At 60.6% G+C, this 56,954-nt stretch carries 51 protein-coding genes, 1 other RNA gene and 1 pseudogene (1 of these 53 running past the window's edge); 10 read left to right on the top strand and 43 right to left on the bottom strand.

All coding sequences use genetic code 11. From position 1 onward, the window contains the following. The 3 genes in view from MD273_RS14670 to MD273_RS14660 are tightly spaced (at most 48 nt apart) and all read right to left on the bottom strand, a layout consistent with a single transcriptional unit that may run on beyond the window. On the bottom strand, positions 1–655 hold the beginning of the coding sequence (locus tag MD273_RS14670; protein WP_239038553.1) for a sodium-dependent transporter. The gene continues 728 nt to the left of window position 1, outside the view; only the first 655 of its 1,383 coding nucleotides appear in the window; the start codon lies at positions 653–655; the stop codon falls past the left edge of the window. Between the two features lie 48 nt (positions 656–703). Then, positions 704–1,885, bottom strand: coding sequence for an amino acid aminotransferase (locus MD273_RS14665; protein ID WP_239038552.1), 1,182 nt, complete (start codon positions 1,883–1,885; stop codon positions 704–706). Continuing rightward, a complete protein-coding gene (locus tag MD273_RS14660) occupies positions 1,878–5,396 on the bottom strand; it encodes an indolepyruvate ferredoxin oxidoreductase family protein (protein WP_239038551.1) in 3,519 nt (1,172 codons plus the stop codon). The genes MD273_RS14665 and MD273_RS14660 overlap by 8 nt, the downstream gene beginning before the upstream one ends. A 158-nt stretch (positions 5,397–5,554) precedes the next feature. On the opposite strand from MD273_RS14660, the gene MD273_RS14655 reads away from it, so the two are divergent. Together MD273_RS14655 and MD273_RS14650 are read left to right on the top strand one after the other, a co-directional pair. Then, entirely contained in the window at positions 5,555–6,025 is a 471-nt protein-coding gene (locus MD273_RS14655; RefSeq protein WP_239038550.1) for an Lrp/AsnC family transcriptional regulator, read from the top strand. Positions 6,026–6,165: 140 nt separating this feature from the next. Continuing rightward, positions 6,166–7,677, top strand: coding sequence for a DEAD/DEAH box helicase (locus tag MD273_RS14650; protein WP_239038549.1), 1,512 nt, complete (start codon positions 6,166–6,168; stop codon positions 7,675–7,677). Here MD273_RS14650 and MD273_RS14645 read toward each other — a convergent pair. From MD273_RS14645 to MD273_RS14630, 4 genes are all read right to left on the bottom strand, one after another. Continuing rightward, positions 7,674–8,186 (bottom strand): dihydrofolate reductase, encoded by a 513-nt coding sequence (locus MD273_RS14645; RefSeq protein ID WP_239038548.1) that lies wholly within the window; start codon positions 8,184–8,186, stop codon positions 7,674–7,676. The two genes, MD273_RS14650 and MD273_RS14645, sit on opposite strands and share 4 nt — an antisense overlap. A 454-nt stretch (positions 8,187–8,640) precedes the next feature. Beyond that, positions 8,641–9,480 carry a thymidylate synthase gene (locus MD273_RS14640; protein WP_239038547.1) on the bottom strand — a complete coding sequence of 280 codons (840 nt, stop codon included), beginning with the start codon at positions 9,478–9,480 and terminating at the stop codon, positions 8,641–8,643. Beyond that, positions 9,477–10,265, bottom strand: coding sequence for a prolipoprotein diacylglyceryl transferase (gene lgt, locus MD273_RS14635; RefSeq protein ID WP_239038546.1), 789 nt, complete (start codon positions 10,263–10,265; stop codon positions 9,477–9,479). Before lgt ends, MD273_RS14640 begins: the two co-directional genes overlap by 4 nt. A 10-nt stretch (positions 10,266–10,275) precedes the next feature. After that, positions 10,276–11,073, bottom strand: coding sequence for a sulfite exporter TauE/SafE family protein (locus MD273_RS14630; RefSeq protein ID WP_239038545.1), 798 nt, complete (start codon positions 11,071–11,073; stop codon positions 10,276–10,278). Positions 11,074–11,171: 98 nt separating this feature from the next. Here MD273_RS14630 and MD273_RS14625 point away from each other — a divergent pair, with 98 nt between their 5' ends. The 4 genes from MD273_RS14625 (at position 11,172) to dxs (ending at position 15,157) form a co-directional block, all read left to right on the top strand. Beyond that, positions 11,172–11,945 carry an NRDE family protein gene (locus tag MD273_RS14625; protein WP_239038544.1) on the top strand — a complete coding sequence of 258 codons (774 nt, stop codon included), beginning with the start codon at positions 11,172–11,174 and terminating at the stop codon, positions 11,943–11,945. A gap of 53 nt (positions 11,946–11,998) precedes the next feature. Beyond that, positions 11,999–12,253 (top strand): exodeoxyribonuclease VII small subunit, encoded by a 255-nt coding sequence (locus MD273_RS14620; RefSeq protein ID WP_239038543.1) that lies wholly within the window; start codon positions 11,999–12,001, stop codon positions 12,251–12,253. Beyond that, positions 12,253–13,149: a polyprenyl synthetase family protein gene (locus MD273_RS14615; protein WP_239038542.1), complete on the top strand. Its 897-nt coding sequence runs from the start codon at positions 12,253–12,255 to the stop codon at positions 13,147–13,149. The genes MD273_RS14620 and MD273_RS14615 overlap by 1 nt, the downstream gene beginning before the upstream one ends. A gap of 76 nt (positions 13,150–13,225) precedes the next feature. After that, positions 13,226–15,157 (top strand): 1-deoxy-D-xylulose-5-phosphate synthase, encoded by a 1,932-nt coding sequence (dxs, locus tag MD273_RS14610; RefSeq protein WP_239038541.1) that lies wholly within the window; start codon positions 13,226–13,228, stop codon positions 15,155–15,157. Positions 15,158–15,229: 72 nt separating this feature from the next. Here dxs and ribA read toward each other — a convergent pair whose 3' ends face one another. From ribA to MD273_RS14580, 6 genes are all read right to left on the bottom strand, one after another. Then, positions 15,230–15,841, bottom strand: coding sequence for a GTP cyclohydrolase II (gene ribA / locus MD273_RS14605; RefSeq protein WP_239038540.1), 612 nt, complete (start codon positions 15,839–15,841; stop codon positions 15,230–15,232). Between the two features lie 133 nt (positions 15,842–15,974). Continuing rightward, positions 15,975–16,508 (bottom strand): cyclic pyranopterin monophosphate synthase MoaC, encoded by a 534-nt coding sequence (moaC, locus tag MD273_RS14600; protein WP_239038539.1) that lies wholly within the window; start codon positions 16,506–16,508, stop codon positions 15,975–15,977. A gap of 30 nt (positions 16,509–16,538) precedes the next feature. Continuing rightward, on the bottom strand, positions 16,539–17,522 hold the full coding sequence (locus MD273_RS14595; protein WP_239038538.1) for a Nudix family hydrolase: 984 nt from the start codon (positions 17,520–17,522) through the stop codon (positions 16,539–16,541). 2 nt (positions 17,523–17,524) lie between these two features. After that, complete coding sequence (argJ, locus tag MD273_RS14590; RefSeq protein ID WP_239038537.1) at positions 17,525–18,742, bottom strand: bifunctional glutamate N-acetyltransferase/amino-acid acetyltransferase ArgJ; 1,218 nt, start codon at positions 18,740–18,742, stop codon at positions 17,525–17,527. 106 nt (positions 18,743–18,848) lie between these two features. Continuing rightward, on the bottom strand, positions 18,849–21,590 hold the full coding sequence (secA, locus tag MD273_RS14585) for a preprotein translocase subunit SecA (RefSeq protein ID WP_239038536.1): 2,742 nt from the start codon (positions 21,588–21,590) through the stop codon (positions 18,849–18,851). A gap of 194 nt (positions 21,591–21,784) precedes the next feature. After that, a complete protein-coding gene (locus MD273_RS14580) occupies positions 21,785–22,720 on the bottom strand; it encodes a M23 family metallopeptidase (RefSeq protein ID WP_239038535.1) in 936 nt (311 codons plus the stop codon). A gap of 231 nt (positions 22,721–22,951) precedes the next feature. Here MD273_RS14580 and MD273_RS14575 point away from each other — a divergent pair, with 231 nt between their 5' ends. Then, positions 22,952–23,398, top strand: coding sequence for a DUF721 domain-containing protein (locus MD273_RS14575; RefSeq protein WP_239038534.1), 447 nt, complete (start codon positions 22,952–22,954; stop codon positions 23,396–23,398). A gap of 11 nt (positions 23,399–23,409) precedes the next feature. Here MD273_RS14575 and lpxC read toward each other — a convergent pair whose 3' ends face one another. The 18 genes and pseudogenes from lpxC to rsmI form a co-directional block, all read right to left on the bottom strand. Then, on the bottom strand, positions 23,410–24,327 hold the full coding sequence (lpxC, locus tag MD273_RS14570; RefSeq protein ID WP_239038533.1) for a UDP-3-O-acyl-N-acetylglucosamine deacetylase: 918 nt from the start codon (positions 24,325–24,327) through the stop codon (positions 23,410–23,412). Between the two features lie 399 nt (positions 24,328–24,726). After that, a pseudogene (ftsZ, locus tag MD273_RS14565) lies at positions 24,727–25,716 on the bottom strand (cell division protein FtsZ); the annotation flags it as partial. A 96-nt stretch (positions 25,717–25,812) separates the two neighbouring features. Next, positions 25,813–27,048 carry a cell division protein FtsA gene (gene ftsA / locus MD273_RS14560; protein ID WP_239038531.1) on the bottom strand — a complete coding sequence of 412 codons (1,236 nt, stop codon included), beginning with the start codon at positions 27,046–27,048 and terminating at the stop codon, positions 25,813–25,815. A gap of 35 nt (positions 27,049–27,083) precedes the next feature. Further along, positions 27,084–27,923 (bottom strand): cell division protein FtsQ/DivIB, encoded by an 840-nt coding sequence (locus tag MD273_RS14555; RefSeq protein ID WP_239038530.1) that lies wholly within the window; start codon positions 27,921–27,923, stop codon positions 27,084–27,086. Then, entirely contained in the window at positions 27,916–28,887 is a 972-nt protein-coding gene (locus MD273_RS14550; RefSeq protein ID WP_239038829.1) for a D-alanine--D-alanine ligase, read from the bottom strand. Before MD273_RS14550 ends, MD273_RS14555 begins: the two co-directional genes overlap by 8 nt. A 1-nt stretch (position 28,888) precedes the next feature. After that, a complete protein-coding gene (murC, locus tag MD273_RS14545) occupies positions 28,889–30,334 on the bottom strand; it encodes a UDP-N-acetylmuramate--L-alanine ligase (RefSeq protein ID WP_239038529.1) in 1,446 nt (481 codons plus the stop codon). Further along, positions 30,327–31,412 (bottom strand): undecaprenyldiphospho-muramoylpentapeptide beta-N-acetylglucosaminyltransferase, encoded by a 1,086-nt coding sequence (gene murG, locus MD273_RS14540; RefSeq protein WP_239038528.1) that lies wholly within the window; start codon positions 31,410–31,412, stop codon positions 30,327–30,329. The genes murC and murG overlap by 8 nt, the downstream gene beginning before the upstream one ends. Then, entirely contained in the window at positions 31,405–32,604 is a 1,200-nt protein-coding gene (ftsW, locus tag MD273_RS14535; protein WP_239038527.1) for a putative lipid II flippase FtsW, read from the bottom strand. Before ftsW ends, murG begins: the two co-directional genes overlap by 8 nt. Next, the gene (gene murD, locus MD273_RS14530; protein WP_239038526.1) at positions 32,604–33,944 is read right to left on the bottom strand and encodes a UDP-N-acetylmuramoyl-L-alanine--D-glutamate ligase; all 1,341 of its coding nucleotides are present in this window, start codon (positions 33,942–33,944) and stop codon (positions 32,604–32,606) included. The genes ftsW and murD overlap by 1 nt, the downstream gene beginning before the upstream one ends. Positions 33,945–33,960: 16 nt before the next feature. Then, positions 33,961–35,046: a phospho-N-acetylmuramoyl-pentapeptide-transferase gene (gene mraY / locus MD273_RS14525; protein ID WP_239038525.1), complete on the bottom strand. Its 1,086-nt coding sequence runs from the start codon at positions 35,044–35,046 to the stop codon at positions 33,961–33,963. Next, positions 35,046–36,422 (bottom strand): UDP-N-acetylmuramoyl-tripeptide--D-alanyl-D-alanine ligase, encoded by a 1,377-nt coding sequence (locus MD273_RS14520; protein ID WP_239038524.1) that lies wholly within the window; start codon positions 36,420–36,422, stop codon positions 35,046–35,048. Before MD273_RS14520 ends, mraY begins: the two co-directional genes overlap by 1 nt. After that, positions 36,419–37,903: a UDP-N-acetylmuramoyl-L-alanyl-D-glutamate--2,6-diaminopimelate ligase gene (locus MD273_RS14515; RefSeq protein WP_239038523.1), complete on the bottom strand. Its 1,485-nt coding sequence runs from the start codon at positions 37,901–37,903 to the stop codon at positions 36,419–36,421. The genes MD273_RS14520 and MD273_RS14515 overlap by 4 nt, the downstream gene beginning before the upstream one ends. 4 nt (positions 37,904–37,907) lie before the next feature. Next, positions 37,908–39,647 carry a peptidoglycan D,D-transpeptidase FtsI family protein gene (locus tag MD273_RS14510; protein WP_239038522.1) on the bottom strand — a complete coding sequence of 580 codons (1,740 nt, stop codon included), beginning with the start codon at positions 39,645–39,647 and terminating at the stop codon, positions 37,908–37,910. Between the two features lie 40 nt (positions 39,648–39,687). Continuing rightward, positions 39,688–40,092 carry a cell division protein FtsL gene (ftsL, locus tag MD273_RS14505; protein WP_239038521.1) on the bottom strand — a complete coding sequence of 135 codons (405 nt, stop codon included), beginning with the start codon at positions 40,090–40,092 and terminating at the stop codon, positions 39,688–39,690. 2 nt (positions 40,093–40,094) lie between these two features. Further along, positions 40,095–41,078 carry a 16S rRNA (cytosine(1402)-N(4))-methyltransferase RsmH gene (gene rsmH / locus MD273_RS14500; RefSeq protein WP_239038520.1) on the bottom strand — a complete coding sequence of 328 codons (984 nt, stop codon included), beginning with the start codon at positions 41,076–41,078 and terminating at the stop codon, positions 40,095–40,097. Next, positions 41,075–41,527, bottom strand: a complete 453-nt coding sequence (mraZ, locus tag MD273_RS14495) for a division/cell wall cluster transcriptional repressor MraZ (RefSeq protein ID WP_239038519.1) — start codon at positions 41,525–41,527, stop codon at positions 41,075–41,077. Before mraZ ends, rsmH begins: the two co-directional genes overlap by 4 nt. A gap of 299 nt (positions 41,528–41,826) precedes the next feature. Further along, positions 41,827–42,176: RNase P RNA component class A (rnpB, locus tag MD273_RS14490), an RNA gene on the bottom strand. 54 nt (positions 42,177–42,230) lie between these two features. Further along, positions 42,231–43,127 (bottom strand): 16S rRNA (cytidine(1402)-2'-O)-methyltransferase, encoded by an 897-nt coding sequence (gene rsmI, locus MD273_RS14485; protein WP_239038518.1) that lies wholly within the window; start codon positions 43,125–43,127, stop codon positions 42,231–42,233. A gap of 132 nt (positions 43,128–43,259) precedes the next feature. Between rsmI and MD273_RS14480 the strand changes: the two genes are divergently transcribed. The 3 genes from MD273_RS14480 to MD273_RS14470 are packed head-to-tail and all read left to right on the top strand — an operon-like array spanning position 43,260 to position 46,113. Beyond that, positions 43,260–45,128 (top strand): penicillin-binding protein activator, encoded by a 1,869-nt coding sequence (locus MD273_RS14480; RefSeq protein ID WP_239038517.1) that lies wholly within the window; start codon positions 43,260–43,262, stop codon positions 45,126–45,128. 20 nt (positions 45,129–45,148) lie between these two features. Next, positions 45,149–45,514, top strand: a complete 366-nt coding sequence (locus MD273_RS14475) for a YraN family protein (protein WP_239038516.1) — start codon at positions 45,149–45,151, stop codon at positions 45,512–45,514. An 8-nt stretch (positions 45,515–45,522) separates the two neighbouring features. Continuing rightward, a complete protein-coding gene (locus MD273_RS14470; protein ID WP_239038515.1) occupies positions 45,523–46,113 on the top strand; it encodes an SIS domain-containing protein in 591 nt (196 codons plus the stop codon). A 48-nt stretch (positions 46,114–46,161) separates the two neighbouring features. Here MD273_RS14470 and MD273_RS14465 read toward each other — a convergent pair whose 3' ends face one another. The 12 genes from MD273_RS14465 to MD273_RS14410 form a co-directional block, all read right to left on the bottom strand. Continuing rightward, positions 46,162–46,575 (bottom strand): ClpXP protease specificity-enhancing factor, encoded by a 414-nt coding sequence (locus MD273_RS14465; protein WP_239038828.1) that lies wholly within the window; start codon positions 46,573–46,575, stop codon positions 46,162–46,164. 58 nt (positions 46,576–46,633) lie between these two features. After that, a complete protein-coding gene (locus tag MD273_RS14460; RefSeq protein ID WP_239038514.1) occupies positions 46,634–47,263 on the bottom strand; it encodes a glutathione S-transferase N-terminal domain-containing protein in 630 nt (209 codons plus the stop codon). 109 nt (positions 47,264–47,372) lie between these two features. Next, complete coding sequence (locus MD273_RS14455) at positions 47,373–48,128, bottom strand: cytochrome c1 (protein ID WP_239038513.1); 756 nt, start codon at positions 48,126–48,128, stop codon at positions 47,373–47,375. Continuing rightward, on the bottom strand, positions 48,128–49,360 hold the full coding sequence (locus MD273_RS14450; RefSeq protein ID WP_239038512.1) for a cytochrome b: 1,233 nt from the start codon (positions 49,358–49,360) through the stop codon (positions 48,128–48,130). The genes MD273_RS14455 and MD273_RS14450 overlap by 1 nt, the downstream gene beginning before the upstream one ends. Further along, positions 49,360–49,953 (bottom strand): ubiquinol-cytochrome c reductase iron-sulfur subunit, encoded by a 594-nt coding sequence (gene petA / locus MD273_RS14445; protein ID WP_239038511.1) that lies wholly within the window; start codon positions 49,951–49,953, stop codon positions 49,360–49,362. Before petA ends, MD273_RS14450 begins: the two co-directional genes overlap by 1 nt. Positions 49,954–50,195: 242 nt before the next feature. After that, positions 50,196–50,588, bottom strand: coding sequence for a 30S ribosomal protein S9 (gene rpsI / locus MD273_RS14440; RefSeq protein WP_092005367.1), 393 nt, complete (start codon positions 50,586–50,588; stop codon positions 50,196–50,198). A 12-nt stretch (positions 50,589–50,600) separates the two neighbouring features. Beyond that, positions 50,601–51,029 (bottom strand): 50S ribosomal protein L13, encoded by a 429-nt coding sequence (gene rplM, locus MD273_RS14435; protein ID WP_008937175.1) that lies wholly within the window; start codon positions 51,027–51,029, stop codon positions 50,601–50,603. Between the two features lie 204 nt (positions 51,030–51,233). Beyond that, complete coding sequence (locus tag MD273_RS14430) at positions 51,234–52,019, bottom strand: TatD family hydrolase (RefSeq protein ID WP_239038510.1); 786 nt, start codon at positions 52,017–52,019, stop codon at positions 51,234–51,236. A 23-nt stretch (positions 52,020–52,042) separates the two neighbouring features. Beyond that, positions 52,043–53,623 (bottom strand): peptide chain release factor 3, encoded by a 1,581-nt coding sequence (gene prfC / locus MD273_RS14425; protein ID WP_239038509.1) that lies wholly within the window; start codon positions 53,621–53,623, stop codon positions 52,043–52,045. An 88-nt stretch (positions 53,624–53,711) separates the two neighbouring features. Continuing rightward, positions 53,712–54,200 (bottom strand): ribosomal protein S18-alanine N-acetyltransferase, encoded by a 489-nt coding sequence (gene rimI, locus MD273_RS14420; RefSeq protein ID WP_239038508.1) that lies wholly within the window; start codon positions 54,198–54,200, stop codon positions 53,712–53,714. Positions 54,201–54,205: 5 nt separating this feature from the next. Next, positions 54,206–55,012 carry a 2-isopropylmalate synthase gene (locus MD273_RS14415; protein WP_239038507.1) on the bottom strand — a complete coding sequence of 269 codons (807 nt, stop codon included), beginning with the start codon at positions 55,010–55,012 and terminating at the stop codon, positions 54,206–54,208. 15 nt (positions 55,013–55,027) lie between these two features. Next, entirely contained in the window at positions 55,028–56,578 is a 1,551-nt protein-coding gene (locus MD273_RS14410; RefSeq protein WP_239038506.1) for a 2-isopropylmalate synthase, read from the bottom strand. Between the last annotated feature and the right edge of the window lie 376 nt (positions 56,579–56,954).

The following is a 56,954-nucleotide window of genomic DNA, read 5'->3' as shown; positions in this document are numbered from 1 at the left end:
AGTCCGGGGCAAACATGAAGTCCACCGCCCGGCCGAAACTGCCGGAGTTCATCGCATAGAACACCATGACCACCAGCAGGATGAACAACAGCGGCATCAGGGTGTTGACGGCCCGCTCCAGCCCCGAACGAATACCCCGGCCGACGATGAGCACCACAATGGCCATGAACACACTGTGCCAGAGCAGCAGTTCCCAGGGATTCGACAGCAGGCTGCCGAACTGTGTCCCGATGGTTTCGGCATCGGCACCGGTGAACAGCCCCGCGGCAGCTTTGCCGATATAGACCAGAGACCAGCCACCGATGACCGAGTAGAAGGACAGTACCAGGAAAGAGGCAATCACGCCGTTCCATCCGATCGCCCGCCAGCCCCGGGCGGTGCCTTCACTCTCGGTCAGGGACCGCATGGTGGCCACCGGGCTCTGGCCACCACGACGACCGATCATGGTTTCGGCGATCAGCACAGGCACGCCGATGATGGCGATGCACACCAGGTACACCAGCACAAATGCACCGCCACCGTGCTCACCGGTGATGTAGGGAAACTTCCAGATATTACCCAGCCCCACGGCAGAGCCGGCGGCAGCCAGGATAAACGCAAGACGCGAAGACCAGAGGTTTGAAGCCAGCTGGTGCGGTTGTGTTTGATTAGTCATGTACTTCTCCGAAATAGTTGTTTTTGTCGGAAACACGGGCGAACAGAATCAGAGAATGGCGCGGATTGCCTCGGCAACGACCGGCAACGTGCGGTCGTTCAGGCCGGCCACGTTGACCCGACTCGACTCCAGCATGTAGATGCCATACTCCTCCCGGAGCCGGCGCACCTGTTCGGGATTGATCCCCAGAAACGAGAACATGCCACGCTGCCGGGCAATGAACCCGAAGTCTCCGGCGGGCGCCAGCGCCCGGGCAAAATCGCGACGCAAACCCAGGATGCGGTCACACATGGCAGTCAGCTCTTCCTGCCAGTCAGCACGCAGCGCATCATCCCCGAGAATGGTCTCCACAATCGCGGCACCATGGGCCGGAGGCATGGAGTAATGAGAGCGAATAACGCTGAGCAGCTGACTGTTGGCCGCCGCGGCGACACTCCGGGACGCCCCCATGAGCATCAGGGCGCCGGTCCGCTCCCGGTAAAGGCCAAAGTTCTTGGAGCAGGAGGCTGCCACGATCATTTCCGGTACCCTGGCGGCGATGTGGCGCAGCCCCGCGGCATCGGCGTCAAGGCCATCACCAAGGCCCTGGTAGGCCATGTCCACGAAGGGCAGCAGTCCTTTCTTCAGCATCAGGTCGGTCACCTGCTGCCACTGCTCAAAGGTCAGGTCCGCCCCGGTCGGGTTATGGCAGCAGCCATGCAGCAGCACTACGTCGCCGGCCTCTGCCTGCGCCAGGCTCTCCATCATGGCGGCGAAGTCTACCTGCAGAGTTGCCGGATCGAGGTAGGGATATTCCCGAATGTTCAGGCCGGCCCCACCCAGGAGGGGAAGATGATTGCCCCAGGTAGGTGTGCTGACCCAGACGGTGGCGTCTTCCCGGCAAAGGCGCAGGAATTCGGCCGCCATCCGCAGGGCTCCGCAACCGCCCGGGGTCTGGACTGCGGCCACCCGGCCGTCCCGCACCAGGGGACTCCCCGCCCCCAGCACCAGGTCGACCATGGCCCGACCGAAACCGGGAGAGCCCGCCGGGCCGACATAGCTCTTGGTGGACTCACTCTCCAGCAGGCGGCGTTCCGCCTGATGCACTGCGGTCATGATCGGCGTGTTGCCGGCATCGTCCTTGTAGACACCGATGCCCAGATCAATCTTGTGTTCCCGCGGGTCCTCGCGGAAGGTCTGCATCAGCTGGAGAATCGGGTCCTGTGGTAGCGGTTTCAGGCCTTCAAACATGGGATTCCTCCTTCTCGCCTGCCGGTTTGGTACGAATCAGGGTCGGACGGCCGGTTTCCAGCGCCTTGAGCAATTGCTGCTGGCGCTCGCGGATCGCCTCCACCGCCTGCTCCCGGACCGGGCCGAAGCCGCGAATGTCCGCCGGCAGCTCCGCCAGTTGCAGGAAAGTCTCATGGTTGTCCGCACTCAACTCCCGGCTGATGCGCTCAGCCAGCTGGCGATAGTCCGCCAGCAGGGCACGGTCCAGCTTCCGGTCCGCGGAGTGACGGAACGGATCCAGCGCGGTACCGCGCAGTCCACGCAGTTTTGCCAGCAGCTTGAAGGCCCGGAACATCCAGGGGCCGAATTGGCGTTTCTGCGGCCGGCCACGGGCATCGGTGCCGCGATTGAGGATCGGCGGCGCCAGGTGGAAATGCACCTTGAAGTCGCCCTCGAAGGTTTTCTCCACCTCCTTCATGAAATCGGTCTCGGCAAACAGGCGGGCCACTTCGTACTCGTCCTTGTAGGCCATGAACCGGTACAGCTGCTCGGCGACCGTGCGGGTCAGCAGCAGGCCCTGCAGACCTGTTCCCTGCTCGGCCTGGCGTACCCGCTCCACCAACTCGCGGTAGCTGTCAGCCCAGCGAAGGTTCTGGTAACTCACCAGATGCTTGTGACGGGTCTCGATCAGCTGTTCCAGGGTCGGCTCCGGCCGCACTTCCACCGGCTCACTGACCGGGTTCAACAAGTCGTCAATCACTTTCGGGTCGACCGCCGCCACCCGGCCCCAGCCGAAGGCCTCCTTGTTGCGCTCGATCGCCACACCATTGAGCTCGATCGCCCGCATCAGGGCCGCCTCGGACAAGGGCAGCAGGCCCTGCTGCCAGGCAAAACCGAGCATCATCACGTTGGAGAACACGGTATCGCCCATCAGCTTCTCGGCAATGCCGTTGGCATCCAGGGCATCAAACCGGTCATCACCCACGGCATCGCGAATCAGATCTAGACGCTTGTCTGCCTGCATGTCGGCATCCCGGTACAGGACGTAATCGGCGGTCGGCAGTTCGGCCCGGTTGGCCACCACCCGGGTGTGATCCGGACGCAGCACGCTCAGGGCCTTCTGGGAGGACGCCACCACCATGTCACAGGCAATGACCGCGTCGGCCTGGCCATTGCTGATTCTCACCTGGTGCAGCTTGTCCGGGGACGGCGCCATGCGTACATAACTGAGGACCGTGCCGCCCTTCTGGGCGAAGCCCATGAAATCGAGCACCGAAGCGCCCCGGGACTCCAGGTGGGCCGCCATGGTGATCAGCTGGCCGACGGTCACCACACCGGTGCCACCGACACCGCCCACCAGCAGGTCGAACGAACCGTCCAGGCCTGGCAGGGAGGGCTGCGGCAGGCTTTGCAGCTGTTTGCCCAGAACCGAGCCGGTATCCACGCCCCGGGACTTGCGCAGCTGGCCACCCTCGATGGTGACAAAGCTCGGACAGAAACCGGTTACGCAGGAAAAGTCCTTGTTACAGGAGGACTGGTCGATCTTGCGCTTGCGGCCCAGTTCGGTCTGGCGCGGCACCACCGACAGGCAGTTGGACTGCACCGAGCAGTCACCGCAGCCTTCGCAGACATGGTGGTTGATGTAGGCCCGCTTGGCCGGATCCGGGAACTGGCCCCGCTTGCGACGGCGGCGCTTCTCCGCGGCACAGGTCTGGTCATAGATCAAAACGGTACAGCCGGGAATGTCCCGCAGCTCGCGCTGGACCTGATCCAGCTCGGAGCGGTCGTGGAAGGTCACATCATTCGGGAACAGCCCTTCGTGGCCCTTGTACTTCTCGGGTTCGTCACTGAGCACCACCACCCGTTTGACGCCTTCGGCGGCGACCTGCTGGGCAATCATGGGCACGGTGATCTGCCCGTCCACCGGCTGGCCACCGGTCATGGCCACCGCGTCGTTGAACAGGATCTTGTAGGTGATGTTGATACCGGCAGCCACGGCCTGGCGAATGGCCATGGAACCGGAATGGAAGTAGGTACCCTCCCCCAGATTCTGGAACACATGGGGGTTACCGGTATAACGGCTCTTGCCAATCCAGTTGACCCCTTCACCCCCCATCTGGATCAGGGATTCGGTGTTACGCCCCATCCAGGACGCCATGAAATGACAGCCGATACCGGCCAGGGCCTTGCTGCCCTCCGGCACCTTGGTGGACGTGTTATGGGGGCAGCCGGAACAGAAATACGGCAGGCGGCGGACCCCGCCCGGGTCCTTCGCGCTCGTCATCTCGTTGATGGCCCGGAGCTGTTCGCTGAAATCCACGTCGAAGAAACGGGACAGGCGTGCCGCCAGATAGCCGGCCACCAGCTTCGGGCTGAGTTCACCGACATAGGGCATCAGCGGCTTGCCGGACTCGTCCTGCTTGCCGGTGATCAGCACCTCGCCGGGACGGTCCGGCTCGGACATGTACTCCTTGATCTGGCTCTCGATGATGCCCCGCTTCTCCTCGATCACCAGCACTTCCTGCTTGCCATGAACAAAGTTCAGGATGCCGCGACGCTCCAGGGGCCAGACCATGCCCACCTTGTAGATGTCCAGGCCCAGCTCGGCGGCGCGGGTTTCATCGATGCCCAGCAGTTCAAGGGCTTCGAGCAGATCCAGGTAGCCCTTGCCGGTCGTCACGATACCGAAGCGGGCCCGGGTGTTGTTGTACAGGCAGCGGTCGATGGGATTGGCGCGGGCAAAGGCCTGCACGGCTGCCAGCTTGTGCTCGATTCGTGTTTCCAGCTGCGGTCCGGGCAGGTCCGGCCAGCGATAGTGAAGACCATCCGCCGGCGGGGTGAAATCCTCCGGGGTCTTGAACTCGGGTAGCGGCGGCAGCTCAACCGAAGCGGCACTTTCCACGGTCTCGGAAATGGCTTTGAAGCCGACCCAGCAGCCGCTGTAGCGTGACAGGGCGTAACCCCAGAGGCCGAATTCCAGGTACTCGGCGATGTTGGCCGGGTTGATGGTGGGCATAAAGAAGCTCATGAACGCCACATCGGACTGGTGTGGCATGGAGGACGACACACAGCCGTGGTCGTCACCGGCCACCACCAGCACACCACCGTTGGGGGAGCTGCCATAGGTGGTGCCGTGCTTGAGGGCATCGCCGGCGCGGTCCACGCCGGGGCCCTTGCCATACCAGAGACCGAACACACCATCGACCTGGCGCTCTTCATCGGTTTCCACCTGCTGGGTGCCCAGCATGATGGTGGCGGCGAGGTCCTCGTTGATTGCAGGAACAAAATCGATGCGATTCTGGTCGAGCAGGTCCTTGGCCTGCCACAGCGCCTGGTCGTAGGCGCCCAGCGGAGACCCCCGGTAGCCACTGACCATACCGGCGGTATTCAGCCCGTGCTTGCGGTCCAGGGCTGCCTGCATCAGGGGGATTCGCACCAGCGCCTGGGTTCCGGTCAGGAACACCCGGCCGGATTCGCGCAGGTAGCGATCCTCGAGTTTGTAGTTGTCGAGTTGAGGTGTATCGGCGGTCATGGTCGCCCCTCCGGTTGTTGATTTTATGACCAAAATTCTAGAGGGATAGACGCAAAAGGTGCTTGCTTTTTGATTAGCCGACTGACGCCGTAATGCAATATTCTTTGATAAATGACAAAATACTGAAATATCCTTTGATAAATATCAGGTGTTACCAAATGAAACAGGTCGAGCTCGACAAACTGGACCGCCGCATCCTCGATGCCCTCCAGCAGGATGGCCGCATCAGCAACCAGATGCTGGCCGAGCAGGTCGGGCTCTCGCCGGCGGCCTGCTGGCGCCGGGTCCGGGCCCTCGAGGAGGCCGGCGTGATTACCGGCTATACTGCCAAACTGGACCCGGAAGCCATGGGCCAGGGCCTGTGCGTGCTGGTCAACCTGTCCCTGCAGCGCCACACCATAGACAGCACCGCCGAGATCGAGCGCGAAGTCAGCAGCTACCCGGAAGTCCTGCAGTGCTTTGCCGTCACCGGTAACGCCGATTTCGTGTTGCGGGTCGTGGTGGCAGACATGGCCAGCTATGACCGGTTCCTGAACGAGAAGATCTTTACCCTCAAGGGCATCGCTCAGGTCAACTCCAACTTTGCCCTGCGGGAGATCAAGAACACCCTGACCCTGCCGGTGGCATGATGGTGCCGGCTGAGCGGGTCAGGGGAAATGCATACGAGTGAGAGGGCATTGCGCGTATCAAAGCCCGCGCAAACCGACTATAATGCCGGTCAATCATGCATTGCCCGGCAATGCCCTCCCTCCGAATTCCGAGTAAATCAATGTCAGAAATGTCCTTTGCCGACCTGGGGCTGGATGCAGCCGTACTTGAAGCTGTCAGCGCCGTTGGCTACGAAACGCCCTCGCCGATCCAGGCAAAATCCATCCCGGCACTGCTGGCCGGCCATCACCTGCTGGGTGTCGCCCAAACCGGTACCGGCAAGACCGCCGCATTTGCGCTACCGCTGCTGAGCCGCATTGACGCCAGCACGGCCGAGCCGCAGATTCTGGTGCTTGCCCCGACCCGGGAGCTGGCCATCCAGGTCGCCGAGGCGTTCACCACCTACGCCAGCAAGTTCCGCAACTTCCACGTACTGCCGATCTACGGTGGCCAGGACTTCGGCCCGCAGATCCGCGGCCTGCGTCGCGGTGCCCAGGTCATTGTCGGCACACCCGGCCGTATGCTCGATCACCTGCGCAAAGGGACCCTGAAGCTGGACAACCTGAAGGCCCTGGTGCTGGATGAAGCCGACGAGATGCTGCGCATGGGCTTCATTGACGACGTTGAGGCCATCCTGGCAAAGACACCGGACACCTGCCAGCGTGCCCTGTTCTCGGCCACCATGCCGCCGCAGATCAAGAAGGTCGCCCAGACTTACCTGCAGGACGCGACCGAGGTCCGGATCGAGAGCGAAACCCGCACAGTTGAGCGCATCGCCCAGTTCGTGCTGCCGGTCTATGCCGAGCGCAAGCTGGATGCCCTCACCCGCATTCTGGAAGTAGAGCCCTTCGACGCCTCGATCATCTTCGTGCGCACCAAGGCCGAAACCACCCTGCTGGCCGAGAAGCTCTCCGCCCGGGGCCACGCGGTTGCCCCCCTGAACGGTGACCTGAACCAGCGTCAGCGGGAGCAGACCGTTGAGGACCTGAAGCGGGGCAAGAAGGACATCATCATTGCCACCGACGTGGCCGCCCGCGGCCTGGACGTGCCCCGGATCACCCACGTGATCAACTACGATGTGCCCTACGATACCGAGGCGTACATCCACCGGGTCGGCCGGACCGGCCGAGCTGGCCGCACCGGCAAGGCGATCCTGCTGGTGACGCCGCGCGAGCGCAGCTGGCTGAGGACCCTGGAGCGGGCCACCAACTCGCCCATGGAATCCTATCAGCTGCCGTCGCCGGCGGATCTTCAGAAGATGCGGGTTCAGCAGTTCGAAACCCAGCTGCTGGCGTTCGCCGAAGACGGCAAACTGCCCAAGGCGATGGCGCTGCTGGATGAGATTGCCGAGCGCAATGATATGGACATGGCAATGGTTGCCGGGGCCATGGCGTGCTGGATGGAAATGGCCCAGCCGGGCGCCCTGCCGCTGGAAGCGCCGGAAGCCCTGCCGGAAATCTCGGCCGCGCCCCGTCGTGATCGAAAGGGGCCTCCTCCCGGCAAGAAGAACTTCCGCAAAGGCCCTGGTAAGGGCTTCAAGAAGGACGGCAAGCCCGGCCACCGCAAAGGTGGCCCGAAGGGCAAGCCCGCCGGCAAGGGCGGCAAACCGCCGAGCAAGCGCCCCGCCCGTTAATCGGCGCGGCGCTGGTAGACCACGAAGCTGTAGTCGTAGGGATTGTTATCGGACGCGGAGAAATCCTCCCGTCCGATTTCTTCCCACTCGTCCCAGTTCACTTCCGGAAAGAACGCATCCCCTTCCACTTCGGCGTGCACCTGGGTGATGTACATGCGATCCACCATCGGCAATGCCTCGGCGTAAATCTGACCGCCACCGATAATCATTACCTCTTCACCGCCTTCCAGTTCAGCCTGGGCTGCTGCCTTCACCAGGGCATCATTGAGTGACCTTGCGGCGACCGTGCCGGCCGGGGCTTCCCAGCTTTCATTCCGGGAAATTACCACGTTCATCCTGCCCGGCAGCGGCCGGCCAATGGAATCCCAGGTTTTCCGCCCCATGATAATGGGCTTACCCATGGTCGCCTGCTTGAAGTAACGCAGGTCTCCCGGGAGGTACCACGGCAGCTTGTTGTTCCGGCCGATGACCCGGTTTCGGGACATGGCTACTATCAAAGCTTTTCTCATTTCTCCTCCTCGCACTTGGGAGTTCTGGTTCCTGAGCTCTGGGCCTTGGGGGCTGCCATCGGGCGGGGATGCCTCTCCAAAAAACGCCTCAAGGCGTCCCTGCGCGGCTTGGGCTCCGCCATCCATGGCTCCGCACATTTTTGGAGAGGCATCCCCGCCCGATGGCGATCCGAGCACTCAGTCAGCTTATCCTGAATTAAAACCCGGTCCGCCTAAAAAGTCAGGACAGTATGAAAATTCAGGGCAGTATGAGTTGTGGCGAATTGGCCCGGCCCTTTTGATCTTCGATCTCTTTGGCCTGAACGAAGGGTAGCGGGTGGGGCGTTCCGAAAATGTGCGGAGCCATGGATGGCGGAGCCAAGCGTACACGGACGTATTCACAGCGTTTTTCGGAACGCCCCACCCGCTGCCCTGCCGACTCCAAAACAAGAGGACCGCGATCCCAGACTCGAGGTCAAATAGCAATAGGCGCCTTGATCACAGGATAAGGTTCATATCCCTCAAACTCGAAGTCTTCGAGCTCATACTCGAAGATACTCTCAGGCTTCCGCTTGATCACCAGCCTGGGCAAAGAGCGAGGCTCCCGCTTCAACTGCTCGAATACGATCTCGTCGGTCAGGTGGTTCTGGTACAGGTGACAGTCACCGAACGTATGCACGAACTCACCCACATCCAGGTCACACTGCTGGGCGATCATGTGTGTCAGCAAGGCGTAGGAGGCGATATTGAACGGCACACCCAGGAACAGGTCCGCGCTGCGCTGATACAGCTGGCAGGAGAGCTTGCCGTCGGCCACGTAGAACTGGAACAGGCAGTGGCACGGAGCCAGCGCCATGCGACCCTCGCGGACGTTGTCCTGGGGGCTGATGGACTCGTCCGGCAGCTCCGCCGGGTTCCAGGCGGAGACGATCAGGCGCCGGGAGTTCGGCTTGTTACGGATCTGGTCGATGACCTCGCTGATCTGGTCCACCACGCGACCGTCCGGGCACTGCCAGCTGCGCCATTGTTTGCCGTAAATCGGGCCGAGATCGCCGTCTTCCAGGGCCCATTCATTCCAGATGGAAACCTTGCGCTCTTTCAGCCAATTGTTGTCGGTGGAACCGCGCAGGAACCACAGCAATTCGTAGATGATACTGCGCAGGTGGACTTTCTTGGTGGTCACCAGAGGAAAGCCTTCCTGCAGGTTGAACCGCAATTGGCGTCCGAATACCGAGCGGGTGCCGACGCCGGTGCGGTCGCCCTTGTCGAATCCGTTGTCGACGACGTCTTGCATCAGATCGAGGTAGGCTTTCATTCGGCATTTCTCCGGTAAGCGATAAACATCAGGGCTGCGCCCGCAAGAATCATGGGCGTGGACAGGACCTGCCCCATGGTCAGCCAGTCAAAGGCCAGGTAGCCGAGTTGCGGATCCGGCTGGCGCACGAATTCCACCAGGAACCGGAAAATTCCATAGCACACCAGGAACAGGCCGGAGACGGCCATGCGCGGGCGGGGATTGGCAGAGAACCACCACAGGATCACGAACAGGGCAACGCCCTCGAGGGCGAACTGGTACAGCTGGGACGGGTGTCTGGCCAGGCTGTCGGGGGCCTGCGGGAATACCATGCCCCAGGATACATCCGTGGGCTTGCCCCAGAGTTCGCCGTTGATGAAGTTGCCGATCCGGCCTGCCCCCAGACCGACCGGCACCAGGGGTGCCACGAAGTCCGCCAGGCGCCAGAAGCCGGACCCGACCTTGCGGCCATACCACCACATGGCGAATATCACGCCCAGCAGGCCACCGTGGAAGGACATACCACCCTCCCAGACCCGCAGCAGCCACAGGGGATCGGCCAGGAAGGTATCGAAGTTATAGAACAGTACGTAACCGAACCGGCCACCGAGAATGACGCCCAGGGCAAGGTAGAACAGCAGGTCGCCCATCTGCTCTTCGGTGACCGGGGACCAGGGTTTGCGGGTCCGCAGTCGGCCGAGCCACCATCCGGCAACGAAACCGACCAGGTAGGTCAGGCCGTACCAGTGAATCTTGACGGGGCCCAGGGAAATGGCCACCGGGTCAAACTGGGGGTGCTGCAGCATCGGTTACCTCTCAACTCAGAAGAAAACGGAGCCCCACCACCAGGAGCACCATCGCGAAGATACGTTTCAGGACCTTGGCATTCAGTTTGTGGGCCAGGTTGGCGCCGAACCGGGCAAAGAACACGCTGGTCAGGATAATCCCCAGGAGTGCCGGCACATAGATGAAACCAAGACTGTATGCCGGCAGTTGTGGATGCTGCCATCCAGTCCAGATGTTGCCCAGGGCGCCGGCAACGGCAATGGGCAGCCCACAGGCGGCCGACGTGGCAACGGTGTTCTGCATGCGGACATTACACCAGCTCAGATAAGGCACGGTCAGTGTGCCCCCGCCAATCCCGAAGATGGCCGACGCCCAGCCGACACCGCCGCCCACGGCACCAAGGCCAATCGGCCCGGGGATATCACGGCCGGGTTTCGGATTTACCTCAAGCAACATCTTCAGGGCAACCAGTATCACGAACACCCCGATCACCAGCTGGAGCAGATCGCCGCTCATAAAGGCGGCCGTCCAGGCCCCGAGAACGGCACCGCCCACAATCCCCACCGTCATCGGACGGAAAATGTCCCAGCGCACGGCCCGGTGCTTGTGGTGGGACCGGATGGAGGAGATGGAGGTGAAGACGATGGTGGCCAGGGAAGTCCCCACCGCCAGGTGAGCGCTGATGTCCGGGCTGATACCCTGGATTTCGAAGCTGAAGATGAGTACCGGAACGATGACCAGGCCACCCCCGATACCAAACAGGCCCGCCATGGTCCCAGCCAGCGCGCCAAGTGCCAGATAAGATGCAAATACGGTTACCAGGGTCATAGCTGCTCACGCCCTTGAGAAACAAGGCTGGTATGATACACACCGCACGGACCAAGATCACGGCTCCTAATTCACCGTCCGGAGACCCACGACCGACCATGTGCCTGATTGCCTTTGCCCTTGGCCAGAATCGCCATTTCCCACTGGTGGTGGCCGCCAACCGGGACGAGTTTTTCCGACGCCCCACTGCACCGATGGACTGGTGGTCCACCGAGTCAGGCGAGAAGGTGCTGGCCGGCCGCGACCTGCAGTCCGGTGGCACATGGCTGGCGGTGACCGCGGATGGCCGCGTCAGCGCAGTGACCAATGTTCGCGAGGGCTCCACCGAAGCTGGCCGGACGACCCGTGGCGAATTGCCGTTGCGGGCCCTGGCCGAACCGGAAGCAGAACTGTTCCGTGCTCTCAGCGACGATCCGGATCGTTATGCCGGCTTCAATCTGATTCGGCTCGGAACCCCTGGTGGCTGGTATTACAGCAACCGGGACGCCCATCCGGGCCGGAGTGTTCACCGGGGCGTGTATGGCCTCAGCAACCATTTGCTACAGACTCCCTGGCCGAAGCTGCTCCGTTTGCGGGAGTCGGTCGGCAAGGCGGTCGAGCTTGCCGGGGCCGATGCCGACACTCTGCACCAGCAGCTCATCACACTCCTCCAGGACCCGACGCCGGCGCCGGATCACCTGCTACCGGACACCGGCGTGGGCCTGACGACAGAACGATTCCTGTCATCTCCCTTTATCGTGGGGGACAGCTACGGCACCCGGGCCACCACGGTGGTGACTGTCACCGGCAGCGGCCAAATCCACGTAACTGAACAGAGCTGGGGCCCAATGGCCTCAAAAGGCGATTGCCGTCACTTTCACTGGCAGCGATAGCCCGCCGGCTCTGATATAATCCGCGAAATTCTGTGACCCGACCGGAGGGCCCGATGGCCGGTGAAAAAGACACCACATCCATAGCCGACTTTGAAAAGTCGCTGGATGAGCTTGAAAAGCTGGTTCGCGAGCTGGAACAGGGCGAGCTGTCGCTGGAACAGTCCCTGAGTGCATTCGAGCGTGGCGTGAAGCTGACCCGGGAATGCCAGCAGGCACTCAAGGGTGCCGAGCAGCGGGTCGAACAGCTGGTGCAGAACAGCGATGGCAGCCTGGAAACCCGACCATTCTCGCCGGATGACGCCGACTGATGACCGTACCGAACAAAGCGGCAATGGATTTTCTGGAGTCCTGCCGCGCTCTCGTCGACGCCGAGCTGGACCGCTGTATTGATCAGAGTGCCGCTTCCGATCGCCTCCAGGAAGCCATGCGCTACAGCGTGCTGGGTGGCGGCAAACGCATCCGGCCTGCCCTGTGCCTGGCAGCAGCAAGATCACTGGGCCAGAACGGTGACGGCACCCTGGCACCCGCCTGCGCTGTTGAGCTGATTCATGCCTATTCACTGATTCACGATGACCTGCCGGCGATGGACGACGATGAGCTGCGCCGAGGACGGCCCACCACTCACATCGCTTTCGATGAGGCCACAGCCATTCTGGCCGGAGACGCGCTCCAGGCACTGGCCTTCGGGCTGCTTGCCAACGGCTCCGGACTGGACAGCGAGGCGCGCCTGGCCATGGTTCAGGAACTGGCCCGCGCCGCCGGCCATCAAGGCATGGTTGGCGGTCAGGCCATTGATCTGGAGTCGGTCGGCAAGACCCTGAACCTGGCTCAGCTGGAAACCATGCACCGGCACAAGACCGGTGCCCTGATCGAGGCGAGTGTCCGGATGGGAGCATTGAGTGCCGGGCGAGTGGAGGTCGAAGCGCTTGAGGCGCTGACAACCTATGCGCGGGTATTGGGCCTGGCCTTCCAGGTGCAGGACGACCTGCTGGATATCGAGGGCAGTACCGACGTTATCGGCAAGCCCCAGGGCTCCGATGCGGCCCGCTCGAAGCCCACCTACCCGGCGTTGCTGGGGCTGGAAGGTGCCCGGGAGCATCTGGCCGAGTTACTGGAGACGGCCAAATCGAGCCTGGAGAGATTCGGACCGGAAGCAGATCCACTGCGGGCGATGGCGGATTACGTGGTGGCACGAACCCATTGAACCACCCTGCCCCAAAGGCGCACACTTGTCGTAACTTATTTTGAAATCACTGGATCATCCCAAAAGACCCGAGCAGATGCAGGATACTTACACTTTCAAGGAAATCCCGTCACAGCGGCCGAATACCCCGCTACTGGACCGGATTGATGTGCCGGCCCAGCTCCGTGAGCTGCCGGCGGAACAGCTGACGCAGCTGGCCCGGGAACTGCGGGCGTTCCTGCTGTGGTCCGTCGGCCAGACCGGGGGGCATTTCGGGGCCGGACTGGGCGTCCTGGAGCTGACCGTTGCCCTTCACTATGTCTTCAACACTCCGGAGGACCGTCTGGTCTGGGACGTGGGCCATCAGGCCTACCCTCACAAGATTCTCACCGGCCGCCGGGAGCAGATGGGCAGTATTCGCCGCAAGGGCGGGCTGGCCGGCTTCCCCAAGCGCGCCGAAAGCGAATACGACACCTTTGGCGTGGGGCACTCCAGTACCTCCATCAGCGCCGCCCTGGGCATGGCCATTGCCGCCCGTATGCAAAAAACCGGACGCAAGAGCATTGCCGTGATTGGCGATGGCGCCATGACCGCGGGCATGGCCTTCGAAGCGCTGAACCACGCCGGCCACCTGCATGCCAACATGCTGGTGATCCTGAACGACAACGACATGTCGATCTCGCGTAACGTTGGGGGCCTCTCCAACTATTTCGCCAAACTGCTCTCCAGCCGCACTTACAACCAGGTCCGGGACAGCAGCAAGAAAGTGTTGCAGGGCGCGCCGCACCTGATGGCTCTCGCCAAGAAAACCGAGGAACACTTCAAGGGCATGATTGCGCCGGGCACCCTGTTCGAGGAACTCGGGTTCAACTACATCGGCCCCATTGATGGCCACGACCTGCCGCTGCTGGTAGAGACCCTGGAGAACATCCGCGAGCTGGACGGCCCGCAGTTCCTCCACGTGGTGACCACCAAGGGCAAAGGTTTCGCCCCGGCCGAAGCCGATCCGATCGGCTATCACGCCATCAACAAGATTGAACCGGTGCCACCGAGCAAACCGGAGCCGGTCGTGCCCAAACCGGCCAAACCGAAGTACGCCAACGTCTTCGGCCAGTGGCTGTGCGATGCCGCCGAGCAGGACGAACGCGTGGTGGGAATCACCCCGGCCATGTGTGAAGGTTCGGACCTGCTGGCGTTCTCCCAGCGCTTTCCGGACCGCTACTTCGATGTTGCCATTGCCGAGCAGCACGCCGTCACCCTGGCTGCCGGGCTGGCCTGTGATGGCGCCAAGCCGGTCGTGGCGATTTACTCGACCTTCCTGCAGCGGGGCTACGACCAGCTGGTTCATGACGTTGCCATCCAGAATCTGGACGTGCTCTTTGCCATCGACCGGGCCGGCCTGGTGGGCGAAGACGGGCCGACCCATGCCGGCGCATTCGACATCAGCTACCTGCGCTGCATCCCGAACATGATCGTGATGACCCCATCGGACGAGAACGAGACCCGGCAGATGCTCCACACCGGCATGCTGTTCAACGGCCCTGCCGCAGTTCGCTATCCCCGCGGCACCGGGCCGGGTGCGAAGATCGAACCTGAGCTCAAACCGCTGGAACTCGGCAAGGGCCGTCGTCTCCGGGAAGGCAACGGTGTTGCCATTCTGAACTTCGGCACGTTACTCGCACCTGCGCTGGAAGCAGCCGAGGCACTGGGCGCCACGGTTGCCGACATGCGTTTCGTCAAGCCGCTGGACGAGGAACTGGTCCTCGAATTGGCCGAGCAGCACGATCTGCTGGTGACTCTGGAAGAGAACGTGGTGGCCGGTGGTGCTGGCAGCGCGGTTACGGAATTCCTTAACCGCCATGAAGTCGTCCAGCCAGTCCTGCAACTGGGGCTGCCCGACACCTTCATCGATCATGGCAAACACGGAGAACTGCTCAGTGACTGCGGCCTGGACGCCGAAGGCATCCGGTCGGCCATCGCCGAACGTCTCGATCGGCTCCAGCGCTCCAGCCTGAAAGCGGTAAAGTAACCACTGATACCAACGAAAAAGCCCGCGCTTCCGGACGCGGGCTTTTTCGTATGACTGAAGATGCCGGACAGGTTACTCCGGATCGTCGTCCTGGTGCGTCTCCAGCCAGTGGCCCAGTTTGCTCTGCTTGGTGTTGAGATAGCTCTCGTTATGGGGATTGCGGCCAACATGCAGCGGGACCCGCTCGGCGATATCGATGCCATAGGAGGCCAGCGCCTTGACCTTGCGAGGATTGTTGGTCATCAGTCGCAGACTGCGAATTCCGAGGTGCTCCAACATGTCCTTGCACATGCTGTAATCCCGCAGGTCGGCGGCAAAGCCCAGCTGCTCATTCGCCTCCACGGTATCGGCGCCCTGGTCCTGGAGATGGTAGGCACGGATCTTGTTCAGCAACCCGATGCCCCGGCCCTCCTGGCGAAGGTACATCAGGATCCCGCGCCCCTCACGGGCGATGCTGCGCAACGCTTCTTCAAGCTGGTAGCCACAGTCACACCGCATGCTGTACAGGGCGTCACCGGTTAGGCACTCAGAGTGGGTGCGGGCCAGCATTGGCTCGTCACTGTCCAGATCTCCCAGAGTCAGGGCAATGTGCTCCTTTCCGGTATCCGGCTCTTCGAAACCGTGCATGTCAAACACCCCGAACGGGGTTGGCAACCGGCAGGTCTGGATGTAACGAACAGCCACAGTGTTTCCTCGTGGTTCAATCAATCGGGGCGCGCATTCTATCACGTGGCCGCCTGCTTGGCGTAGTCCCGACACAGCGGGCTTTCCCGCCCCGGGACGACACCGGACACTACGCTCCCTTCCCGGGGCCGGATCAGGCCTGGCCGGCAACCCAGTGGCCACTGCGCCCGCCCTTTTTCTCGAGCAGCCGCACATTGTCTACCACCATGCCACGATCCACCGCCTTGCACATGTCGTACAAGGTCAGGGCGGCAACGCTGGCCGCCGTCAGCGCCTCCATCTCGACTCCGGTCTGGCCGGACAGTTTGCAGCGGGTCAGGATATGAACGGAGGCACCATCCTCTCCCGGCTTCAGCTCCACCTTCACGGACGTCAGGTTCAGGCTGTGGCAAAGGGGAATCAGTTCATGGGTCTTTTTCGCCGCCATAATACCCGCCACCCGGGCGACTGCCAGCACATCACCCTTGGGGTGCTCGCCTTCGATGATCATGTTCAGGGTTTCCGGGGCCATACGAATGGTAGCCTCGGCACGGGCTTCGCGTTCGGTCACGTCCTTATCGGTGACATCGACCATGCGGGCTTCGCCCTTGTCGTCCAGATGAGTCAGTTTGCTCACAGTTGCTCCAGAGACACGTTTGGAAATGGATTGCACTGAAGCTGCCAGCATACCAGACGGAGTGCAGGGCAGCCTTGATATCTAACCGGCTGAGGGCCACCAGAAACGGATGCCGGCAACGCCCTGGCCACCCGACCGGCGCGCCCGGACCTGTTCTGTCGGGCCCACGCCTCCAAGGGCATAAACGGGAAGGACCGCTCGAGACGCCAGGGATTCGAAACGCTCCCAGCCCATGGCCGGGCGCCCGGGATGGCTTTGGGTCGGTTGCACCGGGCCCAGAGTGGCATAATCGGCGCCAATGGAGGCCGCGTGGGCCAGCTGGTCGGCATCGTGGCAGGACACACCGAGCCAGACCGACTCTGGAACCGGACGGGCGGTCAGAGCCTCTGCCTCCCGCCACGGCAGGTGCAGCCCGCCAGCATCCGGAACCGCCTCGAACACCCCGGGGGCACCGTGCAGGATCGGGGTCAGGCCCTGGCCTGCGCAAAAGACCACGGCCTCCCGTGCGCGGGCTATGTAATCTTCCGATGCCAACCCGGGGGCACGCAGAACCACACAGGTGGCTCCGCTTGCCTTCAACTGTTCCAGTCCGGACTTGAGCCTGCACAGCTCCTGGCCCGGAGCGTCCATATTGCCGGTAATGGCCATGACACCGGGCAGCCGGAGGGCACGAATGACCGGGCGGTTAGCTACCGGAAAATCCTGATCCCGGAGCTGATCCGGTTCCAGCCAGTCCACCGGCTGGCCCTCCTTGCCCTCAGGCTCTCCCGAGGCTTCCGTAGTACGCCAGACGTCGAGGAAAACCCGCTTGTCACCGTAGTCATGGCGAATACCGATCACCGGCTCGAGGGACGCCTCGGGGAGGCTCAGACCGGTCTCTTCCGCAATCTCCCGGACCAGCGCCTGCTGGACCGTTTCCCCCGGTTCAACCTTACCTCCCGGAAACTCCAGCAGCCCACCCTGATGCACGTGGTCCGGGCGGCGGGCAATCAGCACGCGCCCCTCACGGACAATCACACCGACCGCAACATGAATCTCACGCACCGGGCTTTGTGTCACGGCCATGATCAGGTCCGGTACTCCGCATTGATGGTCACGTAATCGTGGGAGAAGTCACAGGTCCAGACGGTCTCCCGGATGTCGCCGCGTTTGAGGTCGATGGCGATGGTGATTTCCTCCTGGTCCATCACCGCCTGCCCTCGCTCCTCGGAGTAATCATCGGCGCGGCCGCCCTGGCGCACCAGGCAGACATCGCCCAGGAAGATTTCCAGAGCCTGGAGATCGAGATCGGGAACCCCGGCCCGACCTACCGCCGCCAGGATTCGACCCCAGTTCGGATCGGAGGCAAACAACGCAGTCTTCACCAGCGGCGAATGAGCCACGGTGTAGGCCACATCGAGGGCTTCCTGCTGGGTAGCCGCACCGCTGACATCGATGGTGACAAACTTGGTGGCACCCTCGCCATCGCGGACAATGGCATGGGCCAGATCCAGATAGACCTGCTGCAACGCTTCGCGCAACGGCGCCAGCTCAGGGCAGTCGGCGGTAATTTCCGGGCCACTGTAATGGCCGGAAGCCATCAGCATGCATGCGTCGTTGGTGGAGGTGTCGCCATCGATGGTGATCCGGTTGAAGGATTTCTCGCCCAGCTCCGAGGCCAGTGTCTGCAGGACATCGGGAGCAATCCGCGCATCCGTGGCGATGAAACCGAGCATGGTAGCCATGTTCGGGCGGATCATGCCGGCGCCCTTGCTGATTCCGGAAATCGTCACGGTATGGCCACCAAGGTCAACCTGGCGGGATGCCCCCTTGGGCCGGGTATCGGTGGTCATGATTCCGCTGGCCGCCTCGGCCCAGCGATTCTCCGAAGTACCGGAGAGGGCCTCGGACAGGGCCCCGATAATCTTGCCGACCGGCAGAGGTTCACCAATCACGCCGGTGGAAAACGGCAGCACCTCGTCGGCATGGACACCGGCATTGTCCGCCAGCGCCTCACAGCAGGCGACGGCGTCCTTCATACCCTGCTCGCCGGTGCCGGCATTGGCATTGCCGGTGTTGACCAGCAAATACCGGGGCGCAGTACGGGCCAGGTGTTGGCGGCTTACGGTGACCGGTGCGGCACAGAACTGGTTTTGGGTGAAAATGCCCGCCACACGACTGCCGGGGGCGAGCTCGAACACCACCACATCCTTCCGGCCGGGTTTCTTGATGCCGGCACTGGCTATACCCAACTTGACGCCAGCTACCGGGAAAAACTCGGGTAAGGTGCCTGGACCTACCGCCATCCTGCCTCTCCTCTCACTCAATCCAGATACAAACTTTCAAAACGCAAAAACCCGCAGCCTGCACTCGTCAGGTTGCGGGTCTTTGACCGGTCTCAGCGCCCCGTGGTCAGCTGACCTTGCCGCAGCACTGCTTGTACTTCTTGCCGGACCCGCAAGGACACGGCTCGTTTCGCCCCACCTTGCGCTCATTGCGAACAAAGGTTTCCGGCGTCGCGGATTGCCCCGCACCCTCGCCCTCACCTTCCGCCTGGCTCTGGGCGGTGGCACTGGTCTCATCATGCCGCATGCGGGCACGGGCCAACTCCCGTTCGAGTTCGGCCTTGCGACGACGCTCCACTTCTTCCATTTCCTCGGGCGTCTGCACCCTGACATGGCACAGGATACGGGTGATATCCCGCTTCATGGTCTCCAGCATGTCTTCAAACAGGTTGAACGCCTCGCGCTTGTATTCCTGTTTCGGGTTCTTCTGGGCGTAACCACGCAGGTGGATACCCCGACGCAAGTGATCCATGTTGGACAGATGCTCTTTCCAGAGGGTATCCAGCACCTGCAGGAACACCTGCTTCTCGAACTTGCGCATGGCTTCGGAACCGGCGATCGACTCCTTGGCTTCATAGGCCGACACGATCTCATCGAGGATCTTCTCCCGCAGACTTTCCTCGTAGAGCTTGCTGTCTTCCTGAAGCCACTGCTGGATCGGCAGCTCGATGGCCATTTCGGACTGCAACTGGGATTCCAGACCCGCCACATCCCACTGTTCCGGCATGCTCTGGGGCGGAATGTACTCGTTGATCAACTCGCTGACCACATCCTCACGGATGGTCTTGACCATGTCCGAGATATCCTCGGAGGACATGACCTCGTTGCGCTGGTCGTAGATCACGGTACGCTGGTCATTGGCCACGTCATCGTATTCCAGCAGGGTCTTCCGCATGTCGAAGTTGCGGCCCTCCACCTTGCGCTGGGATTTCTCGATGGCGTTGGTCACCATACGGTGTTCGATGGCCTCGCCTTTCTTCATGCCCATGGCCTGCATCAGACTCTTCACACGATCCGGAGCGAAGATCCGCATCAGGTTGTCTTCCAGTGACAGGAAGAAGCGGGATGAACCGGGGTCACCCTGACGACCGGCACGACCACGCAGCTGGTTGTCAATCCGGCGCGACTCGTGGCGCTCGGTGCCGATGATATGCAGGCCGCCGGCTTCCAGGACCTGATTGTGGCGTTCGGTCCACTCGGCCTTGCGCTTGGCAATCTCTTCCTCGGTGGGGTTTTCCATCGCCGCCACCTCGTATTCCCAGTTACCACCGAGAACAATGTCGGTTCCCCGACCGGCCATGTTGGTGGCAATGGTTACCGCACCCGGCCGGCCGGCCTGGGCTACGATCAGGGCTTCGGACTCATGCTGTTTGGCGTTCAGGATCTTGTGGTCGATCCGCGCTTTCTTCAGCAGCATCGAGAGCAACTCGGAGGCCTCGATGGAGGCGGTACCAACGAGAATCGGACGACCCTCAGCGGTGACATCCTTGATCTCGTCAATAATGGCGTGGAATTTCTCTTCCTGGGTGAGGTACACCAGGTCGTTATAGTCGATACGCTGGATCGGCTTGTTGGGCGGGATCACCACCACGTCCAGGCCGTAGATCTGCCGGAATTCGAAGGCTTCGGTATCGGCTGTACCGGTCATGCCGGCAAGCTTTTCATAAAGGCGGAAGTAGTTCTGGAACGTGGTGGAGGCCAGGGTCTGACTCTCCGCCTGGATCTTGACCCCTTCCTTCGCCTCGATGGCCTGGTGCAGACCCTCGCTCCAGCGACGTCCGGGCATGGTCCGGCCAGTATGCTCGTCAACAATGACCACCTGGCCACCCTGGACTATGTAATCGACATCCTTCTGGAACAGGTGATGGGCCCGCAATGCGGAGTGCACGTGGTGCAGCAGGCTCAGGTTCGAAGCAGAATACAGGCTCTCACCCTCGTTCAGCAGGCCACGGCTCAACAGCAGCTCTTCGACCTTCTCGTGACCGGCTTCGGTCAACTCCACCTGCCTGGATTTCTCATCGATGGTGAAGTCGCCGGAGGGATCGCCCTCTTCGGACACCTCACCCTGTTCAAGGCTCGGCACGAGGGCATTGATGGCCTGATAGAGCTTGGAGCTGTCTTCGGCCGCACCGGAGATAATCAGCGGGGTGCGGGCCTCGTCGATAAGAATGGAGTCCACCTCGTCGACGATCGCGAAATTCAGCCCGCGCTGGACCTTGTCCTCGGTGCTGAACGCCATGTTATCGCGGAGATAATCGAACCCGAACTCGTTGTTGGTACCGTACGTGATGTCCGCCTGGTAGGCTGCTTTCTTCTCTTCGGGCGCCTGGCCGGCAACGACCACGCCCACTTGCATACCGAGGAAGCGATAGAGCTTGCCCATCCAGTCCGCATCCCGGCGAGCCAGATAGTCGTTGACCGTGACCACATGCACGCCCTTGCCGGAGAGGGCATTGAGGTAGACCGCAGCGGTCGCCACCAGGGTCTTGCCCTCACCGGTTTTCATTTCCGCGATCCGGCCTTCGTGCAGGGTAATACCACCAATCAACTGGACGTCGTAATGACGCATGCCCATGACCCGACGGCTGGCTTCACGGACGGTGGCAAAGGCTTCAGGCAACAGGGCGTCAAGGCTTTCGCCCTCTTCGACGCGGCGACGGAACTCAGCGGTCTTGCCCTGCAACTCGGTGTCGGAAAAATTGCCAAACTGCTCTTCAAGTTCATTGATGCGTGCGACAACTTTTCGCATCCGCTTGATTTCTCTGGCATTTTTGCTGCCGAACATCTTGGTTGCAAGCTTTGTGAACATAGACCACTGCTTCTTTAATTAAACGAGGGAAGCCGGCATTCTAACCTTATTTTCCAACAGGACAAAAGGCGCACCTCACAAGTGCAGGATTGAAAGTGCCGGAATGCCAACAACTTGCCCTCCGGAGCGCACAATGCACACCCGGAGGGAATGAGAGAGGAACCGGGAAAACCGCGGAGAGGCCAGGCCAGGACTTAACGGTTGGCTCGGGCAATGTATTTCACAGGATCCTTGGAGCGACCATTCTGCAGGACCTCAAAATGCACATGAGGGCCCGTAGACCGACCGGTACTGCCCATCAGCGCAACAACCTGCCCCTTCTGGACTACGTCCCCGGTCTTTACCTTGACGGTCTTGCAATGCCCATACCGGGTCACCAGACCATCACCGTGGTCAATTTCCACGAGGTTGCCATAGCCGTAACGCTCGCCGGCCCAGGTAACGACGCCTCCGGCAACGGCAATGATATCGCTACCGTCCTTACCCGCGAGGTCGACCCCGTCGTGCCAGGTCCGCTTGCCCGAGAACGGATCGGACCGGTAACCGTACTTTGACGACAACCAGCCCCAGGTGATCGGCCGGCCCTCAACATACATTTCTTCTTCAAGCTTCTGGCGCGAAGCCAGCTTGTCCAGAAGGCGCAGTTGCTGTTCACGATCTGCCAGCTGCGCTTCCATACGTTCGATCATGTCCGTCAATGCGGGTGCCGAGAAGGATTCCCGGGTTTCCGGCCCCTCCGGACCACCGACGGCTGGCGGCTCATCGAAGTTGAATTCTTCGCTGGCAACCAGCCCGGAATCAACAAAGCGCTGCCCCAGGGCATCCAGGCGCAACATGCGCCCCTGGAGCTCGCCGAGGCGCAGGGTCAGGGCATCGATCTGTTCACCAACCTGTTCTTCAACGGCGGCCAGTTCCTGTTGCTGTGCTTCCAGCTTGCTTTTCCAGTGCGCCACCAGTTCTGACGGCGTTGGCTCTTGTGCTTTGGCCTTGCTGATGGCCACCTGGTAGCCGCTCCATACTGCCGCACTGATCAGAGCGAGCCCCAGAACCAGCATAGCGGCCAGGAACTTGCCATTCAGCGCGACAACGCGGGACTTCCCGTGGTGTTTGCCTACGAGGATAATGTTCATATCGTCTTCTGGTTTCATCGGGGAGCCGCAAGCCTGATCCTGTCGTGTTGCGGCCCGGGATGTCCGAATGGGTTAGCCTTTCCCTGGCAACAACTACGTACTGAATAATCGCAGCGCCCGCTGGACATAGGTATTTGTGACAATGTAAAACGAGTCTGAAGCGGGCACTACCCTCAAACCGTGCCGAAGTGTAACCAATCGTAAATGGAACCGTCGAGTAAAAACGCATCAATGAGCCGGAAACGTGAACAAAAAATGAGCTTCGACAAGGTCGGCGGAAACCCCGCCCTACGGGAGCTCATGTCCAAGGCCGAACTGCACCGGCAGGCTGAAGAGCAGGTCCTGGGCGCGCTTCCGGAAGAACTGGTCGGTGGTGTTCGCTTTCTCAGCTGCCATGACGGTGAACTGATACTGTCGGCCGCCAACGCCACACGGGCCAGCCAGATCCGGTTCCGCCAGCACGAGATTATGGCCAGCGTCAGGGAGCACGAACTGTTCCGGTACGTATGGAAACTGAAAGTGAAGGTAGCGCCGCCGCGCTTCAGAGAAAAAAGGCGCGTTGAAAAGCAACCCTTGAGTAAAGAAAATGCCCGGCTCCTCGAAGAGGAGGCCGGGCACACGAAGGATAAAGCTTTACGCGAGGTTCTCGAAAAACTCGCAAGCCACGCCCGCGATTAAGGCTTCCCGCCTTAACCCTGAGCCGCCAGCACAGGCTTCATGTAGGAGATAGGAGCCGTTGCCTCGTCATCAAAGGTAACCACTTCCCATGCATCCTCTTCGGCCCGAAGCTTACGGAGCAGTTTGTTGTTCAGGTCGTGACCGGATTTTACACCGCGGAACTCACCGATCAGGCTGTTACCGAGCAGGTACAGGTCGCCAATGGCATCCAGCACCTTGTGCTTGACGAACTCGTCGTCGTAACGAAGACCGTCTTCGTTCAGAATCTTGTAGTCGTCAACCACGATGGCGTTATCGACAGAGCCACCCAATGCCAGATTCATTGCCCGTAGCTTCTCGATATCCCGCATGAACCCGAACGTCCGGGCGCGGGAAACTTCCTTGACGAAAGAGGTGCTGGAGAAGTCCACGGTCGCAGTCTGGGCACGGCCCTTGAAGACCGGATGGTCAAAGTCGATACCGAAGGAGACCTTGAAACCCTCGAAGGGCAGGAAGGTCGCTTTCTTGTCGCCCTCTTCCACGGTAACTTCGCGCTTGATGCGGATAAAGCGCTTGGCTGCGTCCTGCTCGGCAATGCCCGCAGACTGCAGCAGGAACACAAACGGTCCGGCGGAGCCGTCCATGATGGGCACTTCGGCCGCACTGAGTTCCACGAAGCAGTTATCAATACCGAGACCAGCCATGGCCGACAGCAGGTGCTCTACTGTTGCCACACGGACACCGTCTTTTACCAGCGTCGTGGACAGCATGGTCTCACCCACATTTTCCGCACAGGCGCGAATCTCGACCATCGGGTCAAGGTCCGTCCGGCGGAAGATGATACCCGAGTCTTCCGGGGCCGGCTTCAGCGTCAGGTAAACCTTCTCCCCTGAGTGCAGGCCAACACCGGTCGCACGGATGGTGTTTTTGAGTGTCCGTTGTCTGATCATCGGTTCATCATTCCGTCACAAAATGGCGATATTCTGGGCAAAAAACTGCCCGGAGAATATCAGAAATTAAGCCTGAGTACCATTTGACCAAGTGGGCTTTGCCTTAAATTTACACAAAGCCAACATTCGGCACTCAACGCACGCGATTTCCGGCTGTCAGGTTCCCTTATTCGGCAAAAAAGCCGAGATGGATTCCTGTACGCAGTACCGGCTCAAAGTTGCGACAGATTATCAATCAGCCTGGCGACGAAGGAATGCGGGAATGTCGAGATAGTCGACACCCTGCTCTTCGCTCTCCTTGTTCTGATCGATAGCCACGTTCCCGCTGGATACCGCACGACGACGCAGAACCGCCGGGCGGTCCAGCTGGTTATAGTCGGTCGTGCCGTCCAGGGTACGGGTGTTGTCGACAACTTTCGTCGGCTTTTCACGGTCACCACCAAGACCTGTGGCGACAACGGTCACCTTCAGCTCGTCGGTCATTTCCGGATCGATCACGGTACCCACCACGACCGTCGCGGAATCCGACGCGAATTCACGCACAATGTCGCCAACCTCGGAGAATTCACCCAGGTTGAGGTCCATACCGGCAGTGATATTGACCAGAATGCCCTTGGCGCCCTGGAGATTGATGTCCTCGAGCAGCGGACTGCGTACCGCGGCTTCAGCAGCTTCGCGGGCACGGTTTTCACCGGTGGCGCGGGCGGTACCCATCATGGCCATACCCATCTCGGACATGACAGTCTTCACATCCGCGAAGTCGACGTTGATCATGCCATTGCGGGTGATCAGATCGGCAATGCCCTGAACCGCGCCAAGCAGCACATCGTTGGCTGAGGCAAAGGCATCCAGCAGGCTGGTCTTCTTGCCCATGACCGCCAGCAGCTTCTCATTGGGGATGGTGATCAGGGAGTCAACGCTCTCTTCGAGCTCCTTCAGTCCCTCTTCGGCGACACTCATACGCTTGCCACCCTCGAACATGAAGGGCTTGGTGACCACAGCCACGGTCAGGATACCCAGTTCCCGGGCCACCTCGGCAACGATCGGGGCGGCTCCGGTACCGGTACCACCACCCATGCCCGCGGTGATGAACACCATGTCGGCGCCTTGCAGGGCTTCGGCGATGCGGTCACGGTCCTCCAGGGCAGACTGACGCCCCACTTCCGGATTGGCCCCGGCACCCAGGCCCTTGGTGATGTTGCCACCAAGCTGGATCACCTGCCGCGCATCCAGGTCGGTCAGTGCCTGGGCATCGGTATTGGCGCAGATAAACTCCACGCCTTCAACGTCGCTGTTAAGCATGTGACGTACGGCATTACCACCGCCACCGCCAACACCGACGACTTTAATGACAGCATTTTGCTGGACATTATCGACGAGTTCGAACATTTCCCCTACTCCTTCGTGCTGTAGACAGCCTATCCAGGCTGTTTTTTCGAGATTTGTGTTTTCGAGATACCTTCGTGTACTGCTCGTCCTGGCCCGTCAGAAATGACCGGTAAACCAGGCTTTCATGCGCTCAAACAGCGAGGGGGCCTCTTCCCCCTTGAGCACGGGCGCCCGCCCAAGATCCATCTGGCGGAAGCCATGGATCAGCAACCCCACGCCCGTGGCGTAGATGGGGTTGTTGACCACTTCCGTCATACCGGATACCGCCTGCGGAGAAGCCAGGCGTACCGGCATGTGGAAGATCTCCTCGGCCAGCTCCACCACACCTTCCATGGTGGAGGAACCGCCGGTAATCACGATGCCCGCCGGGATCAGGTCCTCGAACCCGGACCGGCGCAATTCCGATTGCACCAGGGTGAACAGCTCCTCATATCGAGGTTCGACCACCTCTGCCAGCGCCTGCCGCGAGAGATCCCGCGGAGCGCGGTCGCCGACGCTCGGCACCTTGATGGTTTCATCGGCGCCTGCGAGCTGGGTCAGCGCGCAGGCGTACTTGATCTTGATCTCTTCGGCGTTTTGGGTCGGAGTCCGCAACGCCATGGCGATGTCATTGGTGACCTGGTCTCCGGCAATGGGAATGACCGCCGTATGCCGGATGGCCCCGCCGGTAAACACCGCAATATCAGTGGTCCCGCCACCGATATCCACAACACAGACTCCCAGTTCCTTCTCGTCTTCGGTCAGGATGGCGTGACTGGACGCCAGCTGTTCCAGGATGATGTCATCCACTTCCAGGCCGCAGCGTTTCACGCACTTTTCAATGTTCTGGGCAGCATTCACCGCACAGGTAACCAGATGCACCTTGGCTTCCAGGCGAACGCCGGACATGCCCATCGGCTCCTTGATGCCCTCCTGGCTGTCGATCACGAACTCCTGGGGAAGGATGTGCAGGATCTTCTGGTCTGCCGGAATGGCCACCGCCTGCGCAGCGTCGATGACCCGGTCGATATCGGCCTGGGTCACTTCCCGGTCACGGATGGCCACGATGCCATGGGAGTTCAGGCTCTTGATGTGGCTGCCGGCAATACCCGCATAGACCGAGTGGATCCGGCAGCCGGCCATGAGCTCCGCCTCCTCAACGGCGCGCTGGATTGCCTGCACGGTGGTCTCGATATTGACCACCACACCGCGCTTGAGGCCCCGTGACGGATGGGAGCCAATGCCCACCACCTCGATGGTGCCGTCCATTTTGCGCTTGCCGACGATCGCAACCACCTTCGAGGTTCCGATATCGAGGCCAACAATCATGTTTTCCGTTTCAACCGATGACATGTATTCCACCAAACCGTTGGTCTGTCGTTAAATTGCTATGAATTCGGTCCGGAAGCCGCGACCGCCTGCTTCCACTGCACCGCCACACCATTGGTGTAACGGGCATCGACCCTGCTGACTTCGTCCGACCGGGACGCCAGCCGGGTCTCGTAAACTGTCATGAAGCGTTCAAAACGCTCGTCCACCTGATCCCTTCCAAGAACCACCTCGATGCCATTGGCCAGCGTCAGGGTCCAGGCTCCCCGGGCTTCCAGCGCCAGCCCGGCGAAGCCGAGCCCATGGCTGACCAGACGATCATTCATCGACTGCGCCATGCGAATCACTTCCCGCACCCGTTCATCCGGACCCGCCAACCGCGGCAGACGACCCGCCACCTCGGGATTGGGGGGTGTGAAGAGCTCGCCGGTCCGGCTGACGAGGCGCCCGTCGGTCCAGTAGGCCAGCGGCTTTTTCTCCCGCACGTCGATCACCAGCCGGTCCGGCCAGACCCGGCGCACTGCCGCGGAGGCCACCCAGGGCCGCTGCTCCAGTGCTTCCTTGATGTCGGACAGGTCGGTTGCAAAATAGCTTTTCCCGATCCAGTTACCGGCTTGTCGTTCGATAGCTACCCGACTGTCCCCGACAAAGTCGCCGTTAACGTCGATTGCCAGGATCTGCTGATCCATGGCACCAAGAACCTTGCCTGTCCCCCATGGCACCAGGGCCGCCAGCAGGACAATCAGTGCCCCCAGCCCCACCTGCAGCCAGGGCACAGCCGCGAGAATGCCTTTGAGAACACCAAACCGGTCCCGCTCGGGACCGAGGGACGTCGCCCCCCGGCGCCGCGGGGGATCGGACGGAAACGCCCGACTCCGGATCAGCAGGTTCTCAAGCATTCGCCTCCTCCAGGGTGTCGCGTAGAATCCGCACCACCAGTTCTTCAAACCCGATACCAGCCGCCCGCGCCGCCATCGGTACCAGGCTGTGGTCAGTCATGCCGGGGACCGTGTTCACTTCCAGCAGCCAGAACCGGCCATCGGCATCCTGCATGACATCCACCCGCCCCCAGGTCCGGCAACCCACCACCCGGAAGGCATCCAGGGCAAGTTGCTGGAGCCGGATCTCATCCTCCGGCGCCAGTCCACAAGGAATCCGGTAATGGGTGTCATCGGCCAGGTACTTGGCTTCGTAGTCGTAGAACGCATGCTCGGTGCTGGCGCTCAGACCAATGGCCGGTAGTGCCCGGTCCTGCAACAGGCTCACGGTGAACTCCGGTCCTTCAATCCACTCTTCCACCAGCACCAGGTCGTCCATGGCTGCGGCAGCCCGGTACGCTTCCACCAGCCCGGATTCGGAAGTCACCTTCCGGATACCGATACTGGATCCCTCGTGAGCCGGCTTGACGCTCAGCGGCGCGCGCAGTTCAGCCATGATCCGGGCGGCCTCGTCCTCGGAGGTCATGGCCCGGAATCTGGGGGTTGGCAGACCGCAGCCCTCGAACACGTACTTGGTGCGCAGCTTGTCCATGGCCAGCGCCGAGGCCAGCATCTCGCTACCGGTATAGGGAATGCCGGCCTGGGACAGGATCGCCTGCAATGTTCCGTCTTCGCCGCCCCGGCCATGCAGGGCGATGAAAACCCGGTCAAAATCCGGATCTTCGACGGTTTTCAACAGGCAACCCCGAACATCAACGCCAAAGGCGTCCACACCAGCGGACTGCAACGCCGCCAGCACGGCCTTGCCGCTCTTGAGGGAAACCTCCCGTTCGGCGGAATCGCCTCCCATGAACACGGCAACCCGGCCCAGCGCTTTCACCAGTGCGGGATCCGCCTGGTAGTCCTGTATCTCGTTGTGGTGCATATCAGTCACCAGAAATTACTCCCGCTGCCGCCAACCGGGCAGCCACACCGCCAATATCCCCGGCGCCCTGGGTAATCAGCAGGTCGCCATCCTGCAGCACATTGGCCAGCAGGTTCTCGATTTCACTGTTGTCTTCTACAAACACGGGCTCCACCATACCGCGCTGGCGAATGCTCCGGCACAGGGAGCGGCCATCCGCTCCCGGGATCGCCGGCTCTCCGGCGGCATACACGTCCATCAGCAGGAGACCGTCCACCTCGGACAACACCCGGACGAAGTCCTCGTACAGGTCCCGGGTGCGGGTGTACCGATGCGGCTGATACAGCATCACCAGGCGGCGGTCCGGCCAGGCGTCGTGGGCGGCACGGATGACAGCCTCCACTTCGGTCGGGTGATGTCCGTAATCGTCCACCAGGGTGATGGTGCCCCTGGTGGTCTGGTAATCGCCGTAAACCTGGAATCGGCGGCCAACGCCGGCGAACCCGGCCAGGCCCTTGCAGATGGCGTCATCCGCCACACCCTCGTCAGTTGCCACGGCAATGGCGGCCAGGGCATTCAGCACGTTATGGCGACCCGGCATCCGCAGCTCCACCGGCAGGTCACTTCGACCGCCCGGGCGTTTGACCACAAAACGGGTTTTCAGGCCATCGCAGGTAATCTGCTCGGCCCGGTAATCTGCCTCGGGGTTATCGATACCGTAGGTGACGATAGCCCGGGAGATTCGCGGGATAATCTCCTGTACGTAATCGTCGTCCACACACATGACGGCCACGCCGTAGAACGGCAGGTTGTGGAGAAAGTCGACAAACGTCTGCTTCAGCTTCTCGACATCGCCACCATAGGTATCCATGTGATCGGCTTCGATGTTGGTCACCACGGAAATCACCGGGGTCAGGTGGAGGAACGAGGCATCGCTCTCGTCCGCTTCCGCCACCAGATAGCGGGAGCCACCCAATTGAGCATTGGTACCCGCACTGTTGAGCTTTCCGCCAATCACAAACGTGGGATCGAGTCCCGCTTCGCCCAGCACCGAGGCAATAAGACTGGTGGTTGTGGTCTTGCCATGGGTGCCGGCAACGGCAATGCCGTGACGGTAACGCATGATCTCGGCCAGCATCTCCGCCCGCGGTACGATCGGTACCCGACGGCTCCGGGCCGCCGCCACCTCCGGGTTGTCGGAATTGACCGCTGTGGATACCACAACCACATCGGCACGGGCGCTGTTCTCCTCCCGGTGGCCGATCTGGACCTCCACACCCAGCGCCTTCAGCCGATCGGTAACCGGCCCTTCCTTCAGGTCGGAGCCAGACACCTCGTAACCCTGATTTTTCAGGACTTCGGCAATGCCACTCATGCCGGCGCCACCGATCCCGACGAAATGGATGTGGCGGATCCGGCGCATCTCCGGAACCTGATAGACCAGTGGCGGATTCGTTGCATCAGCCATTGGCGGCCTCCAGACAGTAATTCACGACTCTCTCCGTTGCATCCGGGCGGGCCAGCGTTCTTGCAGCCTTCGCCATATTCATGACCCTGGTCCGGTCCTTTGCCAGGTCTTGCAGGGTTTCAGCCAGGACTGACGGAGTCAGCTTTGGCTGCGGAATCAGCACCGCCGCCTTTGCATCCACCATCTGACGGGCATTGGCCGTCTGATGGTCATCCACGGCATGGGGGAACGGCACCAGGATCGCTCCGATTCCCGCCGCACAAAGCTCGGACACCGTCAGTGCGCCCGAGCGACAGATAACGACATCCGCCCAGCTGTAGGCTTCGGCCATATCCCTGATAAACGGTTCGATACTGGCCGACACGCCCTGCGCCTCGTAAGCGGCTCTCGCCTCGTCCAGATTTTTTTCCCCACACTGATGGCGTACCTGCGGCCGATCAGCCTCGGGAATGAGGGCCAGTGCTTCCGGCAACTGCTGGTTAAATACCCGGGCTCCCAGGCTGCCACCAACCACCAGCACCTTCAGCTGGCCAGTGCGACCGGCCATTCTGTTTTCCGGTTCAGTGAGGCTGGCCAGATCCTGACGCACAGGGTTGCCGGTGCACCGGGTCACCACGCCAGCCCCGAAACTGCCGGGAAACGCCTCGAGCACGGTCTTGGCGAAGCGCACCAGAATCCGGTTGGTCATCCCGGCAATCGCGTTCTGCTCGTGAATCACCAGGGGGGTGCGGGTCAGCCAGGCGGCGACTCCGCCCGGCCCGGTTACAAACCCACCCATGCCGACGACACAGTCCGGACGAACCCGCCGCATAACGGTGAACGCCTCCCCCAGGGCCCGCATCAGGCGGAAAGGCGCCAACAACAGGGCCAGTTTCCCCTTGCCCCGGAGACCGGAAATGTGGATCAGTGACAGAGGAATATCGGTGTCGCCGACCAGTCTCTGCTCCATACCACCGCTGGCACCCAGCCAGTACACTTCATGACCCTCGGCCTCAAGGGCCCGGGCCGTGGCCAGCGCCGGGAAAACATGCCCCCCGGTACCGCCAGCCATCATCAGGAAACGACGGGATTCAGTCATAAACCGCCCCTCCCCGGTTCTTTGATCGGTTCTTCTCACCGGCCACGCGTACCTTATCCAGCCGTTCCATTTCAATCCGCGCAAGCACGCCGAGGCTGACACAGGTAATCATCAGGCTTGAGCCACCATAACTCACCAGCGGCAGGGTCAGCCCCTTGGTGGGCAGCAGCCCCGTGCTGACTGCCATGTTTATTCCCGCCTGAAGCCCGATCAGAAGGGTCAGGCCATAGGCAAAACAGGCACCGAACGGCATTCCGGCTTTCTCGGCCCGCCGGGCGATCACGAAGCCGGAAACAACCAGGACCGTGAACAGTGCCAGTACCAGCAATGACCCCATCAACCCGAATTCTTCCGCAATGATGGCGAAAATGAAGTCGGTATGGGCCTCCGGCAGGTAGAACAGCTTCTGGATCGAGTTGCCAAGGCCAACGCCCGCCCACTCGCCTCGACCAAAGGCAATCAGCGACTGGGTCAGCTGGTAGCCGGTATCAAACTGGTCTTTCCATGGGTCCAGATAACTCACTACCCGCTTGAGCCTGTAGGGCTGGGTGAGTACCAGCACGGTGCCCAGCGCCACAAGTATCACGATCAGCGGCAGGAACCGGGTCAACCGGACGCCACTGAGAAAGATCATGCCCGCCGCAGCGGAAACCAGGACCACCGTGGCGCCGAAATCCGGCTGGATAACCAGCAGCACCGACGCTACCCCCAACACCACCAGTGGTTTCAGAAACCCGGGCCAGGTGTTGAGCAGTTCATCCCGGCGGCGCACCACATAACCGGCGAGATAGGCAATCAGACACAGCTTTGCCACCTCGGACACCTGCACGTTAAACAGTCCGAAGGGGATCCAGCGGGTGGAACCGTTAACAGTGCGTCCCAGAGGGGTCAGTACCAGGACCAGCACCAACAGTCCGATCCCCAGCAGCAACCAGCCACTGCGTTCCCACCAGGCTACCGGCACGTTGACCGACACCAATGCCAGAACACACCCCATGGCTGCGAACAGCAACTGGCGAATCACATAGTGGTAACTGCTGCCTGCGGTTTCCGCTGCCATGTCCATGGACGCAGAGGAGATCATCACCACGCCGATTACCATCAACGACGCCGCACAAAGCACCAGCACCGGCAGAGGCTGGATCTCGGCCAGCCAGTGGCTACGGTTCGGGAGGCTGATTCCGGCTGACATCACAGGGCCTCCACCAGATCGCGAAACTGGTCGCCGCGATCCTGATAATCGCGGAACATGTCAAAGCTGGCGCATGCGGGTGACAGCAGCACCCGGTCCCCCGGCAAGGCAGCTTCCCGGGCAACCGCGACGGCTTCGGCCAGCGAGCCGGCACGAACGGTCTGAATTCCGCTGCCAACGGCCTCGGCAATCCGGTCCGCATCGGTGCCGATCAGCACGACCGCCCGGCAATACAGGGTAGCGGGCGCCTCAAGGGGCGAAAAATCGGCGCCCTTGCCATCCCCACCGGCGATCAGCACCACTTTTCCTTGCTCCGGGGCGAGGCTTTCGATAGCTGCCACGGTAGCGCCCACGTTGGTGCCCTTGGAGTCGTTGATGTAATCGACGCCCTCCAGGGTGCGGACGAATTCGCAGCGGTGCGGCAGGCCGCGAAACTCCCGGGCCACCTCGAGCATCACATCCATCGGGAAGCCCGCGGCGTGTCCAAGTGCCAGCGCCGCCATGACATTGCTGACGTTGTGACGGCCGAGAAGCCGGAGTTCACTGGTCAAAATCAGGTTGTCGAATCCGAACGTGATCCAGGTGCCCTGATCGTCATCCCTGGTGCTGAAGGTATCCGGATTTACCCGATGAAAGCCGAAACACAGGAACCGCAGCGTATCGCGGGCCATCGGCGTGCTCAGGGCATCGTCCAGGTTGACGATGGCGTTCTTCGCGCCCCGGAAAATCCGCTGTTTGGCCTGGAAATAGGCCATCTTGTTCGGATAACGATCCATGTGGTCATCGCTGACATTCAGCACCGTCGCAGCCAGGGCATTCAGCTCGTCCGTGGTCTCCAACTGGAAACTGGACAGCTCCAGCACATAGAGATCGGCGCCACGTCCCAGCAGATCCAGGGCCGGAGTCCCGATATTGCCTCCGACCTCCACCTTGCGGCCGGCAGCCCGGGCCATCTCGGCCACCAGGGTAGTGACGGTGGTTTTGCCGTTCGATCCTGTAATGGCGATGATCGGCGCATCGGCAGCCTCCGCAAACAGGTCAATGTCGCCCCGGATCCGGGCTCCCTGCTCGGCCGCAGCGGCTATGGCCGGTTCCGCGATACTGATACCCGGACTGACCACCAACTCATTGAATCCGGCGAACAATCCGGCATCGAAGCCTCCAAGGTGAACCGGAACCTCGGGCCAGTTCGAGCGCAATTCGTCCAGACCGGGCGGCACCATGCGGCTATCCGCCACTGCGACCTCCCGGCCCTGTTCGGACAGATAACGCACGCAGGAAAGCCCGGTCTTGCCGAGCCCTACCACCAATGTGCGACGATCCGAAACAATGACACTCATAGCCGTAGCAATACCCTTATCGTATCTTCAGACTGGCCAGGCCAATCAGGACCAGTACCACAGTAACCACCCAGAACCGCACGATTACGCGGGGTTCCGGCCAGCCTTTCAGTTCAAAATGATGATGCAGCGGCGCCATCCGGAAGATCCGGCGCCCTGTCAGGCGGAACGAGGCTACCTGCAGAATCACCGAAACTGTCTCCATCACGAAGACTCCGCCCATAATGAACAGCACGATTTCCTGGCGCACGATGACCGCCACCACGCCGAGGGCAGCGCCCAGGGCCAGTGCCCCCACGTCGCCCATGAAAACCTGCGCCGGATAGGTGTTGAACCACAGGAATCCCAGACCGGCCCCCACCAGGGAACCGCAGAAGATGATCAGTTCGCCGGTGCCCGGCAGATGGGGGATCAGCAGGTAATTGGCAAACTGCGCATGCCCTGAGACATAGGCGAAAACCGCCAGGGCACCGGCTACCATGACCGTCGGCATGATGGCCAGGCCATCGAGGCCGTCGGTCAGGTTCACCGCGTTACTGCTGCCCACGATCACGAAATAGCTGAGCAGAATGAACAACACCGGCCCGAGGGTCAGCGATACGTTCTTCACGAACGGCAGGTACAACGAGGTTTCCTGGGGCAGCGCAGAGCTGAAATACAGGAATATCGCCGCACCGGCACCGATCACCGACTGCCAGAAGTATTTCCATTTCGCCGGCAGTCCCCGCGGATTACGCTCCACCACCTTGCGATAGTCATCCACCCAGCCGATGGCACCAAACAGCATGGTAACCAGCAGCGTGATCCACACGTAACGGTTGGTCAGGTCCGCCCACAGCAAGGTACTGATGGCAATTGCCACCAGTATGAGCGCACCGCCCATAGTCGGAGTGCCGGCCTTGCTGAGGTGAGTCTGGGGGCCGTCATCCCGCACCGCCTGACCGATCTGGTACTGGCTGAGTTTGCGGATCATCATCGGACCGATAATCAGGGAGATCAGCAGTGCAGTCAGAATCCCCAGAATCGCGCGCAGCGTCAGGTACTGAAACACCGTCAGTTCGGAAAAATATTGTGATAGAACCTCTGTCAGCCAGAGCAGCATTAGTTATTCACCTTCTTTTTAATTCCCTCCACCACGCGATCCATGGCGGAACTGCGAGAACCCTTCACCAGAACGGTGGTGTCAGAATCCAGGTTACTGACGATGGCGTTTACTGCCTCCTCGTGGCTCGGAAACTGTTCGGTTTCCGGGCCGAATCCATCTACATAACCCTCACAACCGGGCCCGACTACCAACAGGCGCTCGATACCCCTTTCCTTTGCGGCGGCACCCACCTCGGCATGCAGGGCACGGGCCGCCGGCCCCAGCTCGGCCATGGCGCCAAAGACCGCCAGCCGCTGCCCGGCCCGTTCGGCGAGTACAGCCACTGCGGCTTTCATAGACGCCGGATTGGCGTTGTAACTGTCGTCAATCAGGGTCAACCCCCGATCCAGCTGAAGTACCTGCAGGCGTCCCTTGACTGAACTGAGCCCGGCGAGGCCCTCCTCCAGCTGCTGATCGGTGGCGCCCAACTCCCGGGTTGCTGCAATCGCCATCAGCGCATTGCTCCGGTTATGCTCCCCCGGAAAAGAAAGGCTCAGCGTGCAGGACCAGCCGTCGGGGCCAGTCACCGTTAGCCGCTGCCCTGCGCCGGCCACTGAGGCCTTCTTGATCTGGTAATCCGCACCCGGGTGACCCAGGCGGCTTACACTGACAACCCGGCGTTCACCGGCCCGCGCCAGCCATTGATCGAAGGCAGGATCGTCGCGGTTCAGAACCACCAGGCCACCCTCGGCGACCCCATCAATAATTTCACCCTTGGCCCGGACGATATTCTCGTAACTCCCGAAACCTTCCAGATGGGCCTGACCGGCGTTGGTCAGGATCACCACCCGGGGCCGGGCTACCGCCACCGTATGGGCGATCTCACCCAGACCACTGGCGCCCAGCTCAATCGCCGCAAAGCGATGTTCCGGGGCCAGACGGAACAAGGTAAGCGGCACACCTATGTGATTGTTCAGATTCCCCTCGGTGGCCAGAGTTGGCCCCATGCGTGAAAGCACCGCGGCAGTCATTTCCCGAACCGTGGTCTTGCCACTGCTGCCGGTGACCGCAACCAGCTGCACCGGGCTCTCCTTCCGGTTGCCCTCGGCGAGACGAGCCAATGCCTGCACCGTGTCTTTCACGACCAGTTGCGGGATGGAGATACTGCCATCCTCGGTGTCCACCACAACGGCCACCGCACCGGCCTCCTGCGCCACAGCCAGGAAACGGTGACCGTCAAAATTCTCGCCGCGCAGGGCGACAAACAGATCGCCTTTCGCCAGCGTTCGCGTGTCGGTAGAGACCCCGCTGAACCGGACAGACTCCAGAGCCTGCCCGGCGCACCCGGCTCCGGTCCAGTCCCGGGCCTCGGCCAGCGAAAAGGCGCGCATCATGCCACACCTCCATTGAGGTTCAGGCAATGCTTGACCTGCTCGGTATCGCTGAAGGGCAGTTTCTGGCCTGCGACTTCCTGATAGGCTTCGTGGCCCTTGCCTGCAACCAGCACCAGATCGTCTGGCGTTGCCCCGGCAATCGCACTCTGAATGGCCTCGGCCCGATCATGAATCACGGTCACCCGATCGGGATGAACAAACCCGGCCATGATGTCCTGAACGATTGCTTTCGGACTCTCGCTACGGGGATTGTCGTCCGTCACAATCACAACATCCGCCAGTTGCTCGGCTTCCCGCGCCATCTCCGGGCGCTTTCCGGAATCCCGGTCACCGCCACAACCAAACAGACAGATCAGCCGTCCAGACACATGGGGGCGCAGGGCCGACAAGGCATTGGCCAGGGCATCCGGCGTATGGGCGTAATCCACCACCACTCGGACACCCCGGGAGCCAGTGAACCGCTCCAACCTTCCCGGTGGCGGTATCAGGCGGGCAACAGCCTCGCGAACCCGGTCTACCGGGACGCCGAGCGTCAGTACCGTCGCCATTGCCGCCAGGACATTGCTGGCGTTAAAGCTGCCCATCAGTGGAACCCGGATGTCAAAACCGCCCCATTGCCCATCGATCGACGCTTCAAAGCCCTCATCCGTCGGACTGAACTCCTTCAGCCAGAGTTCGGTCTGGGCCTCGTGCAGGCTATACCGGACCCGATCACACTTGCCCTCAAGCTGGCCATACAGCTGACGCCCGAACGGATCGTCAAAATTGATCACGGCAAAGTGCAGCTCCTCGCGTTCAAACAGCTTTGCCTTTGCTTCTCCGTAGGCTTCCATCGACCCGTGATAATCCAGGTGATCCCGGGTCAGGTTGGTGAACACGGCACCGGTCATGGTGAGATTGTCCACCCGGCCCTGATCAAGCGCATGTGAGGAGACTTCCATGGCAGCAGCCCGCGCTCCCTGGGCAAGGACCCGGTAGAGCACGCGGTTGACCTGCACAACGTCCGGCGTGGTGTGCGTCGCCGGCTGAAGCGCATCCGGCATGCCATAGCCCAGGGTACCGATGACGCCACAAGGCGTTCCGGTATCTTTCAACAGGCGCGCAATGTATTGGGAGACCGAGGTCTTGCCATTGGTACCCGTGACGCCGACCAGCCGTAATCGTTGCGACGGATGCTCGAAAAACCGGTCAGCCAGGCGACCGAGCTGCTCCCGCAACCCGACCACCGGAACGATCAGTGCGCCATGATGTTCGGCACATTCGCCCGCCGCAGCCGACTCCAGCAAAACCACAGTCGCCCCGGCCGCGATGGCCTTGTCAACGTAAAAATCTGCCGGCGTTTGCGCCCCGGCCAGAGCAATGAAGGCGTCACCGGATTTGACCTCCCGGCTGTCAGTCTTCAGTCCGTGAATGGTGACATCGAATACCGATGGCACCTCAACAATGCCATGCAACAGGGTGCTGAGAGATGCGATGCACATAGGTCTAACCTCGCTTCCCGGTCGTCCGGGACTCGCCAGGCGAGCCGCTGACTTCCAGTTCAGGCTTCACATTCAGCAGTCGCAGTGCGTCACTCATCACACGGGCGAATACCGGGGCGGCTACTTCACCGCCGTAATATTCTCCGGACTGCGGCGCATCAACGGCCACAACGGTAACGATTCTCGGATTGTCAATCGGTGCCATACCGGCAAAAATCGCCTTGTATTGGCTGTCCTCATAGCCTTGAGCGCCAACCAGGTGAACAGTTCCTGTCTTGCCGCCCGCAGTATAAAAGCCGGGCTGGGCGCGGGTACCGGTGCCCTTCTCAACCACCTGCCCCAGCATTTGCCGAACCTCGTGCGCGACGCCCTCAGACAGAACTCGCTGACCCCGCGGCGGCTCATCGGCTTTCAACAGGCTCAATGGATACCGGATGCCGCCATTGGCCAGAACCATGTATGCCTGAGCCAGTTGCAGGGCATTCACGCTCATGCCGTAGCCATAAGAGAGCGTGGCTTCTTCAACGGGACGCCACTTGGGCGGGGCCGGCAACACACCGACCGCCTCACCCGGGAAACCGACCCCGGTCGGCTGGCCGAGCCCCAGACGGCTGTAGAGATCACGAATCACATCACCACCAATTTCCGAAGCAATCTTGCTTATGCCCACGTTACTGGATTTCACAATTATGCCCGTCAGGTCCAGCACGCCGTAATTGCGATGGTCACGGATGGTAAAACGCCCAAAGCGGCGAAAGCCGGGCGAGGTGTCAACGGTATCGTCAGCTGAGTACAGGCCGGATTCCAGCGCCGCCGCCACGGTGATTGGCTTCATGGTGGAACCGGGCTCGAACAGATCGGTGATGGCCTTGTTGCGCAGATTTTCCGCCGCCAGCTGGCTTCGATCATTGGGGTTGTAGGACCCCTGATTGACCATCGCCAGAATTTCACCGGTATCCACGTCCAGCATGACCAGGGTACCCCCGCGAGCCTCATGGGCAGTGACTACAGCCTTCAGCTCACGGTAGGCCAGGTATTGCAGGCGCAGGTCCAGGCTCAGCTCGAGCTGGTGCCCCGGCTGGGCATCCCGGATCAGGGTGAGATCCTTGATGACCCGCCCACGATTGTCCTTGAGTACCCGCTTACGCCCCGGCTCCCCTGAGAGCCAATCGTTGTAGGCAAGCTCAATTCCTTCCTGCCCCTGCTCGTCAATGTTGGTAAAACCGACGACATGGGCGGTCACCTCGCCAGCAGGATAGTAACGACGGTACTCCTGGCGGCTGTAGATGCCATTGATATCAAGTGCCATGGCTTCCCGGGCAAGGGCGGGCTGAACCTTGCGCCGCAGATAGATGAATTCCCGACCGGCGTAATCCCGGAGACGCTCGCGCAGCCGACCTTCGCTGATGTCGAGCATGCGGGCCAGGTTGGTCAGCCGTGGCTCATCCGGATCGGCTTCGGACGGATTGGCCCAGATGGTCTGGACCGGAGTGCTGACCGCCAGGGGCTCACCGTGGCGGTCACTGATCACACCACGATGGGCGTCGATAGTCTCGACCCGGATAGTGCGGACATCCCCCTGCTTGCGCAGGAACTCATTATCCACTACATGCAGATCCACCAAGCGCCACGCCAGGGCAGCCACCACCAGCAGAAACACACCCAGCACGGTGCCGAACCGCCAGGCTTTCAGCCCGGCAGCCACGCGTTGGCCCCATGTTGTCTGTGTTCCCTGTCCGGACAAATCGATCACCCTGACGTTTTTGAATGTTGTTGTTATCGGATTACCGGTCCGATACCGGAGACATCAGCGGTACCAGCACAATATCTTCACGGCCTGGCACAACCATCCCGAGGCGTTCCGATGCCAGACCTTCCACCCGCCCGTGGGCACTGAGCGCACTCTGCTCGAGCAGCAACTGACTCCACTCTCGCTGGTACTGGTCACGCTGCGCCTGCAATTGCGACAGGGTATTGAACAGTTCCCTGTTCTCATGGGCGCTGACCACCACACCAATGGAGGATGCAACCAGCACCGCCATCAACCCAAGAGAAACCAACACCCGCTTCTGGCGGGTAGCGTCGAAAACCTGTTGTGAAATGCGCACCGCGGTGGCGACGCCATCGCGAACCTTCTGCTTATTGAGCCTGGCCGTCTTGGCCGGTTGTTCTATGGCTACCGCGCCCATGGTCACGCGCTCCCCTGCGTTTTATCGGTTCTGTTTATTCTCTCGAGTACCCGCATTACTGCACTGCGGGCCCTGACGTTGTCGCTGATTTCCTCGGCACCGGCCTTACTGGCCTTGCCCACCAGACGAAAGGCTGACTGCTCCTGGTCGGCGGTAACCGGTATTCCTCTTGGCAACTTCGGCCCCCGCGCCAGATCCCGCATGAACCGCTTCACCAACCGGTCTTCCAGGGAATGGAAACTGATCACCACCAGCCTGCCGCCGGGGGCCAGCCGCTCCGCCGCCGCCTGCAAACAAAGCTCCAGATCCTCCAGCTCCCTGTTGATAAAGATGCGGATTGCCTGAAAAGTGCGGGTCGCCGGGTGCTTGTGCTTTTCCTTCTTTGGCACGGCCTCGCTGACCAGTTCGGCCAACTGCCGCGTGGTCTCGATCGGAGCCTCCTGACGGCGCTCCACAACGAGACGGGCGATACGGCGGGAAAATCTCTCCTCGCCGTATCGCCAGATAACATTTGCGATTTCCTGCTCTTCCGCCCTGGCCAGCCACTCAGCCGCACTGGGCGACTGATGTGGATTCATTCGCATATCCAGGGGCCCGTCGCGCATGAAGCTGAAGCCCCGCGACGGATCATCAAGTTGCGGAGAAGACACACCGAGATCCAGCAGGAGACCATCAATTTCATCCCAGTCGCGCCTCGCCATGGCGAGAGCCAGTTCGGCGAAGGAGCCGTGAAACCAGGAAAAGCGAGGATCTTCGGCCGCCAGGGATTCGGCGGCCCGGATTGCCTCGGGGTCCTTGTCGAAACCCAGCAGATGCCCGCCGGGACCCAGGCGCTCAAGGATCAGCCGGCTGTGGCCACCGCGGCCGAAAGTGCCGTCCACGTATTTGCCATCGGGGTCAACAACGAGGTAATCGACCGCCGAATCCAGAAGAACCGAGCGGTGGGCGTAGCCTGCTCCGTCCTTCTGGTTGCGTTCGGAAGTCATAGTGACAACGCCTCCATTTCCGGCGGCATATCGTCGTCGCCTGAAGACTCATCGAGCCATGCGAACCAGCGCTCTTCGCTCCACAGCTCCAGTTTTTTGCCCTGCCCGATGAGCATGAGCTTCTTCTCCAGATGGGCGTAGCTTCGAAGTGTGGGCGGGATCAGGATACGACCCGCGGAATCCAGCTCCATAGGCGCGGCGTTACCAAGCAACAACCGCTGCAGCCGCCTGGCGGCCTTGTTCATGTTGGGCAGGGCTTCGATCTGAGGACGCAGGTTTTCCCACTCCGGCTCCGGATACACCAGAAGACAGCGCTCCTCGTCGGCATTAGCCGTCACCACGATGCGACCACCACAGATCTGCGAGAGTTCCTCGCGGACCTTGGCGGGGATCGCCAGGCGACCCTTCGCATCCATGTTGATGGCATGACTGCCCAGAAAATTGCTCATTCACACTGTCTCGGGATAGCTGAAAACCACAAAAAACCACTAGAAACCACTTTTTCCCACTTCTGCACACTATAGAAACACGCATTACACAATGCAAGCGCCGCAAATAGCGTCGGTCGTGCAAAAGTTCCTTTTATGACAAGAGGTTACGAGCGATGGCTTGGCTGAAAGGCGAGATTACGGAAAAGAAACAAAAGGAAATCAAACACCTGCGGAAAGTTCTGAAGATGGCAAGTTAGGTCTAAGATTTTTTGGCTATAAAGAACCAGATTTGAGAATTGCACACTTCACAGAAAGGAAAGGAGAGCTCGCCGATAAGCCGGGTTCTGTCGTGGACAGTCATTCATCTAGGGCCTGCGTCACCACAGGCCTCAAGCAACCTACCCGAATCCAGCGCGGGCCACGCCATTGGATTCCTATTTGGTCTTGCTCCAGGTGGGGTTTACCATCGCCGTGGACTGTTGCCAGCCACGCGGTGCGCTCTTACCGCACCATTTCACCCTTACCGGCGCCCGAAGGCGCTTAGGCGGTATACTTTCTGTTGCACTTTCCGTCGGCTCGCGCCGCCCAGGCGTTACCTGGCACCTTGCCCTGCGGAGCCCGGACTTTCCTCCCCCGGCGGACCGGCGGCGACTGTCTGGCGAGCTCGGGCGTGACAATACTCCGGCACCTTCCGGCTTGCAAGGAAAACCTCTCCGACCGGTCAACGCTCCTTGAGCCCGAGCGCCCGCTGATACAATTCATTCTTGGATCCACCGGTGAGCTCGGCAACAATCCTTGCCGCTTTCTTTACCGGGAGCTCGGCCAGGAGCAGCGCCAACAGCTTGTCCACATCCAGTCCGGACTCGCCCGCGGCGTCACCAGACGACTCTGCGCCGCGCACGACCACCACAAATTCTCCCCGGGTGCCGTGGGGATCGGACTGCAATTCGTCCAGCACGGCCTCGGCCCGGCCACTGTAAAACGTCTCGAAGGTTTTGGTCAGCTCACGACCGAGGACCAGCTCACGCCCGCTACCCAGCACCTCCACCATGTCTGCCAGAGTGTCCAGGATCCGGTGGGGCGATTCGTAAAACACCAGCGTCGCCTGCTCGCGCTTCAGGGATTCAAGTGCCGCCTTTCTGCCGTTGCGCTTGGCAGGAAGAAAACCCGCGAAGAGAAAACGGTCCGTGGGCAACCCGGCCGCACTCAGTGCAGTCACCAGGGCGCAGGCTCCGGGAATCGGGCTGACCCGGATTCCGAGCGCCCTCGCCTCCCGAACCACAATGTACCCCGGATCGGAAATAAGCGGTGTACCGGCATCGGAAATCAGGGCCAGATCCTTGCCCGCCTGCAACTCGTTGAGCACGCGCTCGACCCTCTCACGCTCATTATGCTCATGCAGTGCGATCATCGGCTTACGAAGGCCCAGGTGCTGCAGCAGCCGACCACTGTGGCGGGTATCTTCCGCTGCAACCACCGCCACGGAAGACAGCACCTTCTCTGCCCGCGGGGACAGATCCTCAAGGTTGCCGATAGGCGTCGCCACGATGTACAGGGTGCCCGGCCCACCACCTGCCTGCCCACTCTCTCTGACAACACCCGCCGTTTCTTTAGTCAATCTGTGCACCCTTTAGCTGTTTTGGCCCCGACCATGACAGCCCGGTCATGTGAATTGCCCCCGGAGCTGTTAAACTTGCCACCGTTAATGCGGCGTCACAAGCCCAATCATCCGGAGTGAGTCAAGCTTGTCATGATCAAGAAGTCTATCAATCAGTGTGCCCTGGCCAGTTTCCTGTTTGCGTTCCTGCTGCTGTCCGGGTGCGCCAGCGTGAACCTGGCCTCCCACGTAGCCCAGACCCCGAACGAAGCTCTTGAGCTTGCCGCAGGCGAAGATAACCGGACGACGGCGCAAGAATACCTGCTGAGAATCGCCAGCCGCTTCCAGGACCAGGGCCGACACGAGGACGCACGCACCATACTCCAAAGCTCACAGCTCGACCAGCCGGTCCCGGAGCTGGAACTTGAAAAACGCCTCCTGGCAATGACAAGCGCCACCGCCCTGAAGGACAGTGACTGGGCCCGGGCCATAACTGACGGACTCGCTTCCGAAGCATTCATTGACTATTCGCCTGAACAGCTGGCCAACGCGGCAGACCTCCAGACCCGGACCCAGGAACTCGCGGGCGACCGGGTAGGTGCGGCGATGACCCTGATGCTGCTGGCCCAGACTGATCCCGATGCTGACGTCCAGCAACTGCACGATCGGATCTGGCAGCTTCTCAACAGTCTCTCGGATCAGGAGTTGGCCGATGCGAGCGCGAAGGCCATCGGTTATGAGAACCAGGGATGGCTCGAGCTGGCCGCCCTGGTCCGTGAGCCGGGTGTCAGCCTCGATGACCAGGGGCGCATCGTGCGTCGCTGGCAGAACAACTGGCCCGGACACCCCGCAGCTCAGGTTCCGCCATCGGAGTTGCAGCTGATTGCCACACTCGCAGCCAGCCGTCCGGAGAAGATCGCCCTGGCACTCCCCCTTGAGGGCCCGTTTGCAAGTGCCGGAAAGGCCATCAGGGACGGCTTCCTCTCTGCCTATTACCTGGATCAGTCGGCCGACCGCAGCAAGACCGATATCCGGGTGATCAACACTTCAGGTGAGAATTTCGGCCAGCTGTACAACGAACTCTCATCCGGAGGCTTTGATCTTATCGTCGGCCCCCTGGAGAAAGAATCACTGACCGAACTCGCCGACATGACCACCCTGCCTGTTCCGGCGCTTGGTCTGAATTACTTGCCGGAAGGCGCAACACCACCGGACGGCCTGTACCAGTATGGCCTCTCCGCGGAGGACGAGGCTCGCCAGATTGCAGATCGCCTCGTGGCTGAAAAGCTTGATCATGTGCTGATCCTGATCCCCCAGGGCGAGTGGGGTGACCGGGTGGAACGTGCACTGTTGTCGCGGCTGCAGGAGCGCAATGGGGTGGCATTGGATATCGAGCGCTTTTTCCCGGAGGACAATCTGCGCACCGTGACCGCCGACCTCCTCGGCATCACGGTTTCCCGCAACCGGGCCATCCAGGTTGAGCGCACCATTGGCATCGATGTGGAGTTCGAAGCGCGTCGGCGTCAGGATGCGGATGCAATCGTCCTGGTGGCTGAGCCTACTGTCGCCCGCCAGTTCAAGCCCCTGTTCGCTTTTTACTTCGGCGGCGACCTGCCCGTGTATTCCCCCTCGATTGTATATGGAGGCAGCCCCAACCCGGCCCGTGATCGCGACCTGAACGACGTCATCTTCACGGACATTCCCTGGGTACTGGGTGAAAACAACGAACTCCGGGCCCAGGCCAGGGAGCATCTGAAAGGCACGCAGGGCCAGCTCGGACGACTGTTTGCCATGGGCGCAGACGCCTGGCAGCTGAGCAAGCGCCTGCCTCTGCTGCGTCAACTGGATACCGCCTCGATTGAGGGCCAGACCGGCGTCCTGACCATGACGCGCCAGGGCAGCATTCACCGGAACCAGCTCTGGGCCCAGTTCGTCAACGGCAAGCCGGAACTGTTGCCTGAAAGACAGCCTGCGCCCGAGGAACAAGAGGCCGGCGAAGCGCGCCAACCGGGCACCATCTGAACCAGACGCAGACCCTGGCCATGGACGGCAAACGAGAACTCGGCAACCACTATGAAGGTGTCGCGGCCCGATACCTGCGCAGCCGTGGTGTCACCATTATCGAGAGGAATGTCTACAACCGGGGCGGAGAGATCGACCTCATCGGTAAGGACGGGGATACGCTGGTGTTCTTTGAAGTCCGCTTCCGGGGAAGCGGCAGCCTGACCGATCCGGCCGGATCGATCACCTACGGCAAACAGCGCAAGCTGATCAGGGCCGTTTCCTTTTACCTGCACCGACACGGCCTCTGGAACGCCTGTAGCAGGATTGATGTAATAGGCATAATACCGGGGACCACCAGCAAATACCGGATACAATGGATCAGGAACGCCATCCAGGCAGAGTAAGACACGCAATGGACACTACCGAACAGCAAATCAGCCAGTGGTTCGCCACGCACATGGAACATACCGCAGAGGCGGCTACAACCGTAGCGCCGCAGATTGAGCCCGCCGCTGACGCGTTTGTGAACACCTTGCTTCAGGACGGCAAGCTCATTACCTGCGCCAATGGCAACGCCAATATCCTGGCCCAGTATTTCTGCACCGCCCTGCTAAACCGCCTCGAACAGGATCGGCCCGCCCTGCCCGCGATCAACCTCGGCGCAGATGCAACCACCTACTCTGCGATTTGTCGGGACAACCGGTTCAATGACACCTTCTCGCGGCAGGTTCGAGCGATCGGCAAGCCAGGAGACCTGCTCTTCGTCGTGGTGGATGATGGACACAAGGCCAATTTGATACAGGCGATACAGGCGGCTCACGATCGGGAAATGCAGGTGGTGGTTCTCAGTGCGCGGGAAAAATCGGACATCACCTCACTGCTTCACCCCGAAGACCATGAGATTGCCCTGAACAATCTGGACCCGGCCGATGCAACCCCGCTGCTCCTGCTCATTATCAACACGCTTTGCCGCCTGGTAGACGGGAAGCTGTTTGGCGGATAAAAAAAGCCAGCTGGCGCTGGCTTTCTGGAGAGAACGAGAAACAGGACTTCACTTCACCACTTTCAGGGTTGGCCTGCCTGAAGGACGATCCTCCGGCCCACCCCGGGAAGGCCCTTCGTCGCCATCACCGGGACCATCCGGATCAGGGGTTCCGGGCTCACTACCAAACACCATGCCTTCACCGTTCTCCTTGGCATAGATCGCCATCACCGCCTGGAGCGGGATAAAGACCTGCATCGGCACGCCCCCGAAACGGGCGCTGAATTCCAATGCGCCGTTGCCAACGACAAGCCCACGAACAGCACCCGGACTGATGTTCAGGACGATCTGACCATTGGCCACATGTTCCGTGGGCACCTGCACCCCCTGAACACCGGCATCAACGACGATGTATGGGGTACAGTCATTATCCAGAATCCACTCGTTGAAGGCCCGCACAAGGTACGGTCGACTGGACGTCATGGCGATTTTGTTGTCAGGCACTACCTACTCCTGCCCCGTTAGCCGGGTTAACCGAAAATCAGCTGCGAATGTCTTCTTCCAGATCAGACAGGCTCGCCTTGAAGCCCTCGCGAGCAAAGATGCTCTCCATGTATTTCTGGATCGGTTTCGCCTGCTTTTCATCCAGCTCGATGCCCAACGCCGGCAGGCGCCAGAGGATCGGAGCAATACAACAATCGACGATGGTGAATTCCTCGGAGAGGAAAAACGGCATTTCGCCAAACAGCGGGGCCGTTGCCAGCAGACTCTCACGCAGCTCCTTGCGGGCAGCCTCGGAAGCCTTGGCGTTGGGCTGGGCGAGAATCTGGTCAACCAGGCCGCACCAGTCCTTCTGGATCCGGTGGATCATCAGGCGACTGTTGGCCCGGGCTACAGGGTAGACCGGTAGCAGGGGCGGATGCGGGAAGCGCTCGTCCAGATACTCCATCATGATGTTGGGCTCATAGAGCACCAGATCCCGATCGACCAGCGTCGGCAGGGCGTTGTACGGATTCAGGTCGGCCAACTCCGCCGGCGGGTTGTCCGGATCCACATCCACAATATCAACGGTAACACCCTTCTCTGCCAGGACAATACGCACCCGGTGACTGTAATGACTGGCCGGATCAGAGAAAAACGTCATTGATGACCGCTTGGTCACAACGCCCATAGAACTACCTCACGAGTAAACAAACCGAAATAACCCTGAAGAAACGCAAAAATCCAGCGGGCCCAGAAGAGCCCGCTGGAATTCAGGAAACGGGATTATACCCTATTTCTCAGTGTACGTCCTTCCAGTACTCACGATTGAGCAGGTACGCAAAGATGAAGAAGATCGCCACGAAGATCAGTACAAAGATACCCAGGCGCTCACGCTCCACTCTGACCGGATCAGCCATATAAGACATGAAGTTGGTCAGGTCGTACATGGCCTGGCTGAACTCCGCCTCGGACATGGACCCCTCGCTTGCGTACTGCGGGCACAGATCACCGTTATTGATGTTGCCACTGAGCGGTTCAACCGAGGCCTCGACGCCCACTTTCGGCTCTACGGCACACAGGCCCTGAAGATCAACCAACACATGCGGCATACCCACGTTCGGGAAGACGATGTTATTCACACCCAGCGGGCGGGTTTCATCCTTGTAGAAGCCACGCAGGTAAGAATACACCCAGGACTCACCACGGAGACGGGTCTCCAGAGTCAGATCGGGCGGCGGCGCACCGAACCAGCCTGCCGCCATATCCTTGCTCATGGAGTTCTTCATCAGCTCGCCAATCTTGGCGCCGGTGAAGATCAGGTTCTCCTCGTACAGTTCCACGGGAATCTCGAGATCTTCCGCCACGCGCTTGTAGCGGGCGTATTCCATGGAGTGGCAGCCCATGCAGTAGTTGGTGAACAGGGCCACACCCCGCTGCAGGGATTCCTTGTTGGTGTGGTCCGTCTCGATATGGTCGAGCGGAACCGCACCGCCGGCTGCCAGCCCGAGGGCCGGCAGGACTGCGAAAACGAGACCAAAAATCAGCTTCCTCATTATCCTGTCACCCTCTCTGGTACTGGCTTGGTTTTCTCCATGCGCGTGTAGAACGGCATCAGAATGAAGTACAGGAAGTACAGCACCGTCAGGATCTGGGCCACGGTGGTACGCCCCTCTGTTGCCGGAACCAGGCCGAGGTAGCCCAGGATCACAAAGCTAACCGCAAAGATCACAAGAGCAATCTTGCTCAACCAGCCCTTGTATCGAATGGAACGAACCGGACTACGGTCGAGCCAGGGCAGGACGAACAGGATGGCAATCGCACCACCCATGACAACCACACCCCAGAACTTCGCCGGCAGGCCAAACAGATCCACGGTTACCGCACGCAACATGGCGTAAAACGGCGTGAAGTACCAGACAGGCGCGATGTGCGCGGGGGTCTTCAGGGCATTCGCCGGCTCGAAGTTCGGCTTCTCAAGGAAGAGACCGCCCATTTCCGGGAAGAAGAACACCACGATGAAGAAAATAAAGAAGAACACAGCCACGCCCAGCAGGTCGTGAACGGTGTAGTACGGATGGAACGGAATGCCATCCTTCGGGATGCCGTTTTCGTCCTTGTTCTTCTTGATATCAATGCCGTCAGGGTTGTTGGAACCAACCTCGTGCAACGCCAGGATATGAAGCACAACCAGGCCCAACAGGACGATCGGCAGGGCAACCACGTGCAGGGCAAAGAAACGGTTCAGCGTGATACCGGAAATCAGGTAGTCGCCACGGATCCACAGTGACAGGTCTTCACCGATAACCGGGATGGCACCAAACAGGTTAACGATTACCTGGGCACCCCAGTAGGACATCTGACCCCACGGCAGAAGGTAACCCATGAACGCTTCGGCCATCAGCACCAGGTAAATCAGCATGCCGAAGATCCAGATCAGCTCACGGGGCTTCTGGTAAGAGCCATACATCAGCCCGCGGAACATGTGGAGGTAGACGACCACGAAGAAGGCGGAGGCACCGGTAGAGTGCAGATAACGGAGCAGCCAGCCCCACTCCACATCGCGCATGATGTACTCGACGGAAGCAAAAGCGCCCTCGGCCGAGGGGTTGTAGCTCATGGTCAGCCAGATACCGGTCACCAGCTGGTTGACCAGTACGAGCATGGCCAGAGAGCCGAAGAAGTACCACACGTTAAAGTTCTTCGGCGCGTAATACTTCGCCAGGTGTTTGTTCCAGGCGTCAACGATCGGGAGACGGTCGTCTACCCACTGAATGAGTTTTTGCATTACGCTGCCTCCGGGTCAAGACCAACGGTAAGGGTCACATCGTCATCAAAACGATACGGCGGCACCTCGAGATTCAGAGGAGCAGGCTGCGCTTCGTAAACCCGTCCGGCCAGGTCGTAGCGGGAGCCGTGACACGGACAGAAAAGGCCACCGAGCCAGTTCTCGCCGAGATCCGCTGGTGCCACTTCCGGGCGATAGGACGGTACACAACCCAGGTGGGTGCACAGACCGACATACACACCGAACTCCGGTTTGATTGCCCGGAGAGCGCCCTCGATATACGGAGGCTGCTGGGGAGCTTCCGACTGCGGGTCTTTCACCACGTCGTTCAGCTTCTTGATGTTTTCCAGCATTTCCGGAGTGCGGCGGATGATCCAGACAGGCTTACCGCGCCACTCAACAGTGATCTGCTGGCCTGGTTCAATCTTGCTGATATTGACGGTTACCGGTGCACCTGCTGCTTCCGCCTTGGCACTGGGATTCCAGGATGCCACGAAAGGAACTGCTGCACCGACGACGCCGACTCCACCCACCACGGACGTAGCGCCGATCAGGAACCGGCGCCGGCCTTGGCTCACGTCGCCATTACTCATTATGGTTTTCTCCCATCAGGCGATGTCACAGCCCGCCCAAAAGCCGGCAATGTGCATCTTAAAGGACTTCACAACCCAAAAATATAAGCGCCCAAATGGTAATGAAATTGCCATGGGCTTACAAGTCGGAAAGGCGCTGCGCGCGGCGCTTCCCTGTTCCAGATCAATTTGATAGCAAATCGCCCGGACACAAAAAAACCCGGCCAGAACGGACCGGGTTTTTTGCATTCTGCAAAGCAGAATTAACGCTTGGAGAACTGCGGACGCTTACGCGCCTTGCGCAGACCAACCTTCTTACGCTCGACTTCACGCGCGTCACGGGTAACGTAACCCGCTTTGCGCAGCGCCGGACGCAGAGTCTCGTCGTAATCCATCAGGGCGCGGGTCAGGCCGTGGCGAATAGCGCCGGCCTGGCCGCTGGTACCACCACCCTTGACGGTGATGTTGATATCGAAACGATCAGTAGACTCGGCAACCACCAGAGGCTGACGAACGATCATGCGCAGAGTCTCACGACCGAAGAACTGCTCGATGGTGCGACCGTTGATAGTGATGTTACCGCTACCCGGCTTGATAAAGACGCGAGCCGTGGAGTTCTTGCGGCGACCAGTACCGTAATTTTGTGCTACAGACATATCCGCCTTCCGTTAAATGTCGAGTTCTTTGGGCTGCTGGGCTGCATGGGGATGCTCAGCGCCGGCGTAGACTTTCAGCTTCTTGAACATGGCGCGGCCGAGCGGGCCTTTCGGAAGCATGCCTTTGACAGACTTCTGGATGATTTGCTCGGGAGCCTTGTCTACCAGCTTCTCGAAATTGATGGACTTGATTCCACCCGGAAAGCCGGTGTGGCTGTAGTACATCTTTGCAGATGCCTTCTTGCCGGTAACCTGCACCTGGCTGGCATTGATTACAACGATGTAGTCGCCAGTGTCCACGTGAGGGGTATACTCAGGCTTATGCTTGCCCCGCAGACGACGGGCGATTTCGGTTGACAGACGACCCAGCGTCTTGCCGGCTGCGTCTACAACGTACCAGTCACGTTTTACTGTTTCTGGTTTCGCACTCAGAGTCTTCATTGATTCCGCCTTGAACGCTATAAAAGAAACGTTAAAAACCACCACCGGTAACTGCAAGGCATCCGGAGGAGGTTCACACCTGTAATGTTGGCATTGACACTATTCGGGGCTGAGATAGTGACATCGCCTTGAAAAGCCAGGGCGCGAAGTATACTCGAACCCACAGGGAAAACCAACCCCGACTGCCCCTGTTTCGCTATTCCCTTATTCTGGCAGATCGTCCTCGCTCCAGCCATAGAGCGAACAGACATTGGCGAGCAACTGCGGTGCAATGGCCGACGCATCCACGCCCCGGAGCATCGCCAGGTCATCCAGTATTCGGGGCAGATAGACCGGGGAATTCTGCCCGGGTTCCACACCCGCTGGTGCCATGTCCGGTGCGTCCGTCTCCAGCACGAGACAATCCACCGGGAGTCGCGCAACGGTATCCCGGGTCTTACGGGCCCGGTCATGGGTGATCACCCCGCCAATTCCGATATAGCAACCCAGATCCACCAGTTTGGCAGCCTGCTGGTAACTGCCTGAGAAACCATGGATCAGGGCCCGACCCGACCAGTTCGCCCGCCGGAGCGTCGCATGGACCTCATCGTGGGCTTTCACTGAATGAACGATCAACGGCAGGTTCAGCCGGGCGGCGATGGCCACCTGGCGCTCGAACCAGGGCTGCTGCTGATCCAGAGTTCCATGAAGCCGATCCAAACCGCACTCGCCAAGACCGACACAACGCTCAGGCCGGGCTGACAACTGATCCTCCAATGCCTGGAGGTCCTCGTCCCTGTGTTCCCCTACAAACCACGGATGAATACCCAGGCAGTACCAGAGCTCCCGGTGAGCATCGGCAACCTGACGAACGCGGGACCAGTCTGGCCGGCGAACCCCGGGGATAACGGCCCCAAGAACGCCGAGCGCCCGGGCATCGGCCAGCGCCTTCGCGCGCCCCCCGTCAAAACGGGGAAAATCAAAGTGGCAATGGGCGTCGATCATTCTCATGCTTGCCTCCGCCCGGCACCGCTTCAGTGTTCCCGGGTCTTCTGGAAACGGATATCCGGGTAACGCTCCTGGGCCAGGTTCAGGTTGACCATGGTCGGCGCAATGTAAGCGAGACGATCACTGCCATCGAGGGCCAGGTAATCATTGTTCTTGCGCTCGAACTCGTCCAGCTTGCGTTCATCGTCGCACCCGACCCAGCGTGCCGTGGCCACGTTGATGGGCTCGTAGACGGCGTCCACCTTGTATTCGCTCTTCAGGCGAGCCACCACCACGTCAAACTGGAGCACACCCACCGCGCCCACGATCAGATCGTTGTTTTTCAGCGGCCGGAACACCTGGACAGCGCCCTCTTCCGACAACTGGATCAGACCTTTCTGCAACTGCTTTGCCTTGAGCGGGTCTTTGAGACGAATCCGGCGGAACAGCTCCGGCGCGAAGTTCGGAATTCCCGTGAACTTCATGTCCTCGCCGGCGGTGAAGGTATCACCCAGCTGGATGGTGCCGTGGTTATGCAGGCCGATGATATCCCCGGCAAAGGCCTCGTCGGCATGCTCACGGTCACCGGCCATGAAGGTCAGAGCGTCGGCAAACCGGACTTCCTTGCCGATACGGACATGACGGGCCTTCATCCCCTGGGAATACTTGCCGGAGACAATACGCAGGAAAGCGATACGGTCACGGTGCAGGGGATCCATGTTGGCCTGGATTTTGAACACGAAACCGGAAAAGCCCTCTTCCGCGGGCTGGACCACGCGCTGGTCAGTCTCCCGCGGCTGGGGCTCGGGCGCCCACTCCACCAGACCATCCAGCATGTGATCGACGCCAAAGTTACCCAACGCCGTGCCGAAGAACACCGGCGTCAGTTCACCCGCCAGGAAAGCCTCCTGATCGAACTCATGGGACGCCCCCTTCACCAGCTCGATCTCATCGCGCAGATCAGCGGCATAAGCGCCGAGTACCTCATCCAGCTCCGGGTTATCCAGCCCCTTGATGATGCGTTTCTCCTGAATGGTGTGGCCCTGCCCCGACTGGTAGAGCACCACCTCATCCCGCAGAAGGTGATACACCCCCTTGAAGTTCTTGCCCATACCGATCGGCCAGGTAACGGGAGCACAGGCAATCTTGAGCACCTCTTCGACTTCATCCATCAGCTCTACCGGATCCCGGGTGTCGCGGTCCAGTTTGTTCATAAAGGTCAGGATCGGCGTATCCCGCAGCCGTGTGACCTCCATGAGCTTGATGGTGCGCTCCTCGACACCCTTCGCACTGTCGATCACCATCAAGCAGGAGTCCACGGCGGTCAGGGTCCGGTAGGTATCCTCCGAGAAATCCTCGTGCCCCGGGGTATCCAGCAGATTGACCAGTTTGCCACCGTAGGGAAACTGCATTACCGAGGTGGTTACGGAGATTCCCCGCTCCTTCTCCATTTCCATCCAGTCGGACTTGGCGTGCTGACCGGACTTCTTCCCCTTTACGGTCCCCGCCTTCTGGAGTGCCTGCCCGAAGAGCAGAACCTTCTCGGTGATGGTGGTCTTACCGGCATCCGGGTGGGAGATAATGGCGAAAGTACGGCGCTTGGCCACTTCCTGGGAAAGAGTCGACATAATGTGATAAGAGCTCGAAATCAGAGGATTTTGAAAACGCGGTATTATAGGCCGTAAGCACCCGCCCCGTGAACAGCGTCGGTGGTGATCACTTATCCAGTGACACCGTCATAACTCTCGCATCTTCACGACCGTCGGCTGCAGGATAATACCCGGGGCGCCGCCCGATTTCCTCGAAACCGGCGCTGGTGTAGAGCCGCTCGGCGGAATGATTGCTCTCCCGTACCTCAAGCAGCATCTGAACCATGCCATCTTGCCTGGCTTGCCCCATCAGGTACTTGAGCAGGTGCCGGCCGGCACCACAACCCCGGCTGCCCGGGTGCACACACAGGTTCAGCAGATGGGCCTCGTCCACGAGATACGCAACCACCGCGTAGCCGATAAGGCAATCCTCTTTGAACAAGGCCCAGAGGCGATAATTGTCCTTGAAACAGTCTCGGAATACAGCTTCGCTCCAGGGGTGGGAATAGCCCTGGCGCTCGATATCCATCACCCGCGGAAGGTCTGAACTGGCCAGAGGGCGAATTTCCGGGAGCTGATAGCCCCCGCACTCGGTGGAGGCTTCTCTGTTATTCATGGGCATCAGATCAGCGGCTTGAGCCGGAGCCAAAGCTGTTTCTTCAATTCCGGATTTCCGGCGAGCTCTGCCAGGGTATGAGGAAAAACCAGATCAGGCTCCTTCCCAAGCACGTCGGCAAACCAGTGCTTGCCGGCCGCCTCTTCTCCGGAACCGGCCACACCCAGCAGTATCACCTGTTGATCGTCCAGCGGAGCGAGTACTCCTTTGAGCACCTCGACCAGGTCAGGCAACCGATTCCCGGGAAGCAACGGATTATTGAATACCGGCCACAGCACCGGTCCCAGCTCCCGGGCGTTCTGATCACGCATGCTTTTCAGGATGTTCTCGGCCAGGGTCTCCTGAAGTCGCAGGCTCGCCTCTCCGGACAGATCCGATACCAGGACGAACCGTCCACCGAGCCACAGACGGAGATTCAACTTCTTCAGGAACGGAACCGCCTCGGACCCACCGGACGAGCGGTCGGACATGCTCGCCGGCGCCTCGGATCCAGGCGCCGATTCGGATTGGACGGATCGCGGTGCCGCTTCTCCACCGGGTGGCTTTGGCGCCGCGGACTCCATAAGCGACTGCAGATTGACCGCCCGGGACGGGCTCGGACTCTTACCGGCAGAAGCTCCGGTTACTGCAGCACCGACCTCTGCAGTCCGCTCCGGCGGTACCCGAGGCTCACCCTCCGCGGTCTCCAATGGCGGTTCGGGAAACCTGAACTCCGGGCTTGGGGCCGCGCCGGGCAGGGGCGCACGGGCATACCACAGCCGGACCCCCGCAACACCCAGGTAGAACTGACGCTCTGCTTCGGTCTGGATCATCACCGTGCCCGCAGGTTAAACATCTGCCACTTGGGGATGCTGACGGATACCGCCCCGACTGATCAGGTTCAGCGCTTCAATGTAGGCCTTGGCTGAAGCAATAATGATATCGGTGTCGGCGCCTACGCCATTCACGATCCGGCCACCCCGTTCCAGGCGGACTGTAACTTCCCCCTGTGCATCTGTGCCACTGGTAATAGCATTGACCGAATACAGCTGCAGGTTACAACCAGAGTCCACCAGGGACTCGATCGCCTTGAAGGTGGCATCGACCGGCCCGCTGCCTTCCGCTTCCACCTTGTGCTCCTTGCCCTCTACAGTCAGCGTAAGACTCGCCTTCGGCACCACGCCTGTTTCCGAACAGACCTGCATGCAGACCAGACCGAATGGCCCTTCCTCTTCCTTCTGACGGGTATCGCTGGCGATGGCCTGCAGATCTTCATCAAAGATTTCGTGCTTCAGGTCGGCAAGAGCCTTGAAGCGGGTAAAGGCCTCGTTAAGTTCGGTTTCTGTCTCGAACTGGATGCCCAGCTCCAGCAGCCGCGTGCGGAACGCATTACGTCCGGAGTGTTTGCCCAGTACCAGACTGTTGGTGTGCCAGCCTACGTCCTGCGCCCGCATGATTTCATAGGTCTCGCGGTGCTTCAGCACGCCATCCTGGTGAATACCGGACTCATGGGCAAAGGCATTGGCACCCACGATGGCCTTGTTCGGCTGAACCGGAAAACCGGTAATGGTCGATACCAGCCGGGAAGCCGGGACAATGTGCTGGGTATCAATCCGGGTATCGATATTGAACAGGTCCTGGCGGGTGCGAACCGCCATGACCATCTCTTCCAGGGCGGCGTTGCCTGCCCTTTCACCCAGGCCATTGATGGTACATTCAACCTGCCGGGCTCCCCGGGTCACTGCAGCCAGCGAATTCGCTACGGCAAGGCCCAGATCGTTATGGCAGTGCACGGAGAAAATCGCCTTGTCGGCGTTGGGTACCCGGTTCATGATCTGGTGGATGGTTTCACCAAACTGCTCCGGAATGGCGTAACCCACGGTATCGGGAATATTGATCGTGCTGGCACCGGCGTCAATGGCGGCCTCGATGATTCGGCACAGGAAGTCCAGTTCGGAACGCCCGGCATCCTCACAGGAGAACTCCACGTCGTCCACATGGCTTCGGGCCCGCTTGACGGCGCGGACCGCCTGTTCCACCACCTCATCGGGTTCCATCTGGAGCTTATGCTTCATATGAATCGGCGACGTGGCGATAAACGTATGGATCCGGCCACGCTCCGCCGGCCGGATGGCCTCGGCGGCACGATCGATATCGCTGTCCAGCGCTCTCGCCAGAGAACATACCGTCGACTCCGTGATGGTCTCTGCGATCGTTTTTACGGCATCGAAGTCGCCCTGACTGGCAATCGCAAAGCCCGCTTCTATTACGTCAACACGCAGTTTCTCCAGGGCCTTGGCAATGCGGAGCTTTTCCGCCTTGTTCATGGTCGCGCCCGGGCTTTGTTCGCCGTCACGGAGGGTAGTATCGAAAATGACCAGATGATCAGTTGCGGCCATTGGAAGGGCTCCCGTCAGAAACTTTGGTGTAGTTTGGGAGCAGTATATCACTTCTCTCAAACCAGAAATAAAAAACCCCCAACGGCGAAGCCGCTGGGGGTTTTGGTATTAGGAGCCTGACGATGACCTACTTTGCTCAGGCCTGTCGGCCTTCGGCCCTTCGGGCCCAGCGTCGCTGCGCTCCGCAGTCCTGCGGCAGCCTTTGGCCGCCTTGTCGCATGGGGGCCGTTTTAGTGAGCGAGAATATCGTATCCAAAATAAAAAAGCCCCGGCAGCTTTCGCTGTCGGGGCTGTTTTATTTAGGAGCCTGACGATGACCTACTCTCGCATGGGCCATGCCACACTACCATCGGCGCTGGTCTGTTTCACTTCTGAG

Source organism: Marinobacter sp. C7, assembly GCF_022343555.1.
In the GTDB taxonomy this organism is placed as follows: Bacteria; Pseudomonadota; Gammaproteobacteria; order Pseudomonadales; family Oleiphilaceae; genus Marinobacter.
Note: the sequence above shows the minus strand (reverse complement) of the source record. Positions and strands in the feature narration are given on the sequence as shown.

What these genes read in the sequence shown, in the direction of transcription:
- MD273_RS14575 (WP_239038534.1), top strand. Translation starts at nt 22,952, where the DNA reads ATGAGCCGGAAACGTGAACAAAAAATGAGCTTCGACAAGGTCGGCGGA.
- secA (WP_239038536.1), bottom strand. Translation starts at nt 21,590, where the DNA reads ATGTTCACAAAGCTTGCAACCAAGATGTTCGGCAGCAAAAATGCCAGA.
- MD273_RS14465 (WP_239038828.1), bottom strand. Translation starts at nt 46,575, where the DNA reads ATGACGTCCAGTCGACCGTACCTTGTGCGGGCCTTCAACGAGTGGATT.
- MD273_RS14470 (WP_239038515.1), top strand. Translation starts at nt 45,523, where the DNA reads ATGGACACTACCGAACAGCAAATCAGCCAGTGGTTCGCCACGCACATG.
- MD273_RS14515 (WP_239038523.1), bottom strand. Translation starts at nt 37,903, where the DNA reads ATGTGCATCGCATCTCTCAGCACCCTGTTGCATGGCATTGTTGAGGTG.
- rplM (WP_008937175.1), bottom strand. Translation starts at nt 51,029, where the DNA reads ATGAAGACTCTGAGTGCGAAACCAGAAACAGTAAAACGTGACTGGTAC.
- rpsI (WP_092005367.1), bottom strand. Translation starts at nt 50,588, where the DNA reads ATGTCTGTAGCACAAAATTACGGTACTGGTCGCCGCAAGAACTCCACG.
- murD (WP_239038526.1), bottom strand. Translation starts at nt 33,944, where the DNA reads ATGAGTGTCATTGTTTCGGATCGTCGCACATTGGTGGTAGGGCTCGGC.
- lpxC (WP_239038533.1), bottom strand. Translation starts at nt 24,327, where the DNA reads ATGATCAGACAACGGACACTCAAAAACACCATCCGTGCGACCGGTGTT.
- MD273_RS14460 (WP_239038514.1), bottom strand. Translation starts at nt 47,263, where the DNA reads ATGGGCGTTGTGACCAAGCGGTCATCAATGACGTTTTTCTCTGATCCG.
- MD273_RS14455 (WP_239038513.1), bottom strand. Translation starts at nt 48,128, where the DNA reads ATGAGGAAGCTGATTTTTGGTCTCGTTTTCGCAGTCCTGCCGGCCCTC.
- MD273_RS14450 (WP_239038512.1), bottom strand. Translation starts at nt 49,360, where the DNA reads ATGCAAAAACTCATTCAGTGGGTAGACGACCGTCTCCCGATCGTTGAC.
- MD273_RS14430 (WP_239038510.1), bottom strand. Translation starts at nt 52,019, where the DNA reads ATGAGAATGATCGACGCCCATTGCCACTTTGATTTTCCCCGTTTTGAC.
- MD273_RS14655 (WP_239038550.1), top strand. Translation starts at nt 5,555, where the DNA reads ATGAAACAGGTCGAGCTCGACAAACTGGACCGCCGCATCCTCGATGCC.
- murG (WP_239038528.1), bottom strand. Translation starts at nt 31,412, where the DNA reads ATGACTGAATCCCGTCGTTTCCTGATGATGGCTGGCGGTACCGGGGGG.
- MD273_RS14410 (WP_239038506.1), bottom strand. Translation starts at nt 56,578, where the DNA reads ATGGCCGCAACTGATCATCTGGTCATTTTCGATACTACCCTCCGTGAC.
- MD273_RS14620 (WP_239038543.1), top strand. Translation starts at nt 11,999, where the DNA reads ATGGCCGGTGAAAAAGACACCACATCCATAGCCGACTTTGAAAAGTCG.
- rimI (WP_239038508.1), bottom strand. Translation starts at nt 54,200, where the DNA reads ATGAATAACAGAGAAGCCTCCACCGAGTGCGGGGGCTATCAGCTCCCG.
- mraY (WP_239038525.1), bottom strand. Translation starts at nt 35,046, where the DNA reads ATGCTGCTCTGGCTGACAGAGGTTCTATCACAATATTTTTCCGAACTG.
- MD273_RS14415 (WP_239038507.1), bottom strand. Translation starts at nt 55,012, where the DNA reads ATGATCCAGACCGAAGCAGAGCGTCAGTTCTACCTGGGTGTTGCGGGG.
- rsmH (WP_239038520.1), bottom strand. Translation starts at nt 41,078, where the DNA reads ATGACTTCCGAACGCAACCAGAAGGACGGAGCAGGCTACGCCCACCGC.
- petA (WP_239038511.1), bottom strand. Translation starts at nt 49,953, where the DNA reads ATGAGTAATGGCGACGTGAGCCAAGGCCGGCGCCGGTTCCTGATCGGC.
- MD273_RS14520 (WP_239038524.1), bottom strand. Translation starts at nt 36,422, where the DNA reads ATGATGCGCGCCTTTTCGCTGGCCGAGGCCCGGGACTGGACCGGAGCC.
- murC (WP_239038529.1), bottom strand. Translation starts at nt 30,334, where the DNA reads ATGGCTGATGCAACGAATCCGCCACTGGTCTATCAGGTTCCGGAGATG.
- MD273_RS14475 (WP_239038516.1), top strand. Translation starts at nt 45,149, where the DNA reads ATGGACGGCAAACGAGAACTCGGCAACCACTATGAAGGTGTCGCGGCC.
- mraZ (WP_239038519.1), bottom strand. Translation starts at nt 41,527, where the DNA reads ATGAGCAATTTTCTGGGCAGTCATGCCATCAACATGGATGCGAAGGGT.
- MD273_RS14650 (WP_239038549.1), top strand. Translation starts at nt 6,166, where the DNA reads ATGTCAGAAATGTCCTTTGCCGACCTGGGGCTGGATGCAGCCGTACTT.
- moaC (WP_239038539.1), bottom strand. Translation starts at nt 16,508, where the DNA reads ATGCTGGCAGCTTCAGTGCAATCCATTTCCAAACGTGTCTCTGGAGCA.
- lgt (WP_239038546.1), bottom strand. Translation starts at nt 10,265, where the DNA reads ATGCTGCAGCACCCCCAGTTTGACCCGGTGGCCATTTCCCTGGGCCCC.
- MD273_RS14630 (WP_239038545.1), bottom strand. Translation starts at nt 11,073, where the DNA reads ATGACCCTGGTAACCGTATTTGCATCTTATCTGGCACTTGGCGCGCTG.
- MD273_RS14660 (WP_239038551.1), bottom strand. Translation starts at nt 5,396, where the DNA reads ATGACCGCCGATACACCTCAACTCGACAACTACAAACTCGAGGATCGC.
- ftsA (WP_239038531.1), bottom strand. Translation starts at nt 27,048, where the DNA reads ATGTCATCGGTTGAAACGGAAAACATGATTGTTGGCCTCGATATCGGA.
- MD273_RS14580 (WP_239038535.1), bottom strand. Translation starts at nt 22,720, where the DNA reads ATGAACATTATCCTCGTAGGCAAACACCACGGGAAGTCCCGCGTTGTC.
- MD273_RS14645 (WP_239038548.1), bottom strand. Translation starts at nt 8,186, where the DNA reads ATGAGAAAAGCTTTGATAGTAGCCATGTCCCGAAACCGGGTCATCGGC.
- argJ (WP_239038537.1), bottom strand. Translation starts at nt 18,742, where the DNA reads ATGGCGGTAGGTCCAGGCACCTTACCCGAGTTTTTCCCGGTAGCTGGC.
- ftsL (WP_239038521.1), bottom strand. Translation starts at nt 40,092, where the DNA reads ATGGGCGCGGTAGCCATAGAACAACCGGCCAAGACGGCCAGGCTCAAT.
- MD273_RS14555 (WP_239038530.1), bottom strand. Translation starts at nt 27,923, where the DNA reads ATGCTTGAGAACCTGCTGATCCGGAGTCGGGCGTTTCCGTCCGATCCC.
- MD273_RS14480 (WP_239038517.1), top strand. Translation starts at nt 43,260, where the DNA reads ATGATCAAGAAGTCTATCAATCAGTGTGCCCTGGCCAGTTTCCTGTTT.
- MD273_RS14640 (WP_239038547.1), bottom strand. Translation starts at nt 9,480, where the DNA reads ATGAAAGCCTACCTCGATCTGATGCAAGACGTCGTCGACAACGGATTC.
- MD273_RS14665 (WP_239038552.1), bottom strand. Translation starts at nt 1,885, where the DNA reads ATGTTTGAAGGCCTGAAACCGCTACCACAGGACCCGATTCTCCAGCTG.
- prfC (WP_239038509.1), bottom strand. Translation starts at nt 53,623, where the DNA reads ATGTCGACTCTTTCCCAGGAAGTGGCCAAGCGCCGTACTTTCGCCATT.
- MD273_RS14595 (WP_239038538.1), bottom strand. Translation starts at nt 17,522, where the DNA reads ATGGCCGTGACACAAAGCCCGGTGCGTGAGATTCATGTTGCGGTCGGT.
- dxs (WP_239038541.1), top strand. Translation starts at nt 13,226, where the DNA reads ATGCAGGATACTTACACTTTCAAGGAAATCCCGTCACAGCGGCCGAAT.
- ftsW (WP_239038527.1), bottom strand. Translation starts at nt 32,604, where the DNA reads ATGTCAGCCGGAATCAGCCTCCCGAACCGTAGCCACTGGCTGGCCGAG.
- MD273_RS14615 (WP_239038542.1), top strand. Translation starts at nt 12,253, where the DNA reads ATGACCGTACCGAACAAAGCGGCAATGGATTTTCTGGAGTCCTGCCGC.
- MD273_RS14550 (WP_239038829.1), bottom strand. Translation starts at nt 28,887, where the DNA reads ATGCACCACAACGAGATACAGGACTACCAGGCGGATCCCGCACTGGTG.
- MD273_RS14625 (WP_239038544.1), top strand. Translation starts at nt 11,172, where the DNA reads ATGTGCCTGATTGCCTTTGCCCTTGGCCAGAATCGCCATTTCCCACTG.